The organism is Streptomyces sp. NPDC056373 (assembly GCF_042262425.1).
In the GTDB taxonomy this organism is placed as follows: domain Bacteria; phylum Actinomycetota; class Actinomycetes; order Streptomycetales; family Streptomycetaceae; genus Streptomyces.
This window is the reverse complement of record NZ_JBHJPX010000009.1, coordinates 258,060-314,049: the sequence shown is the minus strand read 5'-3', so window position 1 is coordinate 314,049 and position 55,990 is coordinate 258,060. Positions and strand designations below refer to the sequence as shown.

Annotated in this window: 50 protein-coding genes, 1 pseudogene and 1 riboswitch (2 of these 52 only partly in view); of the genes and pseudogenes, 27 read left to right on the top strand and 24 right to left on the bottom strand. The window is 72.9% G+C overall.

What is annotated here, in order from left to right; translation table 11 throughout:
• Window positions 1-502, bottom strand: the 5' portion of a protein-coding gene (locus ACFCXS_RS21200; RefSeq protein WP_376644895.1) for a transcriptional regulator. 182 nt of this gene lie to the left of the window's left edge; the window shows 502 of its 684 coding nt (coding positions 1-502); the start codon lies at window positions 500-502; its stop codon lies beyond the left edge, outside the window.
• A gap of 198 nt (window positions 503-700) precedes the next feature.
• On the opposite strand from ACFCXS_RS21200, the gene ACFCXS_RS21195 reads away from it, so the two are divergent.
• Genes ACFCXS_RS21195 through ACFCXS_RS21185 form a run of 3 tightly spaced genes read left to right on the top strand, consistent with a single transcriptional unit; the run spans window position 701 to window position 3,344 of the window.
• Window positions 701-1,621 (top strand): metal ABC transporter solute-binding protein, Zn/Mn family, encoded by a 921-nt coding sequence (locus tag ACFCXS_RS21195; RefSeq protein ID WP_376644894.1) that lies wholly within the window; start codon window positions 701-703, stop codon window positions 1,619-1,621.
• 5 nt (window positions 1,622-1,626) lie between these two features.
• The gene (locus ACFCXS_RS21190) at window positions 1,627-2,466 is read left to right on the top strand and encodes a metal ABC transporter ATP-binding protein (protein WP_376644893.1); all 840 of its coding nucleotides are present in this window, start codon (window positions 1,627-1,629) and stop codon (window positions 2,464-2,466) included.
• Complete coding sequence (locus ACFCXS_RS21185) at window positions 2,463-3,344, top strand: metal ABC transporter permease (RefSeq protein ID WP_376644892.1); 882 nt, start codon at window positions 2,463-2,465, stop codon at window positions 3,342-3,344. Before ACFCXS_RS21190 ends, ACFCXS_RS21185 begins: the two co-directional genes overlap by 4 nt.
• 10 nt (window positions 3,345-3,354) lie before the next feature.
• Here the strand turns inward: ACFCXS_RS21185 and ACFCXS_RS21180 are convergent, their stop codons facing one another.
• Genes ACFCXS_RS21180 through ACFCXS_RS21165 form a run of 4 tightly spaced genes read right to left on the bottom strand, consistent with a single transcriptional unit; the run spans window position 3,355 to window position 8,852 of the window.
• Window positions 3,355-5,052 carry an amidohydrolase gene (locus ACFCXS_RS21180; protein ID WP_376644997.1) on the bottom strand — a complete coding sequence of 566 codons (1,698 nt, stop codon included), beginning with the start codon at window positions 5,050-5,052 and terminating at the stop codon, window positions 3,355-3,357.
• 50 nt (window positions 5,053-5,102) lie between these two features.
• Window positions 5,103-6,089, bottom strand: a complete 987-nt coding sequence (locus ACFCXS_RS21175) for an ABC transporter permease (RefSeq protein ID WP_376644891.1) — start codon at window positions 6,087-6,089, stop codon at window positions 5,103-5,105.
• Window positions 6,086-7,831, bottom strand: coding sequence for a sugar ABC transporter ATP-binding protein (locus tag ACFCXS_RS21170; protein WP_376644890.1), 1,746 nt, complete (start codon window positions 7,829-7,831; stop codon window positions 6,086-6,088). The genes ACFCXS_RS21175 and ACFCXS_RS21170 overlap by 4 nt, the downstream gene beginning before the upstream one ends.
• 10 nt (window positions 7,832-7,841) lie before the next feature.
• The gene (locus ACFCXS_RS21165; RefSeq protein ID WP_376644889.1) at window positions 7,842-8,852 is read right to left on the bottom strand and encodes a sugar ABC transporter substrate-binding protein; all 1,011 of its coding nucleotides are present in this window, start codon (window positions 8,850-8,852) and stop codon (window positions 7,842-7,844) included.
• 199 nt (window positions 8,853-9,051) lie between these two features.
• Between ACFCXS_RS21165 and ACFCXS_RS21160 the strand changes: the two genes are divergently transcribed.
• Window positions 9,052-10,083: a response regulator transcription factor gene (locus ACFCXS_RS21160; protein ID WP_376644888.1), complete on the top strand. Its 1,032-nt coding sequence runs from the start codon at window positions 9,052-9,054 to the stop codon at window positions 10,081-10,083.
• A gap of 56 nt (window positions 10,084-10,139) precedes the next feature.
• Here ACFCXS_RS21160 and ACFCXS_RS21155 read toward each other — a convergent pair whose 3' ends face one another.
• Window positions 10,140-11,081, bottom strand: a complete 942-nt coding sequence (locus ACFCXS_RS21155) for a TIGR03619 family F420-dependent LLM class oxidoreductase (protein ID WP_376644887.1) — start codon at window positions 11,079-11,081, stop codon at window positions 10,140-10,142.
• A gap of 125 nt (window positions 11,082-11,206) precedes the next feature.
• On the opposite strand from ACFCXS_RS21155, the gene ACFCXS_RS21150 reads away from it, so the two are divergent.
• Entirely contained in the window at window positions 11,207-11,779 is a 573-nt protein-coding gene (locus ACFCXS_RS21150) for a MarR family winged helix-turn-helix transcriptional regulator (protein WP_376644886.1), read from the top strand.
• 5 nt (window positions 11,780-11,784) lie between these two features.
• Here the strand turns inward: ACFCXS_RS21150 and ACFCXS_RS21145 are convergent, their stop codons facing one another.
• The 10 genes from ACFCXS_RS21145 to ACFCXS_RS21100 all read right to left on the bottom strand — a co-directional run bounded on the left by ACFCXS_RS21145 (window position 11,785) and on the right by ACFCXS_RS21100 (window position 21,913).
• A complete protein-coding gene (locus tag ACFCXS_RS21145) occupies window positions 11,785-12,480 on the bottom strand; it encodes a gamma-glutamyl-gamma-aminobutyrate hydrolase family protein (protein WP_376644885.1) in 696 nt (231 codons plus the stop codon).
• The gene (locus ACFCXS_RS21140; RefSeq protein WP_376644884.1) at window positions 12,477-13,967 is read right to left on the bottom strand and encodes an aldehyde dehydrogenase; all 1,491 of its coding nucleotides are present in this window, start codon (window positions 13,965-13,967) and stop codon (window positions 12,477-12,479) included. Before ACFCXS_RS21140 ends, ACFCXS_RS21145 begins: the two co-directional genes overlap by 4 nt.
• A gap of 62 nt (window positions 13,968-14,029) precedes the next feature.
• On the bottom strand, window positions 14,030-15,490 hold the full coding sequence (locus ACFCXS_RS21135) for an APC family permease (protein ID WP_376644883.1): 1,461 nt from the start codon (window positions 15,488-15,490) through the stop codon (window positions 14,030-14,032).
• A gap of 182 nt (window positions 15,491-15,672) precedes the next feature.
• Window positions 15,673-16,275, bottom strand: coding sequence for a TetR/AcrR family transcriptional regulator (locus ACFCXS_RS21130; RefSeq protein ID WP_376644882.1), 603 nt, complete (start codon window positions 16,273-16,275; stop codon window positions 15,673-15,675).
• An 82-nt stretch (window positions 16,276-16,357) separates the two neighbouring features.
• Window positions 16,358-17,203 (bottom strand): fumarylacetoacetate hydrolase family protein, encoded by an 846-nt coding sequence (locus tag ACFCXS_RS21125; protein ID WP_376644881.1) that lies wholly within the window; start codon window positions 17,201-17,203, stop codon window positions 16,358-16,360.
• Complete coding sequence (locus ACFCXS_RS21120; protein WP_376644880.1) at window positions 17,196-18,125, bottom strand: 3,4-dihydroxyphenylacetate 2,3-dioxygenase; 930 nt, start codon at window positions 18,123-18,125, stop codon at window positions 17,196-17,198. The genes ACFCXS_RS21125 and ACFCXS_RS21120 overlap by 8 nt, the downstream gene beginning before the upstream one ends.
• Window positions 18,118-19,581, bottom strand: a complete 1,464-nt coding sequence (locus ACFCXS_RS21115) for an aldehyde dehydrogenase (protein WP_376644879.1) — start codon at window positions 19,579-19,581, stop codon at window positions 18,118-18,120. Before ACFCXS_RS21115 ends, ACFCXS_RS21120 begins: the two co-directional genes overlap by 8 nt.
• 121 nt (window positions 19,582-19,702) lie before the next feature.
• The gene (locus ACFCXS_RS21110) at window positions 19,703-20,515 is read right to left on the bottom strand and encodes an acetoacetate decarboxylase family protein (protein WP_376644878.1); all 813 of its coding nucleotides are present in this window, start codon (window positions 20,513-20,515) and stop codon (window positions 19,703-19,705) included.
• Window positions 20,512-21,723, bottom strand: a complete 1,212-nt coding sequence (locus tag ACFCXS_RS21105) for an NAD(P)/FAD-dependent oxidoreductase (protein WP_376644877.1) — start codon at window positions 21,721-21,723, stop codon at window positions 20,512-20,514. The genes ACFCXS_RS21110 and ACFCXS_RS21105 overlap by 4 nt, the downstream gene beginning before the upstream one ends.
• Window position 21,724: 1 nt before the next feature.
• Entirely contained in the window at window positions 21,725-21,913 is a 189-nt protein-coding gene (locus tag ACFCXS_RS21100) for a ferredoxin (RefSeq protein WP_031108213.1), read from the bottom strand.
• Window positions 21,914-22,250: 337 nt separating this feature from the next.
• On the opposite strand from ACFCXS_RS21100, the gene ACFCXS_RS21095 reads away from it, so the two are divergent.
• Together ACFCXS_RS21095 and ACFCXS_RS21090 are read left to right on the top strand one after the other, a co-directional pair.
• Complete coding sequence (locus tag ACFCXS_RS21095) at window positions 22,251-23,600, top strand: glutamine synthetase family protein (RefSeq protein ID WP_376644876.1); 1,350 nt, start codon at window positions 22,251-22,253, stop codon at window positions 23,598-23,600.
• A gap of 28 nt (window positions 23,601-23,628) precedes the next feature.
• Window positions 23,629-24,915 (top strand): cytochrome P450, encoded by a 1,287-nt coding sequence (locus ACFCXS_RS21090; protein WP_376644875.1) that lies wholly within the window; start codon window positions 23,629-23,631, stop codon window positions 24,913-24,915.
• 30 nt (window positions 24,916-24,945) lie between these two features.
• Here the strand turns inward: ACFCXS_RS21090 and ACFCXS_RS21085 are convergent, their stop codons facing one another.
• On the bottom strand, window positions 24,946-27,879 hold the full coding sequence (locus ACFCXS_RS21085; RefSeq protein ID WP_376644874.1) for a Tat pathway signal sequence domain protein: 2,934 nt from the start codon (window positions 27,877-27,879) through the stop codon (window positions 24,946-24,948).
• 320 nt (window positions 27,880-28,199) lie between these two features.
• On the opposite strand from ACFCXS_RS21085, the gene ACFCXS_RS21080 reads away from it, so the two are divergent.
• Complete coding sequence (locus ACFCXS_RS21080; protein WP_376644873.1) at window positions 28,200-29,582, top strand: FAD-binding oxidoreductase; 1,383 nt, start codon at window positions 28,200-28,202, stop codon at window positions 29,580-29,582.
• 237 nt (window positions 29,583-29,819) lie between these two features.
• Here the strand turns inward: ACFCXS_RS21080 and ACFCXS_RS21075 are convergent, their stop codons facing one another.
• On the bottom strand, window positions 29,820-30,431 hold the full coding sequence (locus ACFCXS_RS21075; RefSeq protein ID WP_376644872.1) for a sigma-70 family RNA polymerase sigma factor: 612 nt from the start codon (window positions 30,429-30,431) through the stop codon (window positions 29,820-29,822).
• Window positions 30,432-30,648: 217 nt separating this feature from the next.
• Window positions 30,649-31,335: a hypothetical protein gene (locus ACFCXS_RS21070; RefSeq protein WP_376644871.1), complete on the bottom strand. Its 687-nt coding sequence runs from the start codon at window positions 31,333-31,335 to the stop codon at window positions 30,649-30,651.
• A 143-nt stretch (window positions 31,336-31,478) separates the two neighbouring features.
• On the opposite strand from ACFCXS_RS21070, the gene ACFCXS_RS21065 reads away from it, so the two are divergent.
• Complete coding sequence (locus tag ACFCXS_RS21065) at window positions 31,479-32,618, top strand: winged helix DNA-binding domain-containing protein (RefSeq protein WP_376644870.1); 1,140 nt, start codon at window positions 31,479-31,481, stop codon at window positions 32,616-32,618.
• A gap of 5 nt (window positions 32,619-32,623) precedes the next feature.
• Here the strand turns inward: ACFCXS_RS21065 and ACFCXS_RS21060 are convergent, their stop codons facing one another.
• The gene (locus tag ACFCXS_RS21060; protein WP_376644869.1) at window positions 32,624-32,986 is read right to left on the bottom strand and encodes a hypothetical protein; all 363 of its coding nucleotides are present in this window, start codon (window positions 32,984-32,986) and stop codon (window positions 32,624-32,626) included.
• Between the two features lie 63 nt (window positions 32,987-33,049).
• Window positions 33,050-33,526, bottom strand: a complete 477-nt coding sequence (locus ACFCXS_RS21055; protein ID WP_376644868.1) for a DUF4396 domain-containing protein — start codon at window positions 33,524-33,526, stop codon at window positions 33,050-33,052.
• A 126-nt stretch (window positions 33,527-33,652) separates the two neighbouring features.
• Here ACFCXS_RS21055 and ACFCXS_RS21050 point away from each other — a divergent pair, with 126 nt between their 5' ends.
• From ACFCXS_RS21050 to ACFCXS_RS20980, 15 genes are all read left to right on the top strand, one after another.
• A complete protein-coding gene (locus tag ACFCXS_RS21050; RefSeq protein WP_376644867.1) occupies window positions 33,653-34,474 on the top strand; it encodes an SDR family NAD(P)-dependent oxidoreductase in 822 nt (273 codons plus the stop codon).
• Between the two features lie 108 nt (window positions 34,475-34,582).
• Complete coding sequence (locus ACFCXS_RS21045) at window positions 34,583-35,380, top strand: VOC family protein (RefSeq protein WP_376644866.1); 798 nt, start codon at window positions 34,583-34,585, stop codon at window positions 35,378-35,380.
• Between the two features lie 188 nt (window positions 35,381-35,568).
• Entirely contained in the window at window positions 35,569-36,105 is a 537-nt protein-coding gene (locus tag ACFCXS_RS21040; protein ID WP_376644865.1) for a GNAT family N-acetyltransferase, read from the top strand.
• Between the two features lie 23 nt (window positions 36,106-36,128).
• Window positions 36,129-37,640, top strand: coding sequence for an ABC transporter substrate-binding protein (locus ACFCXS_RS21035; protein WP_376644864.1), 1,512 nt, complete (start codon window positions 36,129-36,131; stop codon window positions 37,638-37,640).
• 86 nt (window positions 37,641-37,726) lie between these two features.
• Window positions 37,727-39,535, top strand: a complete 1,809-nt coding sequence (locus ACFCXS_RS21030; protein WP_376644863.1) for an ABC transporter permease subunit — start codon at window positions 37,727-37,729, stop codon at window positions 39,533-39,535.
• The gene (locus tag ACFCXS_RS21025; protein WP_376644862.1) at window positions 39,532-40,824 is read left to right on the top strand and encodes an MDR family MFS transporter; all 1,293 of its coding nucleotides are present in this window, start codon (window positions 39,532-39,534) and stop codon (window positions 40,822-40,824) included. Before ACFCXS_RS21030 ends, ACFCXS_RS21025 begins: the two co-directional genes overlap by 4 nt.
• 233 nt (window positions 40,825-41,057) lie before the next feature.
• Window positions 41,058-42,512 carry a serine/threonine-protein kinase gene (locus tag ACFCXS_RS21020; protein ID WP_376644996.1) on the top strand — a complete coding sequence of 485 codons (1,455 nt, stop codon included), beginning with the start codon at window positions 41,058-41,060 and terminating at the stop codon, window positions 42,510-42,512.
• A 128-nt stretch (window positions 42,513-42,640) separates the two neighbouring features.
• Window positions 42,641-42,826: riboswitch (cobalamin riboswitch) on the top strand.
• A gap of 29 nt (window positions 42,827-42,855) precedes the next feature.
• Window positions 42,856-43,560, top strand: a complete 705-nt coding sequence (locus ACFCXS_RS21015) for an energy-coupling factor ABC transporter permease (protein ID WP_376644861.1) — start codon at window positions 42,856-42,858, stop codon at window positions 43,558-43,560.
• Window positions 43,557-43,925, top strand: coding sequence for an energy-coupling factor ABC transporter substrate-binding protein (locus ACFCXS_RS21010; protein ID WP_376644860.1), 369 nt, complete (start codon window positions 43,557-43,559; stop codon window positions 43,923-43,925). The genes ACFCXS_RS21015 and ACFCXS_RS21010 overlap by 4 nt, the downstream gene beginning before the upstream one ends.
• 6 nt (window positions 43,926-43,931) lie before the next feature.
• A complete protein-coding gene (cbiQ, locus tag ACFCXS_RS21005) occupies window positions 43,932-44,681 on the top strand; it encodes a cobalt ECF transporter T component CbiQ (RefSeq protein ID WP_376644859.1) in 750 nt (249 codons plus the stop codon).
• On the top strand, window positions 44,678-45,532 hold the full coding sequence (locus ACFCXS_RS21000; RefSeq protein WP_376644858.1) for an energy-coupling factor ABC transporter ATP-binding protein: 855 nt from the start codon (window positions 44,678-44,680) through the stop codon (window positions 45,530-45,532). Before cbiQ ends, ACFCXS_RS21000 begins: the two co-directional genes overlap by 4 nt.
• A gap of 136 nt (window positions 45,533-45,668) precedes the next feature.
• Window positions 45,669-46,325, top strand: coding sequence for a maleylpyruvate isomerase N-terminal domain-containing protein (locus tag ACFCXS_RS20995; RefSeq protein WP_376644857.1), 657 nt, complete (start codon window positions 45,669-45,671; stop codon window positions 46,323-46,325).
• Between the two features lie 73 nt (window positions 46,326-46,398).
• Window positions 46,399-47,202, top strand: a complete 804-nt coding sequence (locus ACFCXS_RS20990; protein ID WP_362244612.1) for an alpha/beta hydrolase — start codon at window positions 46,399-46,401, stop codon at window positions 47,200-47,202.
• The gene (locus ACFCXS_RS20985) at window positions 47,202-48,524 is read left to right on the top strand and encodes a PP2C family protein-serine/threonine phosphatase (protein WP_376644856.1); all 1,323 of its coding nucleotides are present in this window, start codon (window positions 47,202-47,204) and stop codon (window positions 48,522-48,524) included. Before ACFCXS_RS20990 ends, ACFCXS_RS20985 begins: the two co-directional genes overlap by 1 nt.
• Entirely contained in the window at window positions 48,521-48,853 is a 333-nt protein-coding gene (locus tag ACFCXS_RS20980) for an STAS domain-containing protein (RefSeq protein ID WP_376644855.1), read from the top strand. Before ACFCXS_RS20985 ends, ACFCXS_RS20980 begins: the two co-directional genes overlap by 4 nt.
• On the opposite strand, the pseudogene ACFCXS_RS20975 reads toward ACFCXS_RS20980, so the two are convergent.
• Together ACFCXS_RS20975 and ACFCXS_RS20970 are read right to left on the bottom strand one after the other, a co-directional pair.
• A pseudogene (locus ACFCXS_RS20975) lies at window positions 48,848-49,857 on the bottom strand (zinc-binding dehydrogenase). The gene ACFCXS_RS20980 and the pseudogene ACFCXS_RS20975 overlap by 6 nt on opposite strands.
• Window positions 49,850-50,281, bottom strand: a complete 432-nt coding sequence (locus ACFCXS_RS20970) for a 4-oxalocrotonate tautomerase family protein (RefSeq protein WP_376644854.1) — start codon at window positions 50,279-50,281, stop codon at window positions 49,850-49,852. Before ACFCXS_RS20970 ends, ACFCXS_RS20975 begins: the two are co-directional and overlap by 8 nt.
• 391 nt (window positions 50,282-50,672) lie before the next feature.
• On the opposite strand from ACFCXS_RS20970, the gene ACFCXS_RS20965 reads away from it, so the two are divergent.
• Window positions 50,673-52,487 carry an ABC transporter ATP-binding protein gene (locus ACFCXS_RS20965; RefSeq protein WP_376644853.1) on the top strand — a complete coding sequence of 605 codons (1,815 nt, stop codon included), beginning with the start codon at window positions 50,673-50,675 and terminating at the stop codon, window positions 52,485-52,487.
• A gap of 11 nt (window positions 52,488-52,498) precedes the next feature.
• Here ACFCXS_RS20965 and ACFCXS_RS20960 read toward each other — a convergent pair whose 3' ends face one another.
• Window positions 52,499-53,200 (bottom strand): TetR/AcrR family transcriptional regulator, encoded by a 702-nt coding sequence (locus ACFCXS_RS20960; protein WP_376644852.1) that lies wholly within the window; start codon window positions 53,198-53,200, stop codon window positions 52,499-52,501.
• Between the two features lie 156 nt (window positions 53,201-53,356).
• On the opposite strand from ACFCXS_RS20960, the gene ACFCXS_RS20955 reads away from it, so the two are divergent.
• On the top strand, window positions 53,357-54,598 hold the full coding sequence (locus ACFCXS_RS20955) for an APC family permease (protein ID WP_376644851.1): 1,242 nt from the start codon (window positions 53,357-53,359) through the stop codon (window positions 54,596-54,598).
• Window positions 54,502-55,990, top strand: the 5' portion of a protein-coding gene (locus tag ACFCXS_RS20950) for a transcriptional regulator (protein WP_376644850.1). It continues 341 nt past the right edge of the window; the window shows 1,489 of its 1,830 coding nt (coding positions 1-1,489); its start codon is at window positions 54,502-54,504; its stop codon lies off the right edge, out of view. The genes ACFCXS_RS20955 and ACFCXS_RS20950 overlap by 97 nt, the downstream gene beginning before the upstream one ends.

Below are 55,990 nucleotides of genomic sequence, written 5' to 3'. Positions count from 1 at the left end.
CCCAGCTGCCCCGCTGCCGGGACCGGTGGGCGTCGACGAGGGCGTCGACCACGGAGTCGATGTCATTGCCGAAGGTGGTCGTCGGGAGCTCCGCCGGAGCGGCGGCACCGACTCCGGCGAGCGCCCCGAGCAGGTCGTGGACCTGGGTGACCGCGCCGACGTCCACGTTGATGCAGAGGGCGCCGAACACGGCTCCCGTGGAGTCCCGGAGCACCATCGTGGAGGACTTCACCGGTGTGCCGTCGCGGGTGCGGCTGACGTAGTTCAGCTCGTCGGACGCCTCGTCGCCGCCGGCGAGGACGCGCATGCCGATCTCGCTCATCGCGCCGCCGACCGTACGCCCGGTCACCGCTCCGGCCACCGCGACCACCGATCGCTCCGGGATCCGGTAGTCGTGCAGCACGACGTCGCAGACCGGCCCGAAGGTCGCCGCGATCCCTTGTACGACCGGCTTCAGCGCGGCGAGGATCGCGTCCCGCTCGGCGCTCAGAGCGTCACCCACGTTCGCCCCCTCTCACGTCACCACTTTAGACCAGAAGTCCAATGTCTGGATAGTCAGTCCAGGAATCTCCAACAGTTGGCAATGGTTTTCACATGACTTCGACCGCATAACGCTTCTGACATTCATTCCCATCTAGCGTGATGCCTGCCGACGGCCTTCCCGTCTACGACCTTGCTGCACGCCCGTCCTGGAGGAGCCATGTCCCTGTCCACGTCCCGCCGCGTCGCGCTGCTGACCAGCGCGTCACTGGCCCTGCTCGCGGGCTGCGGCAACTCGTCGGACTCCTCCGGCGGCAAGGGCACACCGGCCCGCGTGGCCGTGGTCGCCTCCACCGACGTCTGGGGCGACATAGCCCAGCGCGTCGGCGGCGACCACGTCGACGTCACGTCGGTCATCAGCGACCCCGACCAGGACCCGCACTCCTACGAGGCCGACCCCCAGAACCAGCTGGCCCTGGCCAAGGCGAAGGTCGTCGTCGAGAACGGCGGCGGCTACGACGACTTCGTCGGCCACATGCTCAAGGGCGGGCACAACGACTCCGCCGAAGTGATCGACGCGGTCGAGGTGTCCGGCAGGACCGCGCCCCAGGGCGGCGAACTCAACGAGCACGTCTGGTACGACTTCCCCACCGTCGCCAAGGTCGCCGACCGGATCTCCGCCGCCCTCGCGAAGGCCGACCCGGGCGACGCCACCGCGTTCACGAAGAACGCCGCAGCCTTCAAGGCGAAGCTCGCCCCGCTGGAAGCCGAGGAAGCGCGGATCAAGAAGGAGCACGGCGGTGAGGGCATCGCCATCACGGAACCGGTGCCGCTCTACATGACCGAGGCGAGCGGCCTGGTGAACCGGACACCCGCGCGATTCAGCGAGGCGATCGAGGAGGGCGACGACGTCTCCCCGCGCATCCTCCAGGAGAGCCTCGCGCTGTTCAGCGGCAAGAAGGTGAAGGCCCTGGTCTACAACGAGCAGACCTCCGGCCCCCAGACCGAGAAGGCCGAGGCGGCGGCGAAGGCGGCCGGCATCCCCGTCGTGCCCGTGACCGAGACGCTGCCCAAGGGCAAGGACTACCTCGGCTGGATGACCGCCAACGTCGACGCGCTCGCGAGCGCGCTGGCCAAGTGACCCCGATGGCCCGGCAGGACGGCACGCCGGTCATCTCGCTGCGCGCGGCCGCCCTGTCCTACGGCGACCGCATGGTGTGGAGCGACCTCGATCTCGACGTGGGGCCCGGGGAGTTCCTGGCCGTGCTGGGCCCCAACGGCGCCGGCAAGACCAGCTTCGTCCGGGCGCTGCTGGGCCGTCAGCCGCTGTCCGCCGGCACACTGACCGTCCTCGGCCGGCCGGCGCGCGAGGCCGCCCGGCACATCGGCTACGTCCCGCAGCAGGCGGCCCTGTCCGCGCAGGCCGTGCTGCGCGCCCGGGACCTCGTCCGGTTCGGCATCGACGGCCACCGTTTCGGGCCACGGCTGCGCACCGGCGGCATCCGCCGCAGGGTGGACGAGATCCTCGAGTCGGTGGGCGCCTCGGCCTACGCCGACGTCCCGCTCGGGATGCTCTCCGGCGGCGAACGGCAGCGCGTGCGCATCGGGCAGGCCCTGGCGACCGACCCCCGTCTCCTGCTGTGCGACGAGCCGCTGCTGTCGCTCGACCTGCACCACCAGCGGGCCGTCACCGAGCTGATCGACGCCCGGCGCCGCTCCCACGGCACGGCGGTCGTGTTCGTGACGCACGAGATCAACCCGGTGCTGGGCATGGCCGACCGGGTGCTGTATCTGGCCCCCGGCGGCCACCGGACCGGCACCCCGGAGGAGGTGCTGACCTCGGAGTCGCTGTCCCGCCTCTACGGCACGCAGGTCGACGTGCTCCGCGTCCGGGGCCGGGTGGTGGTCGCGGGGGCTCCCGACGAGACGGCCGGCCCGCCGCACCACCCCGAGCAGGCCCACGAGAGCGACGGAGTGCGCACATGACACTCGCCGACGGGATCTGGCACCAGATCTTCGACTTCACCGACTACGGCGAACTCCTCGCCCTGGTCCGCAACTCCCTCGTCGCCGGCGTGGCACTGGGCCTGGTGGGCGGGCTGGCCGGGGTGTTCGTCCTGATGCGGGACCTGCCGTTCGCGGTGCACGGCATCAGTGAGCTGTCGTTCGCGGGCGCCTCGGCGGCCCTGCTGCTGGACGCGAACATCGTGGTCGGCTCGATCGCCGGTTCCCTCCTGGCGGCCGGTGCCATCGGCGTCCTCGGGTCCCGGGCCCGGGACCGCAACTCGGTGATCGGCATCATCATGCCGTTCGGCCTGGGACTCGGCGTGCTCTTCCTCGCCCTGTACAAGGGGCGGGCTGCCAACAAGTTCGGGCTGCTCACCGGGCAGATCGTCGCCGTGGACACCCCGCAGATGTCCTGGCTGCTGGGCACGTCCGTCCTGGTGCTGGTGGCCCTGACGGTCATGTGGCGTCCGCTGGCCTTCGCCAGCACGGATCCGGACGTGGCGGAGGCCCGCGGAGTGCCGGTGCGTGCGCTGTCCTTCGCGTTCATGCTGGTGCTCGGGCTCGCGGTCGCCCTGTCGGTGCAGATCGTCGGCGCGCTGCTGGTGCTGTCCCTGGTCGTCACCCCGGCCGCGGCGGCCTCCCGCGTCACCGCGTCGCCGCTGCTGCTGCCCGCGCTGAGCGTGGTGTTCGCCGTGGTCTCCATCGAGGGCGGCATCCTGCTCGCCCTGGGCAGCAGCATCCCCATCAGCCCCTACGTCACGACGATCTCGTTCACGATCTACGCGGTGTGCCGGGTGGCCGGGCGGTTCCGGAACCGGCGGTGGGGCGCGCGGCGCGCGGTGGTGCGGGCGGCCTGAGCACCACGCCTCACCGCTCGAAGACCACCTGACCGTCGAACACCGTGAGATCCACCTGAGCCTGAGTGATCTCGTGCGGGTCGAGGTCCAGCAGCGGCCGGTCCAGGACGCACAGGTCGGCGGCCCGGCCCGCTTCGAGGGTGCCCTTCCAGTCGTCCGCGAAGTCCTGCCAGGCGGCGGTGGAGGTGTAGGCGCGCAGGGCGTCGGCGAGGGGGACGCACTGCTCGGGGCCGCTGGTACGGCCGCTGGCCTTGGACTCGCGCAGCATCATCGCGGCCACGCCCTGGCGCCAGTCGGGCTCGGTGATGGGGGCGTCGGAGCTCGCGCAGACCCGTACGCCGGCGTCCAGGGCGGAGCGCACCGGCCACTGGTAGGCGGAGCGTTCGGGGCCCACGAGCTCGTCCATCAGGTCGGAGATGGTCCACTTGATGGCGGGGTTCATGTTGACGCCGTAGCCGTGCGCGGCGAGCTCGGCCAGGCTGCCCGGGCTGATGAAGTCGCCGTGGATGACGTAGTGGCGGGCGTCCGGTCGGGGCGCGGCCGTGTTCGCGGCGAGGAAGGCGTCCACCACGAGGTCGATGGCCCGGTCGCCGGTGACGTGCACGCCGAGCTGGAAGCCGGCCTCGTGGCCGAGCCTGATCATCTCGCGCAGTTCGTGCACCTGGAGCGCGGGCGTGTCGCCGTGCACGCACAGGGCGCCGTGGCCGCCGTCCGGGTACGGCTCGTTCATCCACGCCGTGCGGTTGGGCGGGACACCGTCGGCGAAGATCTTGACGCCGATGGCGCGCAGCAGCCGGGGGTCGGCCGACTCGGGGCGGCGCAGTTCGGCCAGCCCCCGGCGGACGTCCGCGGCGGAGCCGCCCATGGGGGCGGGCAGGAGCAGGACGCTGACGCGGGCCCTGAGTTCGCCGCTCGCGGCGAGATCGGCGTAGGCGTTCCAGTTGTCGGTGCTCAGGCCGCCGAAGAGGGAGTCCGCGCCGCCGGGGCCGAGGCCGGGTTCGGTGTAGCTGGTGATGCCGCGGGAGTGCAGTTCACGGATCACGCCCTGGATGGCCCGGCGGCGCTCGGCCCGGGTCGGCGCGGGGAGCTCGGCCTGGACGAGCCGTGCGGCGGCCTCGCGCAGGATGCCGGTGGGCCTGCCGTCGGGGTCGTGGTCGATCACTCCGCCGGGCGGGGCAGGGGTGCCGGCGTCGACGCCGCAGCGGCGCAGCGCCTCGGAGTTGACCCACACCATGTGCGAGGAGAAGTCGGTCAGGCAGACCGGGTGCTCGGGCGCCACCGCGTCCAGGTCCCGCCGGTGCGGGAAGCGGCCCGGGTCGGCGAGGCACTCGGCCAGGTAGCCGGGGTCCCAGCCCAGGCCGATGATCCACCGGCCTGCCGGTGTCTCCCGTGCCGCCCGGCCGACCGACGCGGCGACGTCGGCGAGGGAGGCCACCGCAGGGTGGCCGACGTCCAGGGCGAACGGCGGTTTCGTCATGCCGTAGGCGGCGCCGTGCAGATGGGAGTCGTTGATGCCGGGCAGCACGGTCCGGCCGCCCAGTTCGACGACCCTGGTGCCGGGCCCGGCCAGGGCACGCATCTCCGCGTCGCTGCCGACGGCCAGGATGTCCCGGCCGCGCACGGCCACGCCCTCGGCGACCGTGAACCCGGCGTCGACGGTGAGGACCTGACCGCCGGTCAGGACGAGGGTGGGGGCGGTGTCGCCCACGGATGCGGTGTCGCTCACGGATGACCTCGTTTCGGAGGGGGGAGGGTGGATCAGCGGCCGGTGCGAGGTGCGAGGTACGCCAGGGCGGCGCCGGCCACCAGCGCGGTGCCCTGGGCCATCTGCTGCCAGAACGTCGGCACGTTCAGCAGGGTCAGGCCGTTCTGCAGGCCGCCGAGGAAGAGCACGCCGAGCAGGACGCCGAGGATCGAGCCGGAGCCGCCGGTGAGGGCGACGCCGCCGAGCAGCACCGCGGTGAGCACCGTCAGTTCGAACCCGGCTCCGGAGGTGCCGGCCACCGCGCTGTCCAGCACCGACGCCTTGATGGCCCCGGCCAGGGCGGCGGCCGTGCCGGTGGCGACGAACAGCGCGAAAGGGGTGCGCCGGATGTGGATGCCGGAGAGGTGGGCCGCATCCCGGTTGACGCCGATGGCGAAGACGTGCCGTCCGGCCGGGGTGAACGCCAGGAACAGGGCGCCCGCGGCCAGCACGAGCGCCGCGATGACGACCGGGGCGGCGATCCCGGCGAGGCGGGCCCCGCCGATCCAGGCGAACCCGGGGCCGAAGCCGCTCAGCGGCAGTGGGAACAGTTGCTGCGCCAGACCGCGCACGGCGGTCAGCATGCCCAGGGTGACGATGAACGCGGACAGCCCGAACCAGCAGCACAGCATGCCGTTCACGGCCCCGACCAGGGCCCCGGCGGCGAGCGCGCCGAGCAGGGCGACGACGGGCGACTGGTGGTGCTGCCCCGCCAGCCAGCCCCCGACCAGCCCGCCGAGGGCGAGCGTGGAGCCGACCGACAGGTCGAGGTAGCCGCTGATGACGAGCAGGGCCAGCGGGACGGCGACGATGGCGAGGGTCGCGGCGTCGGTGGCGATGCCGCTCAGGTTGGCCGGGTCGAGGAAGCTGCCCGTGGTCAGCTGGAAGACCAGCACCATCGCGACGAGCACGACGAGGAGCGGGTTGCGGCGTACGGTGGCGAGCCCGCCCGCGGTGATCGGGCGGGCTCGCCTCGAAAGGGCCGGGTCGGCGGTGGTCATGCTGCTCCTTCTGCGGTCAGGGGGTCGTGAACGGCCGACAGCAGGGCCTGTTCGGTGAGTTCGGCGCCGGAGAGTTCGCCGACGATCCGTCCCCGGGCGACGATCAGGCAGCGGTCGGCGAGCGCCACGATCTCCTCGGGGTCGCTGGAGGCGAACAGCACGGCGGTGCCGCGCTCTTCGGCGAGGGTGGACACCACCCGGTAGATCTCCTGCCGGGCGCCCACGTCGACGCCCTGGGTCGGCTCGTCCAGCAGCAGCACGTCCACGTGCCGGGCCTCGTTGATCCACCGGCCGAGGACGAGCTTTTGCTGGTTGCCGCCGGAGAACGCGCCCGCCGCCAGCCCGGGCCGGGCCGGTCGCAGCCCGACCGCGTCGGCCAGCGCGCCGAACACCCGCCGCTCGGAGCGCAGCGCCCGCACCCCGAAGCGGGACAGGGGGCGGACGGAGGGGAGCAGCGCGTTGTCCTGCGCGGTCATGGTCGGGAACAGGCCCTGGGCCCGCCGGTCCGCCGGGACGAGCGCGATCCCGGCGGCGAGCGCGTCGGCCGGACGGGACGGACTGACGGTACGGTCGCCGACCCGCATCGCGCCGGCGGTGGCGCGGCGCCTGCCGTAGAGGGTTTCCAGGACGCGGGTGCGGCCGGAGCCGATGAGCCCGAACAGACCGACGCGTTCGCCTGCGGCGACGGTGAGGTCGACGGGGCCGAAGCCCGGTCCTCGCAGGGCGTCGACCGCCAGCCGGGGCCGGCCCTGCGCCGCCCCGGCCGCCGCGGGCGCGGCGTGCGCGTGCTGCGCCCGGGCGTGGCCAAGGCCCTGAGCCCGCGGGCGCGCCTGCGCGGACGCGGCCTGCTGTGCGTCCGGCGCCTGATCCCGGCCCCGGTCCTCGGTCCGCGGCCGGGGCCGGACGCTCCGGGCCTGCGGGTCGTCGTGCGGGCGTGGTCGCACGTGCTGCGTCTCGTCCTGCGGGCGTGGTCGCACGTGCTTAGCCTCGTCCCGCGGGCGTGGTCGCACGTGCTGCGCCGGTGAGCCGGCGATCGCCTCCACCAGTTCCCGCCGCGACCGCCCCGCCACCGTCGCGTGGTGGGCCACCCGCCCGTCCCGGAGCACGGTCACCGCGTCCGCGAGTCGTTCCACCTCGCCCAGGAGGTGGGTGACGTAGACGATGGCGAGCCCCTGGGCGCGCAGGTCCTCGACGCGCTCCGCGAGGGCGTCGGTCTCCGTGCCGGACAGGGCGGCGGTCGGTTCGTCGAGGACCAGGACGGCGGCGCTGCGGCTGAGGGCCTTGGCGATCTCCACCAACTGGCGCTGGCCCATGGGCAGATCAGCCACCCGGTCGCGTGGGGAGCACTTCGCGGCCACACGCTCCAGCAACCCGGCGGCGACCTCCTCCTGGGCACGCCGGTCGATGCGGCCGTGCCGGGTCCACTCCTGGCCGAGGAAGATGTTCTCCGCCACGGTCAGAGCGTCGACCACACTCAGCGTCTGGAAGATGATCGCCACGCCGGACGCGATGGACTCGCGCGGCGTGAGCCGGGTGTACGACGTCCCGCCGACCTCGATGGTGCCGGCGTCGGGCGGGTAAGCGCCGCCCAGGCACTTGATGAGGGTGGACTTTCCGGCGCCGTTGTGTCCGAGCAGGGCGTGCACCTGCCCGGCGGGGACGGTGAGGTCGACACCGTCGAGGGCCCGGACGCCGCCGAAGGACTTCGTCAGGCCGCTGATGCGCAGGTTCGTGGTCGTCATGGCGTCGGGCCTAGGCGTTCTGGGCGAGCAGGGCGTCGATCCGGGCCGTGTCGGCGCGCCGGACGAGTGTGATGGGCACCTGGGCGCTCGGGTTCGCCTTCCCGGCGGCGACCGCGCGCGGCACGTCGACGACGGCAGCGGCGATGTCCTTCGGGGCGAGGGCGGCGGAGGCCCGGTAGAAGGTGCCCTGCTTGACGGCGAGGAGGGAGGGGACGGAGCCGTCCTGGCCGCCGACGAAGGTCCTGGCGTCGTCCTTGGCCCGGCCCGCCTGCTGGAGGGCCTTGAAGCCGCCGTACGCGGCGGCGTCGGTGACGCCGAGGACGAGGTTGAGGTCGGGGTGCTTGGCGAGGATCGCCTTCGTCTTCGACAGGCCGGTGTCCGGGTCGATGGACTGCTCCCGCGCCACCACGTCGACCCCGGGCGCCGCCTTGGTGAACGCGTCGATCATGCCCTTGGTGCGTTCGCGTCCCAGCTCGATGGTGTCGTCCGTGAGGAAGGCGATCTTGCCCTTGCCGCCGAGGTGCTCCTCGGCCCACTTCGCCGCCGCCGCGCCGAGCAGGGTGCCGCCCTCGCGGAAGCTGAACCGGATGTCGGCGCTCTGGTGCTGCAGGGAGCCGCCGTAGGTCACCCAGATCAGTCCGGCGTCGCGGGCCGCCTTCGCGAGGGGTTCGGCGGCCTCGAACACCATGGGGAAGGACACGATCGCCGGGACCTTGCGGGCGACCCAGGTGTTGAGGTTGGTGGCCTGGGTGTCGGCACTGGCGTTGTCGCTCGTCGTCAGAAGCGAGATGCCGTGCCGCTTCGCCTGTGCGGTGGAGAGTTTCACCAGCGTGGAGTAGAGCGGGAGCTGGGTGAAGGGGTAGTCGAGGCCGATCCTGGTCAGACGGGTGCCGGCGGAGGGTGCGGGCTCGGCCGAGGCGGCGGTGTTCTCCGGTGCCGAGCATCCGGCGGCGGACAGGGCGGTGGCGGCGGACAGGGCGAGGAAGTGTCTGCGCGAGGCGGTGTACGGGGGTGGGGTCATGGCGGGGCCTCTCCGAGGGCGGGCCCGACTGGGGCGTCCGGCTGTGCCGAACAGGAAAGACCTGCCGGGCTCGCCGCACCATCCGTACAAATACCGACTGCGGGTGGGCCGGATGCCGGTGAGCACCCTTGCCGGGCCCGGACGGGAGCCGTATCGTTAGGCCCCAAACGACATTGTCCGAGCCGTCCGGAGGCTCGCCATGACCAGCCACCACCAGATCGCGGCGGCCGCCCGCATCGGCATGCTCACCCGCGAGCGCGACACGACCTCGGCCTCCGCGCAGGCGCTGGCCGAACTCGCCCGCGCGCTGCCCCTGGACGCGGCCACCCTGCTCACGATCGACCCGCTGACCGGCTCCCACGTGCAGATCGCGAGCATCGGCTACACCGCCGAAGCCTCGCAGGCCCTGGCCGGGGAGTTCGTCGCGACCCCGTGGTACCGCAACGTCGTACGGCGGGATCTGCCGCCGTCCATCTCGGAGGACGCCGAGGACACCGAGGACGCCGGGCCCCGCTTCCGGCACGGCTGGTTCTACGCCGAGCGGGTCCGCCCCGCCGGTTTCCGGGACGGTGTCACGGGTGCGCTGCGGCAGCGGGGCCGGCTGGTGGGTCTGGTGCACCTGTCCACCGAGAGCGCGGACGCCTACGACACCGAGGCGCGGCGGCTGCTCGCCTCCGTGATTCCCGCCCTGGCCGCCTTCGCCGACCCGTTGACGCACGCCGGTGACCTGCACGGCCTGGCGGGAGAGGACGCGGCGAGCCTGGTCACCGGCGACGGCCGCGTCGTCGACCTGCCCGGCCGGGACCGGCCCCTGGTCCTGCGGGAGGAGGGCGGGTTCGGTGCGCTGCTCGACGCCTTCGCCGGCACCGGAGGGCAGCGGCTGCGGCTGTTGTGGCCGGCCGGTGGAGGCTGGCGGCGGGTCGTGCTGCACCGGCACCCCGCCAGGCCCGGCCTCGCCGCGGACGCGGTGCTGGTGCGCGAGACGCCCACGGAACTGCCGTACGGGCTGAGCCCCCGGGAGCTGGAGGTGCTCACCCGGGCGGCCACGGGGCAGACGAACCAGGCGATCGCGCAGGCGCTGTTCCTGTCCCCGCGGACCGTGCACAGCCATGTCGAGCACTTGTTGCGCAAGACCGGCTGCGCCTCCCGCGCCGAGGCCACCGCGCTCGCGGTGCGGGACGGGGTGCTGCGGCCGGACCCGGATCACCTCGCGCGGTTCGTCGAGCGGTGATCCGGGGCGTCAGATCGGCGCTACGGGTGGTCGAGCTGCGATCCGGGCCGGGGCGGTCAGGACGTCAGCGCCTCGACGCGCCGCACGACCTCGCGGCAGAACTCCCCCACGCCGTCGGGGTCGTCGATGAACTGGTTCGGCTTGACGCAGAACGTGGTGAAACCCTGCTCCATCTGTTCCGGGATCACGGAGAGCGCCGCACCGAGGTCCGCCGGTGAGCGGTCGTCCGGGAAGACGGCCTGCGTACTGCCGATCATCTCCAGCCCGGCGATGTCCCGCCCGGCCGCGGTCATCGCCTCCTGAAGCCCTCGCAGGTCCTCGGGCGTGGGCCGGCCGAGCGGGTGGAAGCCGTGGCCGTACTCGACGAGGCGGCGCAGGACCGGGCCGTGCAGGCGCTGGCCGCCGAACCAGAGCCGGGGGCCGTCGGGGCGGTGCGCCTTGGGCTCGAACCAGACGTCCCGGAAGGGGTAGTGGGGTCCGTCATGGGAGAGGGGGGACGGTCCCCATGCCTTCGCCCAGACCTCCAGGTGCTCGTCGAGGATCCGGCCGCGGCGGGCGAAGGGCACGCCGAGGGCGTCGTACTCGTCCCTGCTCCAGCTCACCGTGGGCTGTACGACGAGCCGGCCCTCGCTGAGCAGGTCGAGGGTGCCGAGTTCACGGGCGAGCAGCAGGGGGTGACGCAGCGGGGCGAGGACGGCCGCTGCGGCCAGGCGCACCCGGGAGGTGACGGAGGCGATGGCGGCGAGCAGCAGCAGGGAGTTCGGCCAGGGGGTGTACGGGTCCTGGTTGCCCGGAAGGGCGTAGTCGCGGGGGTTTCCCATGATGCCGGCGGCCGCCGCGTCGGGGCCGAGGACGATGTGCTCGCTGACCATGACGGCGTCGAATCCGGCGTCCTCGGCCTCGCGGGCCCAGCGGACGGCGGCGGGCAGATCGGCCCGGCCGCCGGTGAGGGTCCAGTTCTCGCTGAGGACGAGGAGCATACGGGGAGGGCTGGGCATGACGGCTTTTCCCTTTCGGCTTCGTAGAATTTGAGTCCGAACGATCGGGCGGCGGGGTTGAGCCGCCCGTGTGTGACGCGTCGCGACCGGACCGAGGAGGTCGCGACCAGACGAAGGAGCCACCCGTGCCGGGGCACCGATCCATCACCGAAGCCGAGAAGCTCGCCGCGGCGAAGCTCGGCGGCATCGCGATCCGCCGGGAGCAGATGGCGGCGGTGGCGAACATCTACCGGGCCGCGGCCGCGGTGCGCCAGCACCTGGAGAACTCGGTGCTGCGCGGCTCGGACCTGACCTGGACGGCCTTCGTGGTGCTGTGGGTGGTCTGGGTGTGGGGCGAGTCGGAGACCCGGCACGTGGCCGAGGAGGCGGGGATCTCCAAGGGCACCCTCACGGGTGTGGTGCGCACGCTGGAGTCCCGGGGTCTGCTGCGGCGGGACGGTCATCCGAGCGACGGGCGCCTGGTGCTGCTGAGCCTCACCCCCAAGGGCGAGGAGTTCATGGCGCGGGTGTTCCCGGCGTTCAACGAGGAGGAGGCCTTCGTCACCGCCGGGCTCAGTGACGCCGAGTGCCGCAGTCTCGCCGAGGGGCTGCGCAGTGTGGTGCTCCAGGTGGAGGAGCACGGCGAGGAGCGGCGGCAGTCGCTGCTGGGCGGCGCCGAGCCCGCCCCGCGGCGCAGCGGGCGGCGGCCCCGGGCCTAGGGGGTTCACCGGGTCGCGGCCCGCACGAGCGCGTCGAACAGGCCCTGCTGCGCGGGGTCCTCGTGTGCGGTGTCCTCCGGGTGCCACTGCACGGCCGTGAACCAGCCTGCGGCGACCGGGAGTTCGAGGGCCTCGATCGTGCCGTCGGCCGCTCGGGCCGTGACGCGCAGGCCTGCGCCCGGGCGGTCGACGCGCTGGTGGTGGTAGCAGGACGCGTCCGCCTTCTCGGCGTCGGCGGCCCGGGCGACGAGCGAGCCGGGTTCCAGGGTGACGGGGTGCACGAGGTGCCGGTGCTCCCGCTCGGGTCCGCCCATGTCCTGCTCCAGGGTCCCGCCGAGGGCGACGTTGACGACCTGGAGGCCGCGGCAGACGGCGAGCAGGGGCAGGCCCGACTCCAGGGTGTGCCGGGCGACGTCGAGGTCGAAGGTGTCCTGGAGGGTGTCCACGTCGTAGACGGTGTCGTGGGTGTCACCGGCGCCGTAGCGGGAGGGGGCGAGGTCGCCGCCGCCGGGGAGCAGGACGCCGTCGAAGCGTTTGAGCCGGTCGGCGGTGCCCGTCTCGGCCGGATGGATGCTCGCCGGTTCGCCACCCGCCCGCCAGACGGCTTCGATCAGGGCGCGGGCGTTGACCTCGGCGGCGTAGCGGAGTGCGGAGGTCGTGGCGCAGAAGCGGGCCGGGATCGCGATCAGCGGGCGGGTCACAGCTGGATCCAGGTGGTCTTGAGCTCGGTGTACTTCTCCAGTGCGTGGGCGGACTTGTCGCGGCCGTTGCCGGACTGCTTCATGCCCCCGAAGGGCACGGTGAGGTCGCCCTCCTCGTAGCAGTTGACCCAGACCGTTCCGGCCTTCAGGGCGCGTGAGACCCGGTGGGCGGTGGACAGGTCGGAGGTCCACAGTCCGGCGGCGAGTCCGTACTCGGTGGCGTTGGCCAGGCGGACCGCCTCGTCGAGGTCGTCGAAGGCGAGCACGGACAGCACGGGACCGAAGATCTCCTCCCGGGCCAGTCGCGAGCCGGGGTCCACACGGTCGAAGACGGTGGGTTCCAGGTAGGTCCCGCCCGTCTCGGCGAGGATCCGGTCGCCGCCGGTACGCAGCCGGGCGCCCTCGTCGACGCCGTGGCGGAGGTGGTCGCGCACACGGTCCAGGTGCGCCCGGCCGACGAGGGCACCCATCTGCGTCTCCGGGTCGAGCGGGTCGCCGACCCTCAGTTCACGGGCCCGCCGGACCACGGCCTCGGTGACCCGTTCGGCGATCGAGGAGTGCACGAGGAGGCGGGAGGGGGCGGTGCACATCTCGCCCTGGTTGAAGAAGATGCCCCAGGCGGCGGTGGCGGCGGCCTTGTCCAGGTCGGGTGCGTCGGGCAGGACGATGTTGGGCGACTTGCCGCCGAGTTCCAGCCAGACGCGCTTGAGGTTGGAGTCGGCCGCGTAGCGCAGGAAGTGGCGGCCGACGGCGGTGGAGCCGGTGAACGCCAGGACGTCGACGTCCGGGTGGAGGCCCAGGGCACTGCCCGCCGTCGGGCCGTCGCCGGTGACGACGTTGAGCACGCCGGGCGGGATGCCGGCCTCGGTGGCGAGGCGCCCGAGGAGCAGGGCGGAGAGCGGGGAGTTCTCCGAGGGCTTGAGGACGACCGTGCAGCCCGCCGCCAGGGCCGGGGCGACCTTCCAGCCGGCCAGGGTGAGCGGGAAGTTCCAGGGGACCACCGCCCCGACCACCCCGGCGGGTTCCCTGGTGACCAGGGCGAGGGCGTCCGGGACGGTGTGCGGGGACTCGTCGGTGAGTTTGTCCGCGAGCTGGCCGTACCAGCGGAAGGTGGTGATGAGGGCGCGCAGTTCGATGCCGTACGCGTCCGAGATCGGTTTGCCCATCTCCAGGCTGACCGTGAGGGCGAGTTCCTCGCGCCGCTCTTCCAGCAGGCCGGCGAGGCGGAGCAGGGCCCGGCCGCGCTCGGCGGGTGCCAGGCACGGCCACGGGCCGGTGTCGAAGGCCCGCCGGGCGGCTGCGACGGCCGCGTCCACCTCTGCGGCCCCGCCGTCGGCGACCTCGGCGACGACCCGGCCGTCCCGGGGCGAGACGACCGGGAAGGCCGCCCCTCCCCCGGCCTCCTCGGCGCCGTCGATGTGATGGCCACCGGAGAGCTGGAACGCCTTGGCGCGGCGCAGCCACTCGTCGTGGGGGACGGCCGGCATGAGGACCTCCTTTGATATCAAACGATATGGATACGGCTGCCCGCGGACGCCGGCGCGTGCCGTCAGCCGTCGGCGGCCGCCAGGGTCCGGCCCCGCACCCGCGCGGCGATCAGACCGAGGGCGGCGACGACAGGGACGGAGAGGGTGAGCCACAGGGCAGTGGTGCGTTCGCCGCCGATGAGGGTGGTGAAGTTGGCCAGGATGAGCCAGATCGCGCCCGCGATGCCGAGCGCGCCCAGGGCGGGTGCGATCAGTGTGTTCCAGAGGCGGGTGTCCAGGCGGGCCCGGCGGAAGAAGACGACGACGGACACCGAGGTCAGCAGGTACAGCAGCATCATCGCCAGGACGGCGACGCCGCTGAACCAGGAGAACAGCGTCAGCACCGGGTCCTTGCCCGCCAGCGCGAAGGGCACCACCAGCAGGACCGCCAGGACCGTCTGGACGCAACCGGCGGTCCAGGGGGCGTGACGGCGGTTGAGCCGGCACAGCCGCAGCGGCAGCAGCCGGTCGCGGCCGAGGGAGAACAGGTAGCGGTTGGCCGAGTTGTGGAAGGTGAGGATGCCCGCGAAGAGGGACGTGGCGAGCAGGACGGGCAGCACGTCGCCGACCCAGCCGCCGAAGTCGGCCGCGATGGGCGCGAAGACGAACCCGGCACCGTCGCCGCCCTCCAGGGCCTTGCCCGCGGCCGCGGTGGCGTTGGAGGCGCCGTAGGAGGAGATGAGCATCCAGGAGACGAGGGCGAAGAAGCCGGTGACGACGGCGACCGCGAGGTACGTGGCCCGGGGCACGGTCTTCCTGGGCTCGCGGGCCTCCTCGCCGTAGATGGCGGTGGCCTCGAAGCCGAACATGGAGGCCACGGCGAACATCACGGCCACGCCCGGGGCGCCGTCCAGGGCGGCGGACGGGGAGAAGCTGTCGGCGAGGCCGAGCCCCTCGGGGCCGCCGCCCTTGAAGAGGGTGACCAGCGCGAAGACCGACAGGATGCTGAACTCGGCGAGGACGAAGACGGCGAGGACCTTGGCGCCCATCTCGACGCCGGCCGCGCCGAGCGCCTGCACGACGGCCATGGTGGCCAGCGTCCAGACCCACCACGGCAGGTCGAGGCCGGTGTGGCTCGCGACCAGGCCGCTCACGATGGCGCCGTAGAGGCCGTACATCGCGGCCTGGATGGTGCAGTAGGCGAAGAGCGCGAGGCCCGCGCTGCCGGTGCCGGTGGTGCGACCGAGGCCCTTGCCGATGTACGTGTAGAAGGCGCCCGCGTCCACGACGTGTCGCCCCATGGCGACGAAGCCCACCGAGAACAGCAGGATCACCAGGCCCGCCACCAGATAGGCGGCCGGAACGCCGGGACCGTTGCCGAGGGCCACGGCGATGGGCGCCGCGCCGGCGATGCCGGTCAGCGGGGCCTGCGCGGACAGGACGAAGAAGAGGATGCCCAGGACGCCGAGGGCGTTGGGCTTGAGCGTGCCTGCGGTGGGCGCGTCCGGTTCCGCCGCGTGCCGGGAGACCGTCTGACTGTCCACTCGGATCACCTGCCAGAGAGGAGGAAGGATCGTTTCAGGCCAAACGAGTTGCCTCATCGTGAGGCGGAACTATCCGTTTGGCAAGGGGTGAGGGACGAGGAATTCCGGCACCGCGGGGCGCAGGAGGCCGGAGTGCGGAACGAGGGGAGCCCGAGTCCGTGACGGCGGGAGGCCGGAGTGGGTCAGGCCTCGCCGTCGCGCCGCTCGGCGAGCAGCCGCAGCACCGAGCGCAGCTCGTCCAGGGCCTCGTCGATGACCTCGCGCTCACCGAAGACCAGCTGGTGCAGGACGAGCCCCTCCAGCGTGGCGAACACCATCCGGGACATGCCCTCGCCGACGGGGCCGGGCAGCATCTGGGTGAGCTCGCGCCGGGTCGCGTCGAAGTACTCGTCGTACAGCGACCGCAGGTGGGCCAGGAGCTCGGGGCGCCGCCGGGCCTCCAGGAGGAGTTCGTACTGGAAGGCCTGGAGGTCCGGACCGGCCTCGACCATGTCCGTCAGCCCCACCGAGAAGTCGGCGGCCCTGCCGGTGCCCGGTTCGAGGGCGCTGCTGTTCAGCGAGGAGCGGATGGCGTGGGCCACGGCCTCCTCGATCAGGGCGTCCCGGGAACCGAAGTGGTGCACGACCAGGCCGTGGGTGACGCCGGCCTCCTCGGCGACGGCCCGGTAGGTGAGCCGGCGCAGACCGCCCCGGGCCACGACCCGCACGGCGGCCTCCAGCAGGGCCTCACGGCCCGTGCCGTAGTTCACGCGCTTGCGGGGGCGGCGCCCGGCGGGCTCGGTCATGTCCGTGACCCTATCGGGGCGGTCCTGCCGGACGGCGGGCCGGCCGGGGAACACGTCGGCTCCACCGCTCCCGGACTCCTCGTCAGCGGCGCGGCGGCCGGATGCCACGGAACTCCCAGTCGCCGCCGAGGGCGGTCGAGAGGACCTCCTCCGATTCGGTGGGCTGGGCCCCCACGTCCGTGCGGATGGCGGTCGGCCCGGTGACGATGTGGTTGGTGAGCCGCCCGAGGCCCTCGACCTCCACCTCCACCACGTCGCCCGGCCGGACCGGCCGCGAGTTGGCGGGCGTGCCGGACAGCAGGACGTCCCCGGGGTACAGGGTGATGGTGCGGGCGATGTCGGCGACGAGGTAGTGCATGTCCCAGGTCATCTCGTCGGTCGAGCCGTCCTGCACCACCTCCCCGTTGACGTACGTCCGCAGCCGCTTGCCGTGGAAGTCCCAGTCGGTGACCAGGCCGGGGCCGAGCGGGCAGAGGGTGTCGGAGCCCTTCACCCGGAGCATCGACCCGGCGTCGGTGTCGCGGAAGTCGTGCAGCCCGTAGTCGTTGGCGACGGTGTACCCGGCGATGTACTCCCCGGCCTCGGCCGGCGGGATGTTCCGCGCGGTCTTCCCGATGACGATGGCGACCTCGCCCTCGTAGTTGAGCCACTTGCAGCCCTCGGGGCGGACGATGGCGCCCTGGTGGGCGTTGAGGGCGGAGGTCGGCTTGTGGAAGTAGGTGGGGGTGCCGGGGAGCCCGATACCGAACTCCTCCACCCGGCTGCGGTGGTTGAGATGGACGGCGATGACCTTGGACGGCACGACGGGCGGCAGATGCCGCGCGTCGTCGGTCTTCACCCGGCGGCCGTCCCCGGCGACGAGCTCGTCACCGTCGACGGTGACCTGGACGGCGGCGCCGTCGAGGAGGACACGACGGTACTCAGGCATGGGCGGACTCCTGCGCGGTGAGGTGGTCTGCGGTCCAGCCGCCCGCGGGGCGGTCGAACCAGAGGTGGGCCTGGCCGGTGCCGACGGAGTTCTCGTACGCGCCGTACTGGCGGGCCCGGGCGACGCAGCGCCGCTCGCCGAGGGCGCCGGCCAGCATCAGGTAGTGGAAGAACTTCGCCTCGGGCTTGACCTTCCAGAACTCGTCCATCGTGTCGAGGACCTTGTCGTGACGGCCCTCCTTGAACCAGGCGATGCGCTCGTGGTCGGCCTCGCGGGCCTCGGGGGTGCGGATGTGGACCGGGTCGCTCGCCTCGTGGTCGCGCAGTTCGCGCAGCGGCCAGAAGGTGTGGGACAGGGCACCGGAGGCGATGACCAGTACGCGTCGCCCGGGAGTCGCGGCGATCCCGTCGGCGAGGGCACGCCCGAGCCGCAGATGATCCTCCATGTCGCCGGTCTGGCAGACCCCGATGGTGACCCACCGCTTGTCGGGCAGGCCCTCCCCCAGGTACTTCCAGAGGTTGAGGGTGGCGTAGTAGATCGGCAGGTACGCGTCGTCGATCGGGGTGATCCAGGTGCCGTGCTTGTCGGCGAACGCGGCCACGTTGTGGGCGAGTTCGGGGTCGCCGGGGAAGTCGTAGGGCATCCTGCACATGCCGCGCGGCAGTTCCTCGGAGGTGAAGAGCCCGGCCCTGCGCGTCTGCGCGGTCACGACGAACTCGACGGTGGTCGCCCAGTGCGAGTCCAGGACGACGACGGTGTCGTAATCGTCGGCGGCATCCCGCTCGAAGACGTCCCTGCGCAGCTCCCGCAGCCCGGTGACGAGGGTGATCTCCTTGCCCTCGTTGAGCTCCAGCCGGTCTGCCTCGGGCAGCACGATGGTGGGCACGTGGGCGAGCAGCCCGGCCCCGACTATCTCACCCATGGTCCCTCTTCCATCCCTTCGGGGCGGTGACGGTGTTCTTCAGGTCGCAGTAGAAGTCGAAGCTCCACGTGCCGCCCTCGCGGCCGACCCCGGACTGCCGGGAGCCTCCGAAGGGCGCCTGGAGGTCGCGCACGAAGAAGCAGTTGACCCAGACGGTGCCGGCGACGAGCCGGGCCGTGACCCGCTCGGCCCGCTCCCGGTCGCCGGTCGCGACGGTGGCGGCCAGCCCGAACCGGGTGTCGTCGGCGAGCCGTACGGCCTCGTCCTCGTCGGCGAAGGTCTGGAGGGTCAGGACCGGCCCGAAGACCTCCTCCTGCACGATCTCCGAGTTCTGGGCGACGTCGGTGAGCAGGGTCGGCGCGTAGTACTGCCCTTCCTCGCGATGCCCGCCGATGACCGCCCGCGCCCCCGCCGCGAGGGCCCGCTGCACGAAGCCGTCGATCTTCTCCAGCTGGCGGGGGTGGATGTTGGGGCCGATGTCGGTGCCCTCGTCACGCGGGTCGCCCTGCCGCAGGGCGGTGGCCCTCTCGGCGAACCGGCGGGTGAACTCCTCGGCGACCGGCTCCTCGACGAGCAGCCGGGTGGCCGCGAGGCAGACCTGCCCGGCGTTGTCGTACTGCTCCACGGCGAGGTCGACGGCCAGGTCGAGGTCGGCGTCGGCGAAGACCAGCAGGGGCGACTTGCCGCCGAGTTCGAGACTCAGGGGCGTGAGGTTCGCGGCGGCGGACTCGGCGATCCGCCGGGCCGTCGGCACCGACCCGGTGAAGCTGATCCGGCGCACGTCGGGGTGGGAGGTGAGCGCGTCGCCGATCTCGGAGCCGTACCCCTGGACGACGTTGAGGACACCGGCGGGCAGCCCGGCCTCCGCGGCGATGTCGGCCAGCAGGGAGGCGGTCAGCGGCGACCACTCGGCGGGTTTGAGGACGACGGTGTCGCCCGCGGCGAGGGCGGGGGCGACCTTCCAGGTGGCCAGCATCAGGGGCGCGTTCCACGGGGTGATCAGCACGCAGGGCCCGGCCGGGTCCCAGCTGACGTGGTTGGTGTGACCGCGCGTCTCGAAGTCCTCGTGGCCGAGTCCGAGCAGCCAGTCCGCGAAGAACCGGAAGTTGTGGGCGACCCGGGGCATGACGCCCCGCCGGTGGGAACGGAGCAGCGCACCGTTGTCCGTGGTCTCGACGATCGCCAGCTCTTCGATCCGCTTCTCGACACCGTCGGCGACGGCGTGCAGGATGCGGGCGCGTTCGGCACGGGGGGTGGCGGCCCAGCCGGGAAACGCCTCCCGGGCGGCGGCGACAGCGGCCTCGGCCTCGGCGGGCCCGCCCCGGGCGATCTCGCCGAGCGCGGCGCCGTCGATGGGCGAGTGATCGGTGAAGGTCCCGGCGGAGGCGACGCGACGCCCCCCGATCCAGTGCCGGGTGTCGACGGACACCCCGGCGACGGTGATGTTGTCAGGCATAAGAAGAGTTCCATTCAAACGAGGGGAATCGCACTCACCCAGGGGCGCGGGGCTGTGCTCATATGCGGCTCCGCCGCGTGGGCGCGAACAACCACGACAAGCCCGCACCCGCCCACCGGCACTACTCGGCAGCCACCCCGGACGTACCGCTCTCCAGCAGCCGCCCCCCGTCCCAGACCACGCCGACCTGCCGGTAGTACGCAGCGATCGGCTCCCGCACCTCCAACCGGGCAAGCTCCTCCGTAGGCGCCTCCAACAGCTCCAACTCGGCCTCGCCGACCCACGGCTGACCACCCTCGAACGAAGCCGCACCTGACTCGATCAGCTCATCGAGAGCCAGCCCCTTGCCCGTCTCGATGGACGGCAGCCACCGGTGATGAGCCATGGGATGCGCGTTGACGAACCCGCCGCTCTTCGACGGCTCCCGCAGCGTCACCACGGCTTGAGCGATACGCCGATCCGCAGCGGCCAGCGTCGCCCCGAACCGCGCCCCCGCCTCGATCCGCGGAGCGGGCCCGTAGGGGTGTGGCCGCGTCTGGTGGATGGAGCCGAGCTTCTTCGGATACCCCTGGTGCAGCCCCCGCGCGATGGCGAAGTCCTTGTCCACCCAGATGTGGACGCACCGCGAGTACGTCCGCCCCCGGTACCGGCACCGCACCACCGCGAAGGCCTCCTTGTACTGCGCCCGCACGGGATCCAGCAGTTCCTCCCCCGAGGCCGAGCACGACTGCCAGTCGGCCCAGATCAGGGCGACCGCGCCCGGGTCATCGTCCGCCAACTCCAGCGGTTCGGGGAGCAGTTCACGTACGCGGGCGGGATCCGTCCGGTACTCGACGGTGAGCAGGTCACCGGAGTACCGCCACGGCGGGGAGGGGATCAGCGACGACGCGCCCGTCGCCGTCTTGGGGTGGAAGTACCCACGAAGTCCGGTCACGAGAGGGCTCCTTGCGAGGTGAGGGCGGGCTGCTTCAGCAGTTCGGCGCGGTAGCGGGCGGCGGCCCGGGCCGCGGAGGGTCCGCCGAGGGCGACGACACCGGCCAGCAGCCCGTCGCGGTGGTAGCCGACCAGCACGTCCCCCGAGAGGTCGCCGTCCAGGACCCGGACGTCGCCGAGCCCCAGCGCGGGCGCCCCGAAGGACTGCAAGCGGAAGTCGTGCTGGTCGCTCCAGAAGGTGGGCAGAGGCGCGAAGGGGGGCAGCCCGGCGCCACCGTCGACGAGCACCTTCGCCGCGTGCCTGGCCGAGTCGGCCGGCACCGACCAGTGCTCGACCCGCCGGGGCACACCGTCGTAGCGGGCGTTGGGAAAGCGGGCGACATCGCCGACCGCGACGACGTCGGGACGGCCGCCGACGCGCAACCGGCCGTCGGTGAGCACACCGTCGCTCAGGTCGAGTCCGTTGCCCTCCAGCCACTCGGTGTTGGCGACCGATCCCACGGACTCCACCACCACATCGGCGGGCAGTACGGACCCGTCGCCGAGCACGACACCGGTGACACGGTTCCCGCCCTCGAACCCGGCCACGCCCGCGCCGAGCACGAAGCGGACCCCGCGCTCCTCGTGCCGCCGGCGCAGCTCCCGCGCGAGCAGTTCCCCGAGCGGCCCGGCCATCGGCAGCGGCAGCGGATCGACCACCGTCACCTCGGCGGCACCGAGTCCGACGGCCGTTGCGGCCACCTCGCAGCCGATGAAACCGGCGCCGACCACGACGACCCGTACGCCGGGCCGGGTCAGCTCGTCCCGCAGCGCCTGGGCGTCGTCGATGGTCCGGACCGTGTGGCGACCGGCGACCGGCCCGGGGCAGCGCAGCCGGCGGGGCCGCATCCCGGTGGCGACGACCAGTCCGTCGTAGGGGAGGACCGCGCCGTCGTCGAGTTCGACGGTCCTATCGGCGAGCCGGGCGGAGGCGATTCCCGTGCCGAGCCGCCACTCCACATCCGTCGCGGAGGCCTTCGGTGTGAAGGCGAGGGAGTCGAAGGACGCCTTGCCCGCGAGGACCTCCTTGGACAGCGGGGGCCGGTTGTACGGCGGGTGCGGCTCGTCGCCGATCACCGTGATGCCGCCGGTCCAGCCCGCGGCGCGCAGCTGCTCTGCGGCGCGCAGCCCGCCGAGGGAGGCGCCGGCGACGACGATGCGCCCGCTCACGTCAGTCCTCGATCCGGATGGCCTGGAGCGGGCAGACGTCCGCGGCCTCCTCGACCTCGTCGCGCAGGGCGTCGTCGGGATCGGGGACGTAGGCCAGGCGGCCGTCGTCGTCCATCCGGAAGACGTCGGGGGCCGAGAAGACGCACTGTCCGTGGTCCTGGCACTTGTTCATGTCGACGACGACCTTCATGGCCGGTCCTCCTGAATGTGAGGGCGTCGAAGCGGAAGGAAAGGGGGCCCGGCCGGAAGGGTCCGGGCCCCGGCCAACGGGGTGCGGTCGAACGCGCCCCGAACTCGTTTGGCTTCAAACAAGGTAGGCAGGGGCGGGGGTCTGGTCAAGAGCTATCCGGATGGATAAATTCTTGCCCCGGCCCTCTTGCGGGACCCCTCACCCACCCCTACCGTTTGGCATCAAACAAGCACCGGGCGGTCCTGGCACCGCCGCGCCCGGACGCTCGCTCCCACGCCACCCGCCTCCCCGGCCCCGTGTCCCGGAGGTGTCCCGACGTCCGCCCGAGGAGACAACGGTGAGCGCTCACGATTCCGAAGAAGTCCGCCGCCACATGAGCCGGCTCGCCGCCGACGGCATCGACGTGGTCCGAGTGACCTATCCCGACCTGATCGGCACCGACCGGGCGCGCGACGTGCTGCTCGAGGAGCTGCCCCGGGCCTGTGAGCACGGCCTGGCGTTCTGCCGGGCCGTCTACCACACCAGCCCGCAGGGGGATGTCGTGCAGGTGAGCGGCGGGCTGGACGCGGGGCTGCCGGACATCTGCGTCCGCCCGGACCTCGGCACGCTGGTGCCGCTGCCGTGGGAGCCGGGAGTGGCCGCCTGTCTGGGCGAGGTCGTCGACCCGGCGACCGGCGCGCCCGCGCCCGAATCGCCACGCGATCTGCTGCGGTCCGTCCTCGCCCGGTGCGCCGAGCACGGGCTGCGGCCGGTCGTCGGACCCGAGCTCGAGTACTTCCTGTGCGAGCCGGACCCGTCCGGCGGCTGGCGCCGCTACGCGCCCGGCCCCGGCGTCGTCTACACCGCCGGGCTGCGCGCCGACCCCGACAACCACCTGCTGCGCACCCTGCGCCACGTACGCGATCTGAAGGTCGGGGCGATCAGCGGCAACCACGAGTTCGACGGCGGCCAGATCGAGATCAACCTGGCCCACTCGGAGGCGGTGTCGGCCGCCGACCGCTCCTTCCGCTTCAAGGCCGCGATCAAGGAACTGGCCCGCAAGGAGGGCCGGCTGGCCACCTTCATGGCCAAGCCCTTCAACGACGCGGGCGGCTCCGGCTTCCACCTCCACCTGTCCTGCGACGACGAGGCGGGGCGCAACACCTTCGACGACCCGTCGGGCGCGTACGGCCTGTCCGCCACCGCCCGGCACGCCGTCGCCGGGATCCTCGCCCACGCGCCCGCTCTGGCCGCGCTGCTCAACCCCACGGTCAACTCGTACAAGCGCTTCGGCCCGGACACCCTCGCGCCCTGGCTGATCGACTGGGGGCTGGACAACCGCAGCGCCATGGTGCGCATCCCGCCCGAGCGCGGCACCGGCGCCCGGCTCGAACTGCGCCTCGGCGACGCCAGCGCCAACCCGTACCTGGCGATCGCCGCCACGACGGCCGCCGCCCTGCTGGGTGTGCTGGCCGGTGAGGAACCGCCCGCCCCGCTGGAGGGCTACGGCTACGACACCGCCCGCTCCGCCGTCCTGCCGCAGACCCTGTCCGCCGCGCTGGACGCGCTGGAGGCGGACACCGCCCTGACCGACCTGCTCGGCAAGGGGTTCACCACGTCCTTCCTCTCCTACAAACGCGACGAGGTCGAACGCTTCCACCGGCATGTCACGGACTGGGAGTTCACCGAGTACGCCTACCACCTGTGACGCCCCCTGTGACGCCGAGGAGCTGCCGATGACCACCGAGACCCCCACCGACGCCGCACGCGAGCCGCTGCCCCTGGCCGACGTGAACCTCGCCGACCTGGACCGCTTCACCGACGGTGTCACGCCGTGGCGGATGTTCCACACCCTGCGCCACGAGGACCCGGTGCACTGGCAGAGCGAGGACGCGCCCAACTCCGGCTTCTGGGCACTGACCCGGCACGAGGACATCGTGCGGGTCGACCGTGACGCGGAGACCTTCACGTCGACGAGGTTCGTCAACCTCGAAGAGGTCGACGAGGACCAGATCAAGAAGCGCGCCTCGATCCTCGAACTGGACGGGGTGCGCCACCGGGCGCTGCGGAGCCTGATCCAGCGGCAGTTCGGCGCGAACGTGATCGGCGGCTACACCGACTTCCTGCGCGGGCTGACCGCGACGACCCTCGACGCCGCCCTCGCCAAGGGCCGCTTCGACTTCGTCGAGGACGTCTCGGCGGACTTCCCCATCAACGTGCTCGCCCGGCTGCTGGACGTGCCGCCGGAGGACAACCAGAGGCTCATCGACTGGGGCAACCGCATCATCGGCCACACCGACCCGGACTACGCCGACGTCCTGCTGCACAGCGAGGAGAGCGAGCGGTACCGCGACCTGCCCTTCCGCTCCCCCGCCTCGCTGGAGGTCTTCGAGTACGGCCGCGAACTGGCCCGGCAGCGCCGCGGCGGCGACGGCACCGACCTGGTCTCCCGCCTGGTCAACACCACGCCCCGCGACGGCGTCCCGCTCTCCCCGCAGGACTTCGACAACTACTTCCTGCTCCTGGTCGTCGCCGGCAACGAGACCACCCGGCACACCATCTCCCACTCGATGCTGGCCCTCCTCCAGCACCCCGAGCAGCTGGCCCGCCTCCGGGAGGACCCCTCGCTGATCCCGGTCGCGGTCGAGGAGTTCCTGCGCTGGGCCTCCCCCGTCTACCACTTCCGCCGTACCGCCACGCGCGATGTCGAGCTGGGCGGCAAGCGGGTCAGGGAGGGCGACAAGGTGGTGATGTGGTTCGCCTCCGGCAACCGCGACGAGGAGGTCTTCGGCAACCCCTACGACTTCGACGTCGCGCGCCGCGACAACGACCACGTCACCTTCGGCAAGGGCAGCCCCCACCTGTGCCTGGGCAACCTCCTCGCCCGCACCGAGATCCGCATCATGTTCGAGGAACTGATCCCGCGCCTGGCGGACATCCGCCTGGCCGGTGACGTCCCCCGGGTGCGCTCGAACTTCGTCAACGGCATCAAGAAGCTGCCCGTGGAGGTCACCCTCACCTGACCCCGCCGGCCCTCGGCCCAGTACCTTCCGTCACGCGCCGCGGTACAGCACGAGCGTGGTGCCCGGCCGCAGCTTCGGCCGCTGCCCCGGGCCGATCGTCCGGCCGGAGACGAGGTCCCGGGCCGGGCCGAAGTCGTGCCGGGCGGGCAGGGCGTACGTCCGGTCCGTGCTGGTGTTCATGGCGAGGAGGTAGTCGCCGTACTCGCACAGGTAGAAAGGCGCGCGGCCGACCAGCATGGCCTCCACGCCGTCGAAGTGGACGCCGAGCGTGGGGTCGGGGACGTCGTCGGGGACGGGTGCGAGGCGGTAGGCGTCGCCCTCCAGCGCCTGGTGCAGGGTGTCTCCGGGCGGCGGGAAACCACCGGGCGGGATGTGCCCGGCGCCGGGGTCGTTGATGGCGTAGTCCCACAGGACCCAGTCCCGGGCGGTGAAGGTCTGGTCGGTCGTGCCCCCCGAGCGCTCCCGGATCGTGGCCGAGCGCTGGTCCACCGGGGTCACGTGGTGGATGCGCGCGTAGTTGTTGACCCCCTGACGGGAGCGGAAGTAGAGGGACGCGAAGAGGAGTTCGCGGCCGTTCTTGACGGCGACGCAGCCGTTCTCCTCGTCGGTGAGGACGAAGTCGGGCTGGTCCCAGGCCGTGGGGATGCGTCCGGGCCGGGCGGCCAGGGACCGGAAGTCGTCCCAGTCGCGGGAGATGAAGCGCAGGGCGTTGAGACCCACCCGGGTCCAGGTGTGGGTGGCCTGGAGGTGCAGCTGCGGGTAGAGCTGGCCGTCGTCGACCATCTCCTGGGTCCAGCCGACGATCTCCGGATCCTTGAACACGGCGGCCGACATCACGGGGTTGGAGTCCCAGGCGGTGCGGGAGGCGTAGGCGGTCTCGCCCGGGTAGACCTCGTTGCGCCAGCCGATGACGGTTTCGATGCGGGAGATCCGGCAGTGGTCCCGGTCCACGTCGACGACCCGGAACCTGCCGCGTGCCTTGGTCATCCGGACCATGTGCGTGAGCAGTTCGGGGGCCTTCTGGCCCTGGTACCCGCGCGTGACCGACTCGTACATCATGACCAGCCAGTCGATGACCTCGCCATAGCTGCCGACGTAGCCGAGCTCGCGGGTCAGGCCGGCCTTGGTGACCTGGAAGTAGCCGTCGCCGAGGGGCTTGGTGGGCTTGCCGTCCGCGTCCTCGGGGCCGAGGTAGGGGGTCATGCCGATCGACTGGTACAGATAGTCGCGGGCCTTGGCCTCCGGGAGGGCCAGGTCCGGGGCGAGGAGTCTCAGACCGCGATTGGTCTGGTAGAGGCCGATGGCGCAGATCTGGGCCTGGTTGCTGTAGTGCGGGAAGTTCCGGCGCCAGTAGTCGCGGCTGGACTTCAGCATGTCGGCGTAGGCGTCCTTGCGGACCGGCGGCACGGGCGTGCCCGAGTCGGCGGGGGCCACGAGGGTGACGTCGTCGAACCAGGCGGTGCCCGGGCCGGACAGGCGCAGATGCATCTCCATCTGGGTGACTCCGGCCGGGGTGTCGAAGACGAACTCGACGTACTCCCAGTCGTGGGTGCCCTTGGCGGCGTACACCTTGTGGTCGCTGCCGACGAGCTTGCCGCTCGCGTCGAAGAAAAGGGGGTCGATGTGGGCGCCGGCGCCCGTGACGCCGTCGGTCCTGATCCAGGCGCCGTACCGGTAGGTGCCCCGGCCGATACGGGTCCGGGGCGCGGAGTTGACGTAGCTGTATCCGGTGGCGGTGGTGACCTGGAGCTTGAGGGAGGCGGAGCCGGAACGGGAGACCGTGGTGTCGCGGGTCCAGGTACCGCCGCCGGCGGTGGCCCAGCCGGGCATCTGCCAGGCCGTGGGAGTGTCGCCGCCCGACTCGAAGCCGGGGTCGGCGAGGGCGTACGGCGAGCCGGTGACCCGTTCGTCCAGGCGGTCGCCGAGGTGCTCCCACAGCAGGGCCAGCACCAGGCCGACGCGGCCGAAGCCCTGCCACTGCTGGTCGGAGCCGGTCATGACGGTGCTGTCGGCCTTCCAGGCCAGGTAGCGGCCGTCGATGGCCTGGAGCACGCGGTCGACCGCTTCGGGCCTGCCGTACGCGGGGCTGCCCTGCCAGAGGTAGCCCTCGGCCAGGGACTGCATCGCCCAGCCGTCCAGGGTGGCGGGGTTCGCGGTGGTGAGGAGATCCTTCTGGTCCTTCTGCACCCGCGCTCTGATGGCGTCCAGGACTTCCTCGCCGCCCGTGCGGGCCTTCGCCTGCGGCGCGGTGCCCTGGACCTCGCCCTTGGGCGGCACGAAGCAGGGGTCGGTGTGGGTGTAGAGGCGGTAGATGCCGCGCGACGGCGTGGTCATGGTGCGGTAGAGCTGGGAGGCGTCCTGGCCGTAGGACCAGATGCGGCCCATGGAGCGGATCTCCAGCGTCACCTTCTTCTTCCCGGCGGTCGTCTTCTCCGGCAGGGGCAGGGTGTGGAAGAAGAAGCGGCCCGGGGTGCGCGGGGCGGTGTCGAGGATGTCGAGGCTGTCGACGGCGCCCTGGTCCTGGTAGCCGACCTGCTTGCCCTCGCAGAACAGCTGAAGGCGCCACATGTTCGTGCCGGCGGCGGCCTCGTCGGAGGTGTCGTCGTGGTCGTCGCCCCAGAAGCGGACGGTGACGTACGTGGTGCCGGCCGGGCTGACGGCGACGTCGAACTTCAGCGTGCCGCCCCAGTAGGAGGGCGGGGAGGTCGGGTTGAGGACGCGGGCGCTCTGGCCGAGGCCGCCGGTGACCGTGTCGGAGAGGGTTGCGGCGAGCCGGTGGCGGGCCTCGGAGTCCGGATCGCCGAAGACGACGACGTCCAGCGGTGCGGGCGGGCGCTTCACCGAGGGCTGCGCCGGCGTCGCGGCGAGGGCCTGCGGGGCCGCCGGGAGGCCGAGGACGGCGACCGAGGCGCCCGCCGTTCCCGCGTACTTCAGCACGTCACGGCGTCTGGGGGTGTCGGACATCGTGGTTCCTTACTCGAGGCTGCCCATGCGGGCCCCGCTGCGCCAGTACGTCTGGAGCGCGAACATGAACACGGCAGGTCCGCCACGGACGGAACGTTTCAGTAAACGTTTGCTACGGGACCGTAGGGCTCATTACGCAGGAATCACAAGACCACTGCATCGACCAGTTGGACAGAAAGTTTCGGGCAGGGCTGATTCAGGAATACGGTTACTAAGCGGTTACGGACCCCGGGGCGGCAGAGATCCCGTGGATGTGCGTCGCCCGGCGGAGGGCGGGACGCTGGTGGGGTCGGATGGTCACGCCTCCTTGGGAGATCGCCATGGACACCGCCACCCTGGAAGAGATGAGGACCGCTCTGCGGGGGCCGGTGATCGGCCCTCCGGACTCCGGTTACGACCAGGCCCGCAAGATCTACAACGCGATGATCGACAAACGGCCCGCCGCCTTCGTCCCGTGCACGGACACCGCCGACGTGATGGCCGCGGTCACCTACGTCCGGGACCACGGCCTGGAACTCGCCGTGCGGGGCGGCGGCCACAGCGGCCCCGGCCTGTGCCTGGTGGACGACGGCGTCACGGTCGACCTGTCGCCGATGCGCTGGGTCCGGGTCGACCCCGAGGCACGGACCGCGGAGGTCGGCGGCGGCAGCCACCTCGGCGACCTCGACCACGCCACCCAGGCCTTCGGTCTCGCCACCCCCACCGGCATCATCTCCATGACCGGCGTCGGGGGTCTGACACTCGGCGGCGGCCACGGCTATCTCACCCGCAAGTACGGGCTGACCGTGGACAACCTGATCGCCGCCGACGTGGTGCTGGCGGACGGCAGCTTCGTCACCGCGAGCGAGACCGAGCACCCGGACCTGTTCTGGGCCCTGCGGGGCGGCGGCGGCAACTTCGGCATCGCGACCTCCCTCACCTACCGGCTGCACCCGGTGGGCACGGTGGGGGCCGGGGTGACGGTCTGGCCGGTCGACGGCACGCGCGAGGTGCTGGCCTGGTACCGCGAGTTCCTTCCCGCCGCCCCCGAGGACGTCTACGGCTTCTTCGCCGTCCTCGTCGTCCCGCCCGGCCCGCCCTTCCCCGAGGAACTCCACGGACGGAAGGTGTGCGCCGTCGTGTGGTGCTGCACGGGTGATCCGGCCCGGCTCGACGAGACGCTGTCGGTGGTGAACGACCCGGGCCGGCCCGCCTTCCACTTCACGACGCCGATGCCGTACGACGCGTTGCAGAGCATGTTCGACGAGCTGATCCCCACCGGCTACCAGTGGTACTGGCGGGGCGACTTCTTCGACCGCGTCCCCGACGCGGCACTGGACGTGCACCTCGAGTACGGCCGGAACATCCCGACGCCGCTCTCGCTGATGCACCTCTACCCGATCGACGGAGCCGCGCACCGGGTCGGCCCCGACGACACCGCGTGGAGCTACCGGGACGCGCTCTGGTCCGGCGTCTTCGCCGGCGTCGACCCCGACCCCGCCAACGCCGGGATGATCAGGCAGTGGTGCGTGGACTACCAGGAGGCGCTGCACCCGTACTCGATGGGCGGCTCGTACGTGAACTTCATGGGCTCGGGCGAGGGCGAGGAACGGGTCCGGACGACCTACCGCGACCACTACGACAGGCTCGCCCGGGCCAAGCGCAGCTACGACCCGGACAACTTCTTCCACGCCAATCAGAACATCCGGCCGGCGCGAGGGTGAGGGGCGGTGGCCCGGCGCGAGGGTGAGGGGCGGTGGTCGATGTCGCGGGGCCCGGGCCCCGCGGCATCGGTGACGTGACCGCTGTGCCGACCGGGCGGGCCCCGCGACGCCGGTGACCGCCCGTGCCCTACCCGCCGGGCCCCGCGACGCCGGTGACCGCCCGTGCCCTACCCGCCGGGCCGCGCGACGCCGGTGACCGCCGGTGCCGGGCGGGGCCGGTGCCGGCGGCCGGTCGTCTCAAGCCGCGACGAGAGCGGAGTCCGGTTCCTCCGCGGCGGCGAGCAGGGCGAGGAGTGTCGCCCGGGCGCGGGCCACGCGGGAACGGACCGTGCCGACGGGGCAGTTGCTCAGCACGGCGGCTTCCGCGTAGGGCAGACCGAGCAGCTGCGTGAGGACGAACGCCTCGCGGCGTTCGTCCGGCAGTCCCGCCAGCAACTCCAGCAGCGCCACGCCGTCGTCGAAGCCGGGCAGACCGCGCGGCTGGGCGAGTTCGGCGGCCGGCTCCCAGTCCGGCAGATCGGCCGGGCGGGGGCGCACGGCGGAGGACCGGATGCTGTCGGCCACCGCGCGCCGGGCGATCGCCAGCAGCCAGGTCCGCGCCGAGGAGCGGCCCTCGAACCGGTGCAGGCTGCCGAGCGCCCGCAGGAACGTGTCCTGCGCCAGATCGTCCACCGCCTGGGGGTCGGCGCACAGATGGGCGACGTACCGGGTCACGTCACGGTGCAGGGCGCGTACGAAGCGGTCGACGGCCACGGCGTCGCCGCCGCGGGCGGCCAGCGCCCAGGCGGTTATCGACTCGTCGGCCGACGCCGGTCTCGCGTGCGAAAGGGGCAGGGCAGGAGTGATCACCTGATGTCCTTCTCGGATGTGCGGGACCGCGAGGACGCGGGCGGGCAGACCCTGGGGTCCGGCGTGCGCGCAAGGGTGCGCGGTCCCGTGAGCGGGGAGGGGGCGGGCGTCCTGTACGGCGCGGCGCGAGGCGTGAGCACCTGCGGGTGCGCGCGGTTAGGGACGCCGGGCCCGACCCGGGGCGCGCGGGGCTGCCCCGGGGTACCACCGGCTGCCGTCAGGCGGCAGCGGCCCCCGCGGGCGGGCCCCGGGTGGTGATCGCGTGGACGAGAAGGAACCGGTGCGGCGTACGGTGCGACAGCCGCCGCCGTTCGCGCACGGGTGGGGGCGGCGGTGCGATCAGGGCGAACAGGAGCCGCAGCGGTGCGGCGAGCCGGCTGCCCACGGCGCGCAGCAGCCGGAAGACGGCCCGGTCCCCGTGGCCCAGCCACAGGCCGCACAGCAGCGCGGCCAGGAGGTGGGCGGCAAGCATGCCGAAGGACGAGTCGCCGCCGGGAAGATGCCCCGTGTGCGGGGCCACTGAGCCCATGGAGTCCATGACGCCCGGGCTCGTCACATGGCTCGTGCCGTGCCTCATGGATCCCATGCCATGACGCATGGGCGCCATGTCCATGGAGTCGAGCCCGGATCCGGCCCCGGATCCGGCCGCGGTCTGCGGTCCGAGGGAGAACGCGGAGTGCAGCGCCGTCTGGACGGTCACGGCGACGGTGACGACAAGCCGGAGTCCGCGCTCGCGGCCCGCCAGGCACCACCCCGCGAGGCCCGTCGCGGCCCAGCCGGCCAGCAGCGTCGACAGGGGCACGTGGTCACCGGACATCATGACGTGCCCGAGGGCGGCGAGCACGACACAGACGGCCGCGAACACCGCGGCCCGCATCGCGCGAACACACCACCCGACCGTCATGGCGCCTCATCCTCGCATCCGGCACCGCCCTCGACACCCATGAGTACGGGCATCTCCCCCGTCGCGCACTCAATCCAAGCCATGTGATCCAGGCCACGGCGACGGAGTCGGTGCCTCCGGTGGGGCCACGGCAGAATCCCGGCGTGGACATCACCGCGCAGGAACTCAATCGGGCCACACTCGGACGCCAGTTGCTGCTGGGGCGGGAGGCGATGGACGCCGGGGAGGCGGTGCGACGCGTGGTGGCGTTGCAGGCGCAGCATGCCGCTTCGCCCTACGTGGCGCTGTGGAACCGGCTGGCCGGGTTCGCGCCCGAGGATCTCGACAGCGCCTTCGCGGGGCGGGCGGTGGTCAAGGCGACGCTGATGCGGATCACACTGCACGCGGTCCACGGGGACGACTACCAGGTCTTCCGCGAGGCGATGCAGCAGACGCTGTACGCCTCACGGCTCGGGTACCGCTTCGCCGCGGCGGGACTCACCCCGGCCGACGGCGAGGCACTCGTGGCCGGGTTGCTGGACTTCGCGGACCAGCACCGGACGGCCGCCGAGATGCAGGACTGGCTGGAGGAGCGGGTCGGGGCGGAGAAGAAGGCCGGGGCGTGGTGGGGGCTCAAGGCGTACGCGCCGCTGTTGCACGTCCCGGTCGGCGGGCCGTGGTCGTTCGGCTCCCGGTCGTCGTTCCGCGCCGCGCGGACCGGTCCTGCGCCCCGGGGCCGGGCGACGGTGCCGGAGGCACTGCGCCACCTCGTCCTGCGCTACCTGGGGGGTTTCGGGCCCGCGTCGGTGGCGGACGTCGCGCAGTTCGCCATGGTGCCGCGTGCACCGGTACGCCAGGCCCTGGTCGCCCTCGGCGACGCGGTGGAGCAGCTCCGGGGGCCCGAGGGGACCCTGCTGTACGACGTGCCGGGGGCCTCGCGCCCACCGGCCGACACGCCCGCACCGCCCCGCCTCATGGCCATGTGGGACAGCATCCTGCTGGCCCACGCCGACCGCAGCCGCGCGATTCCGCCCGCGTACCGCCGCCTGGTGATCCGGGTGAACGGCGACGTGCTCCCCACGCTCCTGGTCGACGGCCGGGTCGCCGGCGTGTGGCGGGCGGTCGACGGTGGGGTCGAGGCCACGGCGTTCCACGACCTGCCGACCGCCGTATGGGACGGACTCGCCGCGGAGGCCTCGTCGCTGACGGCGCTGCTGGCGGGCCGCGACACCGAGGTCTATCGCCGCTACCACCACTGGTGGCCGAAACTCCCCGACGGTCAGGTGCGCCTGCTCAGGGGCTGAGCCGGTCACCTCCCCCGGGCGGCCCTCCGCCGCCACGCCCCGAGACGGCGGCGCACCCGGCTCCGGTGGCCGGGGCGCCGCGCCCGCCCGGCGGCGCCCGCGGTGTGCCGGGCGGGACGCCAGGGGTCGCCGGGGGCCGCGGCGGGGCTCAGCGCCTGAGCCTGCGCCTGGATCTCGTAGTGGGCGTCGTGGGCCGTCACCCGGAAGGCCTCTTCGTACGAGGCCATGGCCGCGCGGAATCCGGAGCCGGCGAGGCCGCGGCGCCGGATCACGGCAGCGAGCCAGGCGAAGAGGCCCATGACGACCGTCAGGGTGCCCGCGACGATCAGAAGCGGCAGCAGTTGGCCCGCCCACACCGTGTACCTCATGCCCCGGACAACGGCCCGTGGCTCCGGCCGGTTCCCACGGTGCGGGCGCTTGGTGACGTCGCGTCAGTGGTGGGCGTGGACCACGGCGTGCCCCCGGCCGCGGCCGATCATCCACCGGTTGACCGGGGTGGTGATCAGGAAGGCGACGGCGAAACCGCCGAGGAGCGCGGACCAGAAGAGGCCCTCCGACACGTGGGCGTCCATCGCGCCCGGTGTGAGCGCGATGATCGCGTTGTCCACGAGCTCCATGACCACGATGGAGACCGTGTCCGCGGCGAGGGCGACCCGGATCGCGGCTTTGAGGTCGAGGCCGGCCCGCAGGACCGCGAAAAGGGTGAACGAGTAGCCGAAGACGAACGCGAGTCCGATCGCCGCCACCATGGTGGGCACGTTGCCCCACCCCAGCGCCGTACCGATGACCATGCCGAGGATCTCGCCGAGGGCACACCCGGTCAGACAGTGCAGTGTCGCCTTCACGGCCGTCCCCCAGGACGCGGTCCCGTGCGGCTGCTCCTCGGGTTCGTGAGCGGTGTGGTCCATGACCAGGACTATATACCCCCCAGGGGTATAGAAGCGAGAGGTCGGCCCGGTCTCGCGGCGAGGGAAGGGCCGGGCGGTGAAGCACCGCCCGAGGGACGGTCCGATGATCGACTTAGAGTGGTCGCCATGACGACACACCCCACCCCTCGCACTCCCACGGAGCCGTCCCGGGCGGCCCAGGCCTACCTCTCCGAACTGTTCTCGCTGGAGGGCCGGGTCGCGGTCGTCACCGGCGGCAGTTCCGGCATCGGCCGCGGCATCACCGACGCCCTCGCCCGCGCCGGGGCGAGCGTGGTGATCGTGGCCCGTGGAGAGGCCCGGCTGGCCGCGACCGCCGAGGAGTTGACGGCCCTCGGCTGCCGTGTCGCGTGGGTCGGAGCGGACCTGAGCACCCGCGAGGGTGTGCGGACGGCCGCCGAGCGGGCGGTCGAGGCGTTCGGCGAGCCCGACATCCTCGTCAACAGCGCCGGGATCAACCTGCGGCCGCCGATGGACGAACTCGGCGAGGACGTCTGGGACGCCACGATGGCCGTCAACCTGGAGGCACCGTTCCTGCTGGGGCAGCGCTTCGGCCCCGGAATGGCGGAGCGGGGATACGGGCGGATCATCCACATCAGCTCACAGCAGGCGCACCGCGCGTTCGTCCACAGCGGCGCCTACGGCGCCTCCAAGGGAGGGCTGGAGGCGCTGGCGCGCTCCCAGGCCGAGGCATGGTCGCCGCGCGGGGTCACCTGCAATCTGCTCGTGCCGGGTTTCGTGATGACACCGCTGAACGCACGGCTGTCGTCGGACCCGGAGAAGGTGACCGCCCTCGCCGCCCGCACGATGATCGGGCGGAACGGGCTCGCCGAGGACTTCGCGGGCGCAGCGGTCTTCCTGGCGAGCGCGGCGTCCGCGTACGTCACCGGGCAGTCGGTCTTCGTCGACGGCGGGCTGTCCGTCCACTGAGCCCTCCTTCCGCGCCCCGGGTCCCCCGAACGGACACCGGCCGACGGGCGATGCCCGGCCCCCGGTGTCACGCTGGGCACACACGACCCGCGGAAGGGAAACATCGCCATGATCACGACGGAGTACGTCCCCGGTTCTCCCTGCTGGCTCGACCTGGGCGCTCCGGACGTCCGGGGCGCCGCCGGCTTCTACGGCGCCGTCCTCGGGTGGGACTACGAGCCCATGGGCGAGAGCGAGGACTTCGAGGGCGGGATGTTCAAGAAGGACGGCAAGATCGTCGCCGGGCTCGGCAAGCTCACCGAGGAGGGCGCGCGTCCGGCCTGGATGCTGTACTACAGCGTCACCGACGCGGACGCCACGACGGAGGCCGTGCAGCAGGCGGGCGGCACCGTGCGGGTCGCGCCGATGGGCCTCGACGACTGGGGCCGGATGGCGCAGTACAGCGACCCGCTGGGCGGCCAGTTCGCCGTCTGGGAGCCGGGCACGAACAAGGGCATGGAGCTGGTGGACCAGCCGGGCTCGCTGTCGTGGACCGAGTTGTACACGACCGACGCCGGGGCCGCGCGGGAGTTCTACGGCTCGCTCTTCGACTGGCAGTTCAGTGACATGCCGCTGCCGGGCGGCGGGGGCACGTACACGCTGATCACCCCCTCGGGGCTCTCCGAGGACCGGATGCACGGCGGTCTCATGCAGCTCGGCAAGGGGGACCTGGCGCTGACGGGCGGGCGGCCGTACTGGCACCCGGTCTTCGCCGTCGAGGACTGCGATGCCGCGGTCGCCCAGGTCACCGCGAACGGCGGCAGCGTGCAGATGGGGCCGGCGGACATGGAGGGCGTGGGCCGGCTCGCCGTCTGCCTCGACCCGGCGAACGCGGACTTCGTGGTGCTCGCCCCGTCCGAGGGCTGAACCCGGGTCGCGAGCGCCCGGCCCGGGTCCCCGCGGGCCGGGCGCTCGCCGCGGATGCCCCTGACACCCGGACCACCGGCACCACCCGGACCGCCTATCACCCACCACCCGGACCGGCTATCAGCAGCCGGTGTGCAGGTCACCACCAGCTGTGCCACCGCCCAAGCCTTCTTGCATATGATGTGCAAATGCGTGACTACAGCATCAGGGAAGCCGCGACGGCCGACATCGACGGGGCCCGGGCGGTGATGCTCGATGCCGTGTACCGCGACTTCGGCACGGGCTACGTGCCGCGCTGGCACGCCGACATCATCGATCCGGTGCCGTTCTACGTCACGCCGCCCCGGCACACCCTCCTGGTCGCCGTGGACGAGCACGACGGGACGGTGGCGGCCACGGCGGCGCTGGACGCACGCGGGCCGGCCCACCCGCCGAACCCACTCTGGCTGGCCGAGCGGTTCCCCTCGGGCGAGACGGCACAGCTGCGGCGGGTGTACGTGCGCCCCGAACACCGGCGGCGCGGGCTCGCGCGGCAACTGGTGGACGGCCTCCTGGAGTTCGCCCGGGCCGACGGCGGTTACCGGTCCGCCTACCTGCACACCTATCCGCACTCCCCCGGCGCGATGGGCCTGTGGAAGGCGCTGGGCAAGGAGCTGTGCGACGAGCGCGAGGAGATGCCGGGCGGGGGCAGCGGTGTCGTGCACTTCGAGATACCGCTCGCTTAACGAAAATGGTATTCATATACATCATGAGAATCCCTCGCCACCGGCTCACAGCCGGTCTGCTGCTCCTGCCGCTGCTCTCCGGCTGTTTCGCCTCCGCCGGTGACGGCTCCGCCGAGACCTCGGACTCCTCCGGCTCCGGGGACGGCGGGCGGCTGCGCGTGGCCCTGGCCTTCCCGCCGACGCAGAACTACTCGCCGTACGGGTACGACTCCTACAACCTGTCCCGGCTGGGGGTCGCCGAGGGGCTGACCCGCCTGGACGCCAACGGCACGGCGGTGCCCGCGCTCGCCGAGTCCTGGAGCAGTGAGAAGGGAGGCGAGAGCTGGCTGTTCACCCTCCGGGACGCGAAGTTCCAGGACGGCGAGGACGTCACCCCCGAGGCCGTCGCCTCCGCCCTCACCCACGCCGCCGCGGCGAAGCCGGCACCCACCGCGATATCCGGCGTGAAGCTGACCGCCGAGGCCGCCGGCGGGAACCGGGTGCGGGTCTCCACCGGCGAAGCCGACCCGGTGCTGCCGCTGCGGCTGACGAACCCCAGCCTCGCGGTGTTCTCCCCGAAGGCGTACGGGAGGAAGGGCACGGTGAACGCGGTCGGGACAGCCACCGGCCCCTTCGAACTCACCGAGGTCACCGGCGACCGGTCGGCCGCGCTGGACCGTTTCGACGGCTACTGGGGCGGCCGGGCCCAGGCCTCGGGCGTCGACGTCAGGTACGTCTCCGACGGTACGGCCCGCGCCAACGCCCTGCGCACCGGGGACGTCGACATCGCCGAGGCGGTCCCGGTCGCCCAGGCCGCCTCCCTGGACAAGGACACGGTCCACGAATCGGACACGGCCCGCAACACCAGCCTGTACCTCAACACCGGGTCCGGCGCCTTCACGAACGCCGGACTGCGGGCCGCCGCGCGTGCGGCCATCGACGGTGCGACCGTCGCCAAGGGTGTCTACGAGGGGTCGGCCGAACCCGCGCAGGGCATCTACGGCCCTGCCCTGTCGTGGGCCGCCGGCAAGCGCCTGAAGCCGTCCGGGCGGGCCGCGGCGACCGACCCCGACGGCAAGAGCATCACCATCGCCGGTTACAACGACCGGCCCGAACTGCCGGAGACCGCGCAGGTACTGCAACAGCAGCTGGAGAAGGCCGGATTCGAGGTGAAGCTGGAGGTGCGGACGTACGCGCGCCTCGAAGGGGATCTGCTGGACGGCAAGTTCGACGCCGCCGTCGTCGCCCGCAACATGATGACGGACACCGGCGATCCGGTGACCGTGCTCGACAGCGACTTCACCTGCGACGGTTCCTACAACCTGGCGTTCCTGTGCGACCGGGACGTCGACCGGCTCGTCGCGACCGCCCGGGGCGAGTCCGATCCCGCGAAGCGGCAGGACGCCGCCATGAAGGCGGAGGCCGCGATCCTGGGTACCGACGCGGTGATCCCGCTGGTGCACCTGAAGGCCGTCACAGGGGTCCGGGCGTCCGTGCGGGGCGCTCGACTCGACCCCTACGAGCGGGAGTTCGTCGGAATCGGGACGCGGCCCTGAACACCAAGACCTCCTTCCCGGCCGGAGTCCTCACCACCCTGCGCGTCCTCGCGCGGGGCGGTGGCCCGACGCTTGCGTGGCGGGTCGTGCTCACCGCCGCCCTGGTGGGTGCGATCGGCCTCCTGCCGTGGCTGTCGCGCACCGACCCGGCGCTGACCGTCCTCAAGGCCCGCTCCGCGGACCGCGATCCGACACCGGAGACCCTGCACGCGATCCGCGCCGAACTCGGCCTGGACGACGGACCATGGGCCCTGCTCACCCACTGGCTGGGCGGCCTGCTGCACGCGGACGCGGGCTCGTCCTGGGTGTCCGGCGCCCCGGTGCTGCCGGGTGCCGTGCAGGCACTCGGCGTGTCACTGCTGCTGATGTGCGGGGCCCTGGTGGTCGCCGCGGGCACGACCGCGGCCGTCTGCGCCCCCACCCTCCGGCTCGGCGCGCGAGGCCGTCTCGGTGCGCGTCGGCCCGGCGGAACGGCGACCGCCGTGCTGGCCTCGCTGCCCGAGTTCCTCGTCGCCTCGGTGCTGGCCTCCGTGATCGCCGTGCAGCTGGGCTGGCTCCCCGCGCTGGGCTGGTACGGGCCGCAGTGGATGGTGCTGCCCTCGCTCGCCCTCGGCCTGCCCGCCGGGGCGGTCCTCGGCCGGATGCTCGACGACCTGCTGCCCGGCGCGTTCGCGGAACCCTGGGCGATGGCGGCCGCGGCACGCGGCATCCCGCCGAGGTCGCTGGCCCGGCAGGCGGTGCGCCGCTGCGTGCCCGGACTGCTGCCCAACCTGGGGCTGTTCGTGGTGGGGCTGACCGGCGGATCGGTCGCCGTCGAGCAGATCTTCGACATCGCGGGCCTCGGCCGGCTCACCCTGCACGCCGCACTCGCCCAGGACCTGCCCGTCCTGCAGACCGGCACCCTCGCCCTCGTCCTGCTCGCGGCGGCGGCGGGGCTCCTCGCCCGGATCGCCGCCCGGCTGCTGATCGGACCGGCGCTGCGCGACGGCGCCCTGCAGTCCCTGCACCGGCCCCGGCCCCCCGCGCCCCGGGCGCTCCCGCTGCTCTACGGCGGACTGCTGGCCGCCGTGATCGTGGCCGGCCTCCCCCGCGACCCGCTCGCCCTGGACACACTCGCCCGGCTGCAAGCCCCCTCCGCGGAGCACCCCTTCGGCACGGACGCGCTCGGCCGGGACGTCCTCGCCCGGATCTCCCACGGGGCGGTGACCACCCTCGGCACCGCCCTCGCGGTGAGCGCCGCCGCCCTCCTCGCCGGGCTGCTGCTGGGGCTGCTGCCCAGGCTGTCCGGGCCGCTGGCCGACACCCTCAGTGCCGTACCGCCCGTACTGGCCGGGCTGCTCGTCACCGGCATCGCCGGGAGCGGCCCCTGGACACCCGCGCTCGCCGTGGCCGTCGTGGCCTGGTCCCCGCTCGCCGCGCACACCTCCTCCCTGCTGCTGCAGGAGCGTGCGACGACCCATCTGGTCGCCACCCGGGCGCTGGGCGCCGGCCGCTGGTACCTGCTCCGGCACGAACTGCTGCCCGCCGTCGTGCCCCCGGTCGTCCGGCACGCCCTGCTCCGGCTTCCGGGCGTCGCGCTGAGCCTCGCCGCGCTCGGCTTCCTCGGCCTGGGCGCCCAGCCGCCCTCGCCCGAGTGGGGCCTGCTGCTCGCCGAGAACCAGCCCTACGCCGAACGGGCCCCGTGGGCCGTGCTCTTCCCGGCCGCCGTGCTCGCCCTGCTCGGGGCACTCGCGGTGACGGCCGCGGGCGGTGTACGGCTGCCCCGGCGGCGCACACGGCCCGCGGGTCCGGCCGTGCCGCCCGTGGACCGGGGCGGGCCGGCCCCGCGACGGCGCCCGGAGCGCCCCGACGACCTCCTGACTCCCGTGTCCGCCTCACAGACAGACGAACGATGACAAACCCCGTTTCCAGGGTGCCGACCCGCAAGGCCGCCCGTACGACCCGCGCCGAAGGCCGCGACAGCACCTGGCGGCTGATCAGGCGACTGTCACCGCTGCTGCGGCTGCTGATCCTCACACAGCTCGCCTTCAACATCGGCTTCTACGCCGTCCTGCCGTTCCTCGCCGAGCACCTGGGCACCGCGATCGGCATGGCGGGGTGGCTGGTCGGGTTCGTGCTCGGGCTGCGAACCTTCAGCCAGCAGGGGCTGTTCGTGGTCGGCGGCTGGCTCGTCGACCGGTTCGGGGTGCGGCCGGTGGTGCTGGCCGGCTGCGCTCTGCGGATCGCGGGGTTCGCGTGGCTCGGCTTCGCGCAGACGGGCGGGGCCGTGATCGGTGCGGTGCTGGTGATCGGTTTCGCCGCGGCGCTCTTCTCCCCCGCCGTGGAGTCCGAGGTGGCCCGTCAGGCGGTCGTGTGGGAGGAGGACGGGCACGGCCCGCGCACCCGGGTCCTCGCCCTGTTCAGCGTGGCGGGCCAGGCGGGGGCGTTCGTGGGGCCGTTGCTCGGCGCGCTGCTGCTCACCGTCGACTTCCGCACCGCCTGTCTGGCCGGTGCCGGAGTCTTCGTGCTCGTCCTCGCCGGGCATCTGTGGCTGATGCCGCAGCACATCCCCGGCCGGGTCCGTGTCCGGGAGGGGGGCGGGGTCGGGGCCCTGCTGCGCAATCGCCGCTTCCTCGCCCTGTGCTGCGCCTACGGCACCTATCTGCTCGCCTACAACCAGCTGTATCTGGCCCTGCCGGACGAGGTGCAGCGCGCGGCGGGCTCCCAGGCGCCGTTGTCCTGGCTCTTCGCGCTGTCCTCCGTGCTGGTGGTGTTCACCCAGCTGCCGGTGACCCGCTGGGCGGGCGACCGGCTGGACCTGCGCCGCTCCATGACGGCGGGACTGGTGCTGATCGCGTCCGGTTTCGCGGTGGTGGCCGCGGCCCGTCCGGCCGGCTGGACGGGCACGGCCGGGCTGCTCCCTGCGGCGGGCTTCGTGATCTTGCTCACCGTGGGGCAGATGCTGGTGGTGCCCGCCGCCCGTGCCTGGGTGCCCGACCTCGCCGAGGAGGACCGGCTCGGGCTCTACATGGGCGCGCTGTCGTCCGTGTCGGGTCTGATCGTCCTGGCCGGCAGCGCGGCCACCGGCTTCCTGCTCGACCTGGGACTGCCGGCCGCCGTTCCGTGGCTGGTCCTGGCGGCCGTACCGGCTCTGGCGGTGGCCCTGTTGCCGCACCGCGAGAAGGGGCGGGGCGCGCCGGCCTGACACCCTGCCGGCCTCCCGGGGCAACCGGGCGCCGGGGCTGTCACCCCGGCGGGCGACACCCTCGCTCCGGGATTTGCGCGCCAGGACGCTCCGAGGACACCCGCGGCGGAGATCGGCGGTCATGCCGCGCCAGTATCCTGGGTCGGCTGCGGCACCCCCGACCAATCCCCGTGCACGAGCGGGGAGTTCGGCCTGCGGCGACGACCTTCCCCCTATGCGTGAGACGAGGACGAGTGCTGCTAGCGGGCCGCTACCGGCTGGATGTGGAGATCGGGCGCGGTGGAATGGGAGAGGTCTGGCGCGCGTACGACGAGACGCTCGCCAGGGCGGTGGCCCTCAAGCTGCTGCTCCCCCAGGACACCGACGCCACGGCGGCCTCCCGGTTCCGTCTGGAGGCTCAGACCGCCGGACGTCTCAACCACCCCAACGTGGTCGGTGTGCTGGACTTCGGCGAGTACGACAACCGGCTGTACCTGGTGATGGAGCTGGTCGAGGGCGACAGTCTCGCCGGGGTGCTGACCGGCTCCGGCTCGCTGCCCGCCGAGCGGGTGGCCGTGCTCGCGGCGCAGGCGTCCGCGGGGCTCGCCGCCGCGCACGCGCAGGGCATCGTGCACCGGGACGTCAAGCCCGCCAACCTGCTGCTGGACGCGGGCGGCACGCTGAAGATCGGCGACTTCGGCATCGCGCGGTTCCTCGACGACCCCGGCGCCGCGCTCACCGCCACCGGCCAGATCATCGGCACCGGCCTCTACCTCGCGCCCGAGCGGGCGCTGGGCAAACCCGCGGGGCCCGCGTCCGACATGTACTCCCTGGGCTGCGTGCTCTACCAGCTCCTCAGCGGACGTCCCCCGTTCGAGGCCGACACCGCCGTCGCCCTGCTCCACCAGCACCTCGACTCGGTTCCCGTGCCGCCGCGCGAGCTCGGTGTCGCCGGACTTCCACCGGCGTTCGAGAACTACCTCCTGGGTCTGCTGGCCAAGCAGCCCGAGGACCGCCCCACCGCACAGCAGGCCGCCGAGTGGTTCGCCCAGGGCGCCTGGCGGGGCCTGCCCGAGCCGCTGCCGGAGGTCTCCCCGCCACTGCGGGCGAACACCGCGTCCGCAGCGATGCCCGCCGGGCCGGGACCGTACGCGACCGCCGAGACCGGCAGCCCGACCACGTACGCGCTGCCCGCCACCAAGGGTCATCGCACCGCTGCCCGGGCGGCCCAGGCGGGGCGTTCGGGCCGCTCGCGCGGTCGCGGGGGCCGGGGCAACCGGTCGAAGCTGGCCGCGACGGCCGCCGCCGCGGCACTGTTCGTCGCCGCGATGCTCATCGGCATGCGCTGGTTCTCACCCGGCACGACCGCGGAGGGGACGGAACCCGACGCGTCCCCGAGTGCGAGCAGCCCGGCCGCCACGCCGTCCACCGACCCCGCCACGTCCGGCTCCTCCGGCTCCGCCGGCTCACAGGCCGACCCGGCGGCCGGCCCGGGGCCTGCCGACACGCCCGCGACCGGCACCGTGGCCGATGTCACTCCGTCCACGCCGCCCCCTTCCCCGACCCCTCCCGCGTCCGCGCCGGACGTCGCGACTCCGACGCAGGAAGCGGTCCACGGCGGCCCCGAGCAGCCGAAGCCGCAGAAGCCGCGCCAGGCCGGGCAGGACGGGGAGAGCGACGACGGCGGGGACGACGCGGGCGACGACTGACAAGGTCCGGACGTCGCGCGGCGGGGCCTTGCGCGCAGCGCGTGGACCGGCCGGGGGATGCGCCGGTGTGCGAACGGGCGCCCCCTCGCGCGCCCCTTGGGTGGCTTGTCATCGCCCTTACCCCGGCCTTATTGTCACCAGGCCTTGGTGAACGGGAAATCCGGTGTGATGCCGGTGCGGCCCTCGCCACTGTGAATCGGGAAGTCCGGCTCCGGCCCTCATGGGCAGCCACTGGGTCCTTGCGACCCGGGAAGGCGGAGACCGGGCGGTGGTACCCGTCAGCCAGGAGACCGGCCAAGGCGCGTCAACCATCCACGAGGTGCTGGAGAGGGTCTGCTGAGCCATGCACATAGCCGAGGGTTTCCTTCCTCCGGCGCACGCGGTCGCCTGGGGCGTCGCGTCGGCGCCGTTCGTCGTCCACGGAGTCCGGTCGCTCACCCGTGAAGTGCGCGAGCACCCCGAGAGCACCCTGCTCCTCGGTGCGTCCGGCGCCTTCACGTTCGTCCTGTCCGCCCTCAAGCTCCCGTCCGTCACGGGCAGTTGCTCGCACCCCACCGGCACGGGCCTGGGAGCCGTCCTGTTCCGGCCGCCCATCATGGCGGTGCTGGGCACCATCACCCTGCTGTTCCAGGCGCTGCTGCTGGCGCACGGCGGCCTGACCACGCTCGGCGCCAACGTCTTCTCCATGGCGATCGTCGGTCCCTGGGCCGGATACGCCGTCTACACACTGCTGCGGCGCTGCGGCGCGCCGCTGATGGTGGCGGTGTTCTGCGGCGCGTTCGTCGCCGACCTGTCCACCTACTGCGTCACCAGCGTGCAGCTGGCGCTCGCGTTCCCCGACCCGGGCAGCGGATTCCTGGGCGCGCTGGGCAAGTTCGGTTCCATCTTCGCCGTCACGCAGATTCCGCTCGCGGTGAGCGAGGGACTGCTGACCGTGCTCGTGATGCGGCTGCTGGTGCAGTCCAGCAAGGGCGAACTGACCCGTCTGGGCGTGCTCCTCGCCAAGAAGCAGGCGACCGGGACGGAGACCGAGGTGGCGGCCCGATGAAGCGGAACACGAAGATCAACCTCGTGCTGCTGCTCCTCGTGGCCGCGCTCGCCGTGCTGCCGTTGGCGCTCGGTCTGGGTGACCACAAGAAGGAGCCGTTCACGGGCGCCGACGCCGAGGCCGAGACGGCGATCACGGAGCTGAAGCCGGACTACGAGCCGTGGTTCTCGCCGCTGTACGAACCGCCGTCCGGTGAGATCGAGTCGGCCCTGTTCGCTCTCCAGGCGGCTCTCGGCGCCGGTGTCCTCGCCTACTACTTCGGTCTGCGCCGGGGCCGCAGGCAGGGCGAGCAGCGGGCGCTGGAGCGGGAGTCCGGCAGCGCGCTTCCCGGCGCCGCCGGGAAGTCCGCCGCGGAACGGGACTGAGCCCGGGTGCTGCCGATCGACGCGGCGGCGCACAGCAGTCGCTGGCGCCGCCGCCATCCCGTGGACAAGGCCGTGCTCGGGCTCGGCCTCACCGTGCTCGCGATCTCCCTGCCGCCCTGGCCGGGCGCGGCCCTGGTCCTCCTGACGGCCCTGGTCGTGCTGCTGGGTCCGGCCGGTGTGCCCGGGCGGCGGTTGTGGCGGGCGTACCGGGTGCCGCTGGGCTTCTGTGTGACCGGCGCGTTCACGCTGCTCGTCCAGGTGGGCGGGCCAGGGGGGTTCGTCTCGCTCGCCGCCGACGGGCCGGTGCGGGCCGGGGAGTTGCTGCTGCGGACCTCGGCGGCCTCCCTCGGGGTGCTGCTGTTCGCCTTCACGACGCCCATGTCCGACCTGCTGCCCCGGCTGGTCCGGGCCGGGGTTCCCGCGGCGGTCGTAGACGTCGCGCTCGTGACGTACCGGATGAGCTTCCTGCTGCTGGACTCCGTGCGGCGCGTCCGGGAGGCCCAGGCGGCCCGGCTCGGGCACACCGGCAGGGCCGCGGAGTGGCGGTCCCTGGCCGGGCTCGGCGCCACCGCGTTCGTCCGGGCCTTCGACCGGGCGACCCGCCTCCAGGCCGGACTCGCCGGGCGCGGCTACGACGGCACCCTGCGCGTCCTGGTGCCCGAGGCCCGGATCTCCGCCCGTTTCACGGCGGCCAGTTGCGCGCTCCTCGCCGCGCTGGCCGCCCTCACCCTCGTACTGGAAAGGCCGCTGACATGAGCGAGCCCGCCCTCGTCGCCCTGCGGGGCGCGTCCTTCGCCTACGAGGACGGCCCGGTCGTGCTCAGCGGCCTCGACTTCGAGATCCGCGAGGGCCGCGCGCTGGCGCTGCTCGGCCGCAACGGCAGCGGCAAGACCACACTGATGCGGCTGCTCTCCGGCGGGCTGAAGCCGCACGAGGGGCGGCTCACGGTAGAGGGCCGGCCGGTGGCGTACGACCGCAAGGGGCTGACCCGGCTGCGGACCACCGTGCAGCTGGTGGTGCAGGACCCGGACGACCAGTTGTTCGCGGCGTCCGTCGAGCAGGACGTGTCCTTCGGCCCGCTGAACCTCGGCCTGGACGACACGCAGGTCCGGGCGCGGGTGGCGGAGGCGCTGGCAGCCCTGGACATCACCGCCCTGGCCGACCGGCCGACCCATCTGCTCTCCTACGGCCAGCGCAAACGCACGGCCATCGCGGGCGCGGTCGCCATGCGGCCGCGTGTCCTCGTCCTGGACGAGCCGACGGCCGGGCTCGACCCCGACGGCCAGGAGCGGCTCCTCACCGCTCTCGACGGGCTCCGGGCAGCCGGCACCACGGTGGTGATGGCCACCCATGACGTCGATCTCGCCCTGCGCTGGGCAGACGACGCCGCGCTCCTCACGCCGTCCGGTGTCCGCACCGGGCCCGCGGCCACGGCGCTGGCCCGCACGGATCTCCTCCGGGAGGCGGGGCTGCGTCTGCCGTGGGGTGCCGCGGTGACGGAACTTCTGCGCTCCCAGGGGCTGCTGACGCAAACGGCGCCGGGCCCGCGCACACCGGACGAGCTCGCCGTGCTCGTGGGAGGACGGCTGGGGGCGTCCGGCGCGTGAGAGTCCCGCCGTCCCGGGGCGCCAGGGGTAGCAGGCACCGGGGCGCGGACACTCGCTCGCGTCCGCGCCCTGCCGGCGGAGGCGACCGGCCGAAACGAGCTTGTCCGGCGTCGCCGCACGGCACTACGTTGCCGGGGTGGATCTCTTCTCCCGCACCTGGGCGGCGTTGCGCGCGGCGGTGGCCGATCTCTCCGACGAGGACTTCGGGCGGCCCTCCGGCTGTACGGGCTGGCTGGTGCGGGACCTGGTGTGCCATCTGATCGTCGACGCCCAGGACGTCCTGATCACCCTCGCCACCCCCTCCGACCGGGAGCCGACCCGTGACGAGCTGACGTACTGGGACGTCTCGGACACCCCGCCGACCGGTGACGACCCGCTCGACGCGCTGACCGTCCGGCTGGCCGCCGCGTACGAGGATCCGGGCCTGCTGAAGTTCCATCTGGACGACGTGGGCTCCGCCGCCGGCCGGGCGGCCCTGCTCGCCGATCCGGCCGGCCGGGTCGGCACCCGTGACGAGATCCTCACGGTGGACGCCTTCCTCTCCACCTATGTCATGGAGTGGACGCTGCACCACCTGGATCTGATCGCTCACCTGCCGGGCGCGAAGCTGCCGCCCGCGGAAGGGCTCGCCGGGTCCCGGGAGATGCTGGAGCGGATCGCGGGGGGCCCGTTCCCGGCCGCGTTCCCCGATACGGACGCACTGCTGATCGGCACGGGCCGGCGTGCGCCGACGGGGGCGGAGCAGGCCGAGCTCGGTGACCTGGCCTCCAGGGTGCCGCTGTACCTCGGCTGACTTCTCGATCGCGAAGCCGCTGTTCGCAGGGCCGCCGTCCAGCCACTCCATCCGGGGTGGGAGCATGGCCGCCATGGACATCCGCCGCCGGAACAACGTCAACGTCATCGGCCCGGTCGACGCACCGGTGCTGCTCCTGGCCCACGGGTTCGGCTGCGACCAGAACATGTGGCGGCTGGTGGTGCCGGCGCTTGCCGAACGCTACCGGGTGGTGCTGTTCGACTACGTCGGCTCCGGCGGCTCCGACCTCGCGGCCTGGAGCGAGGAGCGGTACTCCTCGCTCCAGGGTTACGCCGCCGACGTCGTGGACGTCTGCGAGGAGCTGGACCTGCGGCAGGCGGTGTTCGTGGGGCACTCGGTCAGTGCCATGGTCGGAGTGCTGGCGGCGCAGGCGGCCCCCGAGCGGATCGGGGCACTCGTGATGGTGACCCCCTCGCCGTGCTACATCGACGACGAGGGCTACCGCGGCGGCTTCAGCACGGAGGACATCGACGAGCTCCTCGCCTCCCTGGAGGCGAACTACCTGGGCTGGTCGTCCGCGATGGCTCCGGTGATCATGGGCAACCCGGAGCGGCCGGAGCTGGGCCAGGAACTCACGAACAGTTTCTGCGCGACCGACCCCGACATCGCCCGGGTCTTCGCCCGTACGACGTTCCTCACCGACAGCCGCGAGGACCTGAAGGGCGTGTCCGTGCCGACCCTCGTGCTGGAGTGCGAGCAGGACGCCATCGCGCCCCGCGAGGTCGGCGCCTACGTGCACGCGGCGATCCCCGCCTCCCGCCTGGTCACGCTCGACGCCACCGGGCACTGCCCGCAGCTCAGCGCTCCGCAGGCCACCACCGGGGCGATCCTCGACTTCCTGGAGTCCCTGAAGTGATGTGTCGTACCGGCGGCGTACCCGAGCCCGCCGAGACGGGGGACGAGGCGAGCACCGACGCGGCCTTCTCCGCGCTGCTGGAGGACAGCTCGGAGGACCTGTACGAGTCCGCGCCCTGCGGTTACCTGTCCACGATGATGGACGGCACCATCGCCAAGATCAACAACACGCTGCTGGACTGGCTCGGCCTGGACCGTGAGGACGTGGCGGGCCGCAAGCGCTTCGCGGACCTGCTCACCGTCGGCGGGAAGCTGTACCACGAGACGCACTTCGCTCCGCTGCTGCGCATGCAGGGCGAGCTGCGCGGCATCGCCCTGGACATGCGGCGCCGAAGCGGTGGCCCGCTGCCGGTTCTGGTCTCCGCCGTGATCAAGCACGGTACCGAGGGCGAACCGTTGCTCACCCGCATCACCGTCTTCGACGCCTCGGACCGCCGCGCCTACGAGAAGGAGCTCCTGCGCCGGCGCCAGGAGGCCGAGCGGGCCCGTGCCGAGGCGGACGAGGCCCGGCGTCAGGCCGAGGCCGACCGGGCCAGGCTGGCCGACGCCCTGGCCGTCCTGCAGCGTTCCCTCGTGCCGGACTCGCTGCCGGCCGTGCCGGGCCTGGAGACGGCCGTCTACTACCACACGGCGTCCCCGGACCAGCTGGGCGGCGACTTCTACGACCTGTTCCCCGTGTCCGGCGGCCGGTGGGCGTTCTTCCTGGGCGACGTGTGCGGCAAGGGCCCCGAGGCCGCGTCCCTCACGTCGCTGACCCGCTACACCCTGCGTGCGGCCGCCCACCACGACCCTGATCCGGCCTCGGCGCTGAGCACGCTGAACGCCCTCCTGCACGAGCGGTACACCGGCGACGGCAACCCGCGGTACTGCACGTGCGTCTTCGGGACGGTCGAGCCGGGCGGCGAGCACGGCCGGACCGTGGTGCGCCTCGCCTCCGGCGGCCATCCGCCGGCGCTCGTCCTGCGGGCGACCGGCCGAGTGGAGTTCCTGCCCACCCCCGGCGGCCTGCTCATCGGCGTCGTCCCCGGCGCTCCGATCGGCACGGCCGAGACCGTCCTGGCACCCGGTGACACGCTCGTGCTGTACACCGACGGCCTCACCGAGGCCCGCCTCGGCCCCGGCCGCGACGACCTGTACGGCGAGGACGCCCTGCACGCCTTCGCCACCGAACACGCTCCCGCGTCACCGCACGAGGTGATCGCCGCCCTCACCGGGCTGCTCGAGGGCTTCGGTGACGGTCTCGACGACGACACCGCCCTGCTCGCCCTCGGCGTTCCCGCCGCCCCTTCCGTCACAGCCCCGGCAACGAGTCACACCTCATGAACGCGCTCACCATCAGACAGCTCGACACCGCCACCGGACCCGTTCTCCACGTGGCCGGCGACCTGGACTTCGACCAGGCCCCCGTCCTGCGCAGTCGGATCGACCGGCTGACCCTGTTGCCGGGTCAGTGCCTGGTCCTCGACCTGTCGGGCCTGGCGTTCTGCGACTCCTCGGGCATCACCGCCCTGCTCGCCGCCCGCCAGCACGCCCTGGCCGCCGACGCCGACATCGCCCTGGCCGCCGTACCGGCGAACCTGATGCGCGTCCTCACCCTGGTCGGCCTCGACCAGGTTTTCACACTGCGCCCGGACTCCAGCGCCGCGTCATGACCCGGCCCGGACGAAGACCGGTTTCAGGTGCTTGTCCGGCAGCGCGGCCGGCAGGTCCTCCCGGTCGATGACGTGGGAGACGACCTTCCCGGGTGAGACCGTGCCGAGGCGGCGAGTGCGAGGGCGTCGGGGATGTGGGCCCGCACGCTGTCGCGGGCGACGCGCAGGGTGACTCCGGTGAGGTACATGTCGAGCAGGGGCAGTTCGCCGGGGCGGAAGTGGTTGCCCGCGCTCTCGCAGATCCCCTCGGGTGTCAGGCACTTGAGGGCCAGTGCGAGCTGGTCGACGCGGCCGGTCGCCTCGACGGCGATGTCGTGGCTCCGCGGCAGGTGTTCCAGGGTTTCGGCCGTGGTGGCACCGAAGTCATGGGCAAGGGCGCGGTGTTCCGGGTCGGGATCGACCTAGAGCACCTCGGAGGCGCCGAGCGCGCGGGCGATGTCGCAGACGTAGAGGCCGATGCTGCCGCGGGCGACGACCAGGACCCTCGCTCCGGGGCGGGCCGTCAGGTGCGGGGCGACCAGGCGCCAGGCCAGGGACCAGTTGTCACTGGCGGAGGCCAGGGCCACCGGGTCGAGGCCGTTGGGGAGAGGCACCAGCATGGCGTCGGCGTAGGGCACCCGGACCAGGTCGGAGAAGAGACCGCCCCAGCTGCCGCCGATCGGCGCGCCGTACATCGCCATGTACGGGACCGTGGTGCAGTGCGCGGTGAAACCGGCCCGGCAGCGGTCACAGGTGCCGCAGTTGACGGACCAGGGGACGACGACCAGGTCGCCGGGGGCCACGGTGGCGACGGCGTCACCGGTGTCGACGACCCGGGCGACGCACTCGTGGCCGAGGGCGAAAGGCGGCTCGATGAAACCGAGCCCGGCCAGGATGGCGGAGTCCACGTCACAGGGGGTGGCGGCGACGGGTGCCACGATCGCCTCGCCGTCGGACCGCAGCTTCGGGTCGGGCACCTCGCGCCACTCGACGGTGCGCCGGGCGACGTAGGTCAGTTCACGCACCGGTCCGCTGTCCCTTCGCGAGAGCCACGAGGTCGGCGTGGCGAACGACGGCGCCGCCGGCCCCCCAGGTGCCGTCGGGCTGCTCGTGCACCAGGACCCACACGCGCAGGGCGTCGTCCGGGGTGAGCCCGGCGGCGGACAGGACGGTCCGGGTCGCCTCCTCGACCAGTCCGGCCTTGCGGCGCTCGGACAGGGCTCGCTGCGGGACGGTGACCTCCACCAGGAAGCGCGGGGCGTCGTCCTCGGCGGTCGTCCGGGCGCCTTCGGGCAGTTCGACGAGGTGGCTCCACGCCTGGGCGCGGAAGAACGCCGTGTCGGGTGCACTCTCCCAGCGCAGCAGTGTCGCGGCGAGATCGCGCTGGACGCGGCCGCGGCCCTCCTCGGTCAGGGCACCAGCGGGGGCGGTGAGCCGGATCATCGGCATGGGCCATGTGCCGCGCCAAGCGCAGTACGCAGCCCCTGGACCGCACGGCCGCTCAGCTCGAGGCGCTCATCGCCGGCGCGATCCGGGACTGACCACCTCCGCCCGTACACTGCCGGTCACTCGACCGCTGAGGCCCGACTCCCCCGCGCGCACGCCGGCCCCACCTGAGGGACCGCTCAGCGGCGCACGCCACCGCCCCGCCCCGAATCCGCCCGCCGTGCCCCATGGCGCTCCCCGCACACCACCCCCCGGCCGGAAAACGCTTGGACGCCGCGGCAAGCATCGCGGGACACTTCCGGACTCGACCCGAAACCTCACACATCCGTTGCGGCGATGGCCCCTGCCCGCACGCGCGGCGTGGCGGGCGGCCACAGAACGACACAGGGGTGGGATGGAAACGCCGGAAACACACAGGGTATTACCGGGCAAGCGCTCGGTGCTTCTCGCACTTCGCTACTACGGGCGGGAGTTGTCCCGGCTGCGCCGGTGGACGGCACCCACGATGCTGCTCTCGGCGCTGGGCAACACCGGAATCAACTACGTCGCGCCGCTGATCATCGCCAAGCTCGTCGCGGACATCGCCGGGAACAAGGACGTCACGGTCGGCTCGACCCTGCCGTACGTGCTCGGCTTCGCCGCTGTCCTGCTGCTCGCCGAGGCACTGTGGCGGGTCGCCCTGCACTGCCTCACCCGTCTCGACGCCCTGGGCATCGAGCACCTGTACGTGATCGGGATGGACGAACTGTTCGCCAAGGACGCCGCGTTCTTCCACGACAACTTCGCCGGTTCACTGACCAAACGGGTCCTCAGCTTCGCCTCCCGGTTCGAGCAGTTCGTCGACACGCTGACCTTCCAGGTCGTGGGGAGCTTCGTCCCGCTCGCGTTCGGGGCGGTGGTGCTGTGGCGCTACGAACCGCTGCTCGTCGTCGGTCTGCTGGTGATGATCGCACTGACGGCGGTGTTCGTCGTGCCGCTCGTCCGGCGCCGGCAGGCGCTCGTGGACCAGCGTGAGGAGGCGATCGCCCGGGTGTCGGGTCATGTCGCCGACAGCCTGATGAACATGGACACGGTGCGGGCGTTCGCCGCGGAGCGGCGCGAGGCCGCCGAGCACCGCTCCCGGGTCGCGACGTCCCGCCGGCTCACCATGCGGTCCTGGGACTACGGCAACCTGCGCATCGACACGGTGGTCGCGCCGATGTCCGTGCTGACCAACGCGATGGGCCTGCTCCTGGCGGTGACGCTGTGCGGCGGCACGCACGGGGTGGAGGCGGTCGTGGTCGCCTTCGCCTACTACAACAACGCGACGCGGATCATGTTCGAGTTCAACCAGATATACCGCCGGCTGGAGGGCTCCATGACGGAGGCCGCGCAGTTCACCGAGCTGCTGCTGACGCCGCCGACCGTGCTCGACCCGCCGGACCCGGAGCCGCTGCGGTCCCGGGCCGCCGACGTCCGCTTCGAGAAGGTGACATTCGCCCACCGGGGCGCCCGGCCGCTGTTCGAGGGACTCGACCTGGCCGTGCCGAGCGGGTCGAAGATCGGCCTCGTGGGCCGGTCCGGCGGCGGAAAGACCTCGCTCACCCGGCTGCTGCTGCGGATGACCGACATCGACGGCGGCCGCATCCTGGTCGGCGGCCAGGACATCAGCCGGGTGCGCCAGGCCGATCTGCGCGGGCGGATCGCCTACGTGCCGCAGGACCCGGCGATGTTCCACCGCAGCCTGCGGGACAACATCGCCTTCGCCCGGCCGGACGCCACCGACGCCGAGATCCTCCGGGCGGCCGAGGCGGCCCATGTCACGGAGTTCGCCGACGCGTTGCCCGACGGCTTCGACACCATGGTGGGCGAGCGGGGCGTCAAGCTGTCCGGCGGGCAGCGCCAGCGGGTCGCTCTCGCGCGGGCGATCCTGCGGGACGCGCCGATCCTGCTGCTCGACGAGGCGACCAGCGCCCTGGACTCCGAGAGCGAACTGCTGGTCCAGGAGGCGCTGTGGCGGCTCATGGACGGGCGTACCGCCCTGGTGGTGGCGCACCGGCTGAGCACGGTCGCCGGCATGGACCAGCTCGTCGTCCTCGACCGCGGCCGGATCGTCGAACAGGGCACCCACCAGGAGTTGCTCGCGATCGACGGTGCCTACGCGAAGCTGTGGCAGCACCAGTCGGGCGGGTTCCTCGACGACACCTCCGGGCGGGCCGAGGCGCCATAGCGCCGCTCGGCTCACTGGCGTCCGAGAGCCCGTGCCCGTGCCGCCAGGGCCTCCAGCAGGAGGTCCACCGCCTGCTCGAAGGAGCTGTCCGCCATGGCGGGCAGCTCCGGGCGTACCGCGGTCAGGGACGGGTACGTCGCCGGATCGAGGCCCTGGTAGACGTCGCGCCACGCCCGGTGGTCGGCCTCGCGCCGGTGCGGGGCGAGCGCGTGGAAGGCCGCCTCCGTGGCGGCGTGGCTGAGCACGGTGTCGATGAAGGCCAGGTAGAGCCGTGCGGCGTCGGCCGGCGGGAAGCCTGCGGTGAGCAGCAGGCCGATCCCGGTCTCGACGGCACGGATCTCGTTCCGGCGCCGGGTCACGCGGTGGGCCGCCATGGCGGCCGCCCGCGGATGGGCGAGGTATCCCGCACGGACCCTGAGGGCCATCTCGCGCAGCGAGGCCACCCAGTCGTCCCCCGGGACGAAGCCGGCCATGGCGTCGCCGATGATCCGGTCGGCGATGGCGAGCACCAGGTCGTCCGTGCCGTGGAAGTACCGGTACAGCGCGGTCGGGTCGCAGCCCAGGGCCGCGCCGAGCCGGCGCACGCTCAGCGCCTCGGGTCCGTGCTCGCCGATGAGCCGCAACGCGGTCTGCACGATCAGGTCCTCCGACAGCAGGACTCCCGAACGGGTGGGTCTGCGCCGTCTTCGTTCCCGCGGGACACGGGTGGTCATGACGTGGACTCCTCTCCGCGTGCGCCGGCGGTTCCTCGCGTACGCAGTGAACGGCCCCCGCCGCCTTACGTCAACAGGGTTGACCCAATGCGGCCCTCGGCTGTTCCATCACATTCCCGCGCGGCTCTTCCCACTCCGTCCCCCGAGGAGCCCTTCATGTCGTCCGCACCGCCCTCGTCCCGCCCCGCGCTGCGCCGTTCCCTCGGCGTGGTCGACGGCGTCGCCATCGCCGCGTCCAGCACCGCGGCCACCACCAGCATCGCCATCGGCATGGGCACGATCGCCACGATCGTGGGCCTGCAGGCCCCCGCACTCCTGCTGCTGGCCTTCCTGCCGGTGCTGGGCATCGCCCTCGCCTACGCCCGGCTCAACCGCTCCGAACCCAACTGCGGCAACGGCTACACCTGGGTCGGCAGATCCCTCGGCCCCTGGCCCGGCTTCCTGACCGGCTGGGTCACGCTGGTCGGCTCGGTCATCTTCTGCGCCTACACCAGCGCCATCATGGGCTCGGTCGTGCTGGCCTTCGCCAACAAGGCCGGTCTGCGCAGTCTGGCCGGCATCGCCCTCGACCCGACGTCCACGGGCGTCTGCACGGCGGTCGGGCTGGTGATCCTGCTCGCCCTCACCGTCCTGGCCGTCACCGGAGTCCGGGGCGCGACCCGGTTCCAGTTCGCCCTGCTGGTGTTCGAGTACGCGGTGCTGCTCGGCTTCTGCGGCTGGGCCCTGATCACCGGCGACCACGCGGTGTCGCTGTCCTGGTTCAACCCGTTCGAGATCTCCAGCGGCACCCACTTCGCCCAGGGCATGGTCCTGGCGGTGTTCTTCTTCTGGGGCTGGGACGCGGCGTTCAGTGTCAACGAGGAGACCAGGGACCCGGGCGATTCGGCCCGCGGCGGACTCATCGCCCTGTTCGCGATGCTCGGCCTGTTCCTCTTCGCCTCGGTCGCCTTCCAGCGGGAGATGAGCCTGGCCGAGCTCGTCCGCAACGGCCCGCAGGCCCTGCCCTACCTCGGGGAGAAGCTGGCGGCCGAGCCGTGGGCGACGCTGCCCCTGGTCGCCCTGATGTTCTCCGCCGTCGCCTCCGTGCAGGCCACGCTGATCCCCACCGCGCGCGGCCTGCTCGCCATGGGCCGCGACCGCACCATGGGCCCGCTGTGGACCCGGGTCCACCCGCGCTGGGGCACACCCGCCGCGGGAACGGCCGTCGTGATGTCCGTCGCCGCGGTGGCAAGACCTCGCTGGCGGTCCGGCTGGCCGAGGAGCCGTCGTCTCCCTGTCCCGACGGGGCGTTCCTGGTGGACATGCGGGGACTGGACGAGCGGCCGCTGTCCGCGGAGCAGGCCGTGGCCGGGCTGCTGGGCTCGTGGGGTGTGGAGGACGCCGAGCTGGCCCGGCTGACCGCCGATGAGCGTCTGGCCCGCTTCCACCATGTCGCCGCAGGGCTCCGCGCGGTCCTGGTCCTGGACAACGCGGGCAGTGAGGCGCAGGTCAGACCGCTGCTGCCACGTGCGGGGCGGCTGCTCGTGGTGGTGACGAGCCGACGCGCGCTCGCCGGACTGGAGGGCGTACGACGGGTCACGCTCGGGGCGCTGAGCCGGCGGGAGTCCGCCGCCCTGCTGCGTGCCGTCGTGGGTGCCGGACGGGTGGACGCCGAGCCGGGGGCCGTGGACGTCGTGACCGAGCTGTGCGGGCATCTGCCGCTGGCGCTGCGGGTGGCCGCGAACTGGGCCGCCACGCGCACCGACTGGAGCCTCGAGCGGCTCGCCGGCCGGCTCGCGGACGAGGACCGCAGGCTCGACGCGCTCAGCGCGGGCGACCTGAAGGTCAACTCCGCCTTCGCGTTGTCCTGCTCCCGTCTCGCCCCCGAGGCCGCCCGGATGTTCCGGTTGCTGTCGCTGCTGCCGGCCGGTGACTTCAGCCCCGCCCCGGCCGCCGTGCTCGCGGGCGTGCCGCTGCCCGACACCGAGGATCTCCTGGAGGAACTCCTGGAGGCCGGACTGCTCATGACGTCCCGTCAGGGCCGTTACCGCCTGCACGACCTGCTGCGCCTGTACGCGGCCGCCCGTCGCCGCTCGGAGGACGGGCAGGAGAGGTCGCTCGCGGCGCGGTCCCGGCTGCGGCACTGGCTGCTGGACACGGCCGTCCTCGCCGGCCGCTGGTACGAGCCGGACTACGGGATGCCGCCCGCGGATCCCGGCCGGCTGGTCGCCCTGGAGGACCGTGAGCAGGCGGCGCGCTGGATCAGGGCCGAGGGGGACTCCTGGCTGGCCGCGTACCGCGAGGCCGCGGCGCACGGCGAGCACGCGCGGGTGGTCGAGGTCGCGGAGGCCATGCACTGGTTCTCCGACCACTGGGTGTCCTGGGGGCACTGGGTCGAGGTCTACGAGCGGGCCGCCACGGCCGGGGCGGCCCTCGGGGACGCCGCGCTGGAGGCGACCCACCGCAACTACCTCGCCTGGGCCTACTGGGCCTGCGCACGCCGGCACGAGGAGGCGGTGGAGGCGGCCACGAGCGCGTTGCGTCTCGCCCGGGCGGCCGGGGACGTCCGCCAGCACGCGTGGGCCCACGCCTATCTCGGCTGGCTGTGGGACGCCGCCGACGATCTGTCGCTCGCGGCCGACCACTATCTGCGCGCCGCGGAACTGTTCTCGGCCGCGGACGACGTCAACGGCTACCTCCAGGTCTCCTGCGGGATGATCCGGGTGCTGCGTGGCGCGGGACGCGCGGGGGCGGCCGTGGAGACCTGCGCCGGCATCATGGACACGCTGGCGGATCCCCGCCACCGGGACC

Coding starts and splice junctions, on each gene's coding strand:
- ACFCXS_RS21195 (WP_376644894.1), top strand. CDS start 701: ATGTCCCTGTCCACGTCCCGCCGCGTCGCGCTGCTGACCAGCGCGTCA.
- ACFCXS_RS21190 (WP_376644893.1), top strand. CDS start 1,627: ATGGCCCGGCAGGACGGCACGCCGGTCATCTCGCTGCGCGCGGCCGCC.
- ACFCXS_RS21185 (WP_376644892.1), top strand. CDS start 2,463: ATGACACTCGCCGACGGGATCTGGCACCAGATCTTCGACTTCACCGAC.
- ACFCXS_RS21175 (WP_376644891.1), bottom strand. CDS start 6,089: ATGACCACCGCCGACCCGGCCCTTTCGAGGCGAGCCCGCCCGATCACC.
- ACFCXS_RS21170 (WP_376644890.1), bottom strand. CDS start 7,831: ATGACGACCACGAACCTGCGCATCAGCGGCCTGACGAAGTCCTTCGGC.
- ACFCXS_RS21165 (WP_376644889.1), bottom strand. CDS start 8,852: ATGACCCCACCCCCGTACACCGCCTCGCGCAGACACTTCCTCGCCCTG.
- ACFCXS_RS21160 (WP_376644888.1), top strand. CDS start 9,052: ATGACCAGCCACCACCAGATCGCGGCGGCCGCCCGCATCGGCATGCTC.
- ACFCXS_RS21155 (WP_376644887.1), bottom strand. CDS start 11,081: ATGCCCAGCCCTCCCCGTATGCTCCTCGTCCTCAGCGAGAACTGGACC.
- ACFCXS_RS21140 (WP_376644884.1), bottom strand. CDS start 13,967: ATGCCGGCCGTCCCCCACGACGAGTGGCTGCGCCGCGCCAAGGCGTTC.
- ACFCXS_RS21130 (WP_376644882.1), bottom strand. CDS start 16,275: ATGACCGAGCCCGCCGGGCGCCGCCCCCGCAAGCGCGTGAACTACGGC.
- ACFCXS_RS21125 (WP_376644881.1), bottom strand. CDS start 17,203: ATGCCTGAGTACCGTCGTGTCCTCCTCGACGGCGCCGCCGTCCAGGTC.
- ACFCXS_RS21120 (WP_376644880.1), bottom strand. CDS start 18,125: ATGGGTGAGATAGTCGGGGCCGGGCTGCTCGCCCACGTGCCCACCATC.
- ACFCXS_RS21115 (WP_376644879.1), bottom strand. CDS start 19,581: ATGCCTGACAACATCACCGTCGCCGGGGTGTCCGTCGACACCCGGCAC.
- ACFCXS_RS21100 (WP_031108213.1), bottom strand. CDS start 21,913: ATGAAGGTCGTCGTCGACATGAACAAGTGCCAGGACCACGGACAGTGC.
- ACFCXS_RS21090 (WP_376644875.1), top strand. CDS start 23,629: ATGACCACCGAGACCCCCACCGACGCCGCACGCGAGCCGCTGCCCCTG.
- ACFCXS_RS21085 (WP_376644874.1), bottom strand. CDS start 27,879: ATGTCCGACACCCCCAGACGCCGTGACGTGCTGAAGTACGCGGGAACG.
- ACFCXS_RS21080 (WP_376644873.1), top strand. CDS start 28,200: ATGGACACCGCCACCCTGGAAGAGATGAGGACCGCTCTGCGGGGGCCG.
- ACFCXS_RS21070 (WP_376644871.1), bottom strand. CDS start 31,335: ATGACGGTCGGGTGGTGTGTTCGCGCGATGCGGGCCGCGGTGTTCGCG.
- ACFCXS_RS21060 (WP_376644869.1), bottom strand. CDS start 32,986: ATGAGGTACACGGTGTGGGCGGGCCAACTGCTGCCGCTTCTGATCGTC.
- ACFCXS_RS21055 (WP_376644868.1), bottom strand. CDS start 33,526: ATGGACCACACCGCTCACGAACCCGAGGAGCAGCCGCACGGGACCGCG.
- ACFCXS_RS21050 (WP_376644867.1), top strand. CDS start 33,653: ATGACGACACACCCCACCCCTCGCACTCCCACGGAGCCGTCCCGGGCG.
- ACFCXS_RS21045 (WP_376644866.1), top strand. CDS start 34,583: ATGATCACGACGGAGTACGTCCCCGGTTCTCCCTGCTGGCTCGACCTG.
- ACFCXS_RS21040 (WP_376644865.1), top strand. CDS start 35,569: ATGCGTGACTACAGCATCAGGGAAGCCGCGACGGCCGACATCGACGGG.
- ACFCXS_RS21035 (WP_376644864.1), top strand. CDS start 36,129: ATGAGAATCCCTCGCCACCGGCTCACAGCCGGTCTGCTGCTCCTGCCG.
- ACFCXS_RS21025 (WP_376644862.1), top strand. CDS start 39,532: ATGACAAACCCCGTTTCCAGGGTGCCGACCCGCAAGGCCGCCCGTACG.
- ACFCXS_RS21015 (WP_376644861.1), top strand. CDS start 42,856: ATGCACATAGCCGAGGGTTTCCTTCCTCCGGCGCACGCGGTCGCCTGG.
- ACFCXS_RS21010 (WP_376644860.1), top strand. CDS start 43,557: ATGAAGCGGAACACGAAGATCAACCTCGTGCTGCTGCTCCTCGTGGCC.
- ACFCXS_RS21000 (WP_376644858.1), top strand. CDS start 44,678: ATGAGCGAGCCCGCCCTCGTCGCCCTGCGGGGCGCGTCCTTCGCCTAC.
- ACFCXS_RS20990 (WP_362244612.1), top strand. CDS start 46,399: ATGGACATCCGCCGCCGGAACAACGTCAACGTCATCGGCCCGGTCGAC.
- ACFCXS_RS20985 (WP_376644856.1), top strand. CDS start 47,202: ATGTGTCGTACCGGCGGCGTACCCGAGCCCGCCGAGACGGGGGACGAG.
- ACFCXS_RS20980 (WP_376644855.1), top strand. CDS start 48,521: ATGAACGCGCTCACCATCAGACAGCTCGACACCGCCACCGGACCCGTT.
- ACFCXS_RS20970 (WP_376644854.1), bottom strand. CDS start 50,281: ATGCCGATGATCCGGCTCACCGCCCCCGCTGGTGCCCTGACCGAGGAG.
- ACFCXS_RS20965 (WP_376644853.1), top strand. CDS start 50,673: ATGGAAACGCCGGAAACACACAGGGTATTACCGGGCAAGCGCTCGGTG.
- ACFCXS_RS20960 (WP_376644852.1), bottom strand. CDS start 53,200: ATGACCACCCGTGTCCCGCGGGAACGAAGACGGCGCAGACCCACCCGT.
- ACFCXS_RS20955 (WP_376644851.1), top strand. CDS start 53,357: ATGTCGTCCGCACCGCCCTCGTCCCGCCCCGCGCTGCGCCGTTCCCTC.